The organism is Leptospira paudalimensis (genome assembly GCF_026151345.1).
GTDB lineage: Bacteria > Spirochaetota > Leptospiria > Leptospirales > Leptospiraceae > Leptospira_A > Leptospira_A paudalimensis.
In genome coordinates this window covers 2,144,018-2,201,688 of record NZ_JAMQPR010000001.1, presented here as the reverse complement: position 1 = coordinate 2,201,688, position 57,671 = coordinate 2,144,018, and the positions used below count along the sequence as shown (strand labels likewise).

56 protein-coding genes (2 of these 56 running past the window's edge) are annotated in these 57,671 nt (G+C 39.6%); 40 read left to right on the top strand and 16 right to left on the bottom strand.

Annotated elements, in window-relative coordinates; all coding sequences use genetic code 11:
- Together ND855_RS10305 and carB are read left to right on the top strand one after the other, a co-directional pair.
- Positions 1–432, top strand: the 3' portion of a protein-coding gene (locus ND855_RS10305; protein ID WP_322113569.1) for a sulfatase-like hydrolase/transferase. The gene continues 1,836 nt to the left of window position 1, outside the view; only the last 432 of its 2,268 coding nucleotides appear in the window; its start codon lies off the left edge, out of view; it ends in the stop codon at positions 430–432.
- Between the two features lie 20 nt (positions 433–452).
- Positions 453–3,764, top strand: coding sequence for a carbamoyl-phosphate synthase large subunit (carB, locus tag ND855_RS10300; RefSeq protein WP_265358259.1), 3,312 nt, complete (start codon positions 453–455; stop codon positions 3,762–3,764).
- An 81-nt stretch (positions 3,765–3,845) separates the two neighbouring features.
- Here carB and ND855_RS10295 read toward each other — a convergent pair whose 3' ends face one another.
- The 4 genes from ND855_RS10295 to ispG are packed head-to-tail and all read right to left on the bottom strand — an operon-like array spanning position 3,846 to position 9,324.
- On the bottom strand, positions 3,846–4,301 hold the full coding sequence (locus tag ND855_RS10295) for a DUF1499 domain-containing protein (RefSeq protein WP_265358258.1): 456 nt from the start codon (positions 4,299–4,301) through the stop codon (positions 3,846–3,848).
- Between the two features lie 37 nt (positions 4,302–4,338).
- The gene (locus ND855_RS10290) at positions 4,339–5,574 is read right to left on the bottom strand and encodes a hypothetical protein (protein ID WP_265358257.1); all 1,236 of its coding nucleotides are present in this window, start codon (positions 5,572–5,574) and stop codon (positions 4,339–4,341) included.
- The gene (locus tag ND855_RS10285; protein WP_265358256.1) at positions 5,571–7,259 is read right to left on the bottom strand and encodes a DUF2339 domain-containing protein; all 1,689 of its coding nucleotides are present in this window, start codon (positions 7,257–7,259) and stop codon (positions 5,571–5,573) included. Before ND855_RS10285 ends, ND855_RS10290 begins: the two co-directional genes overlap by 4 nt.
- A 43-nt stretch (positions 7,260–7,302) precedes the next feature.
- On the bottom strand, positions 7,303–9,324 hold the full coding sequence (gene ispG / locus ND855_RS10280; RefSeq protein ID WP_265358255.1) for a (E)-4-hydroxy-3-methylbut-2-enyl-diphosphate synthase: 2,022 nt from the start codon (positions 9,322–9,324) through the stop codon (positions 7,303–7,305).
- 141 nt (positions 9,325–9,465) lie between these two features.
- Here ispG and ND855_RS10275 point away from each other — a divergent pair, with 141 nt between their 5' ends.
- From ND855_RS10275 to ND855_RS10165, 23 genes are all read left to right on the top strand, one after another.
- Complete coding sequence (locus ND855_RS10275; protein ID WP_265359380.1) at positions 9,466–9,750, top strand: hypothetical protein; 285 nt, start codon at positions 9,466–9,468, stop codon at positions 9,748–9,750.
- Positions 9,747–10,808: an A/G-specific adenine glycosylase gene (mutY, locus tag ND855_RS10270; protein WP_265358254.1), complete on the top strand. Its 1,062-nt coding sequence runs from the start codon at positions 9,747–9,749 to the stop codon at positions 10,806–10,808. Before ND855_RS10275 ends, mutY begins: the two co-directional genes overlap by 4 nt.
- Before the next feature lie 29 nt (positions 10,809–10,837).
- Positions 10,838–13,561, top strand: a complete 2,724-nt coding sequence (locus ND855_RS10265) for a sensor histidine kinase (protein ID WP_265358253.1) — start codon at positions 10,838–10,840, stop codon at positions 13,559–13,561.
- Positions 13,558–13,974 carry a response regulator gene (locus ND855_RS10260; protein ID WP_012388280.1) on the top strand — a complete coding sequence of 139 codons (417 nt, stop codon included), beginning with the start codon at positions 13,558–13,560 and terminating at the stop codon, positions 13,972–13,974. The genes ND855_RS10265 and ND855_RS10260 overlap by 4 nt, the downstream gene beginning before the upstream one ends.
- A gap of 21 nt (positions 13,975–13,995) precedes the next feature.
- Positions 13,996–14,271: a Smr/MutS family protein gene (locus ND855_RS10255; RefSeq protein WP_100718044.1), complete on the top strand. Its 276-nt coding sequence runs from the start codon at positions 13,996–13,998 to the stop codon at positions 14,269–14,271.
- Positions 14,268–15,803, top strand: coding sequence for a (R)-citramalate synthase CimA (cimA, locus tag ND855_RS10250; RefSeq protein WP_265358252.1), 1,536 nt, complete (start codon positions 14,268–14,270; stop codon positions 15,801–15,803). Before ND855_RS10255 ends, cimA begins: the two co-directional genes overlap by 4 nt.
- On the top strand, positions 15,800–16,366 hold the full coding sequence (pth, locus tag ND855_RS10245) for an aminoacyl-tRNA hydrolase (protein ID WP_265358251.1): 567 nt from the start codon (positions 15,800–15,802) through the stop codon (positions 16,364–16,366). The genes cimA and pth overlap by 4 nt, the downstream gene beginning before the upstream one ends.
- Positions 16,367–16,369: 3 nt before the next feature.
- Positions 16,370–16,954, top strand: coding sequence for a YqaA family protein (locus ND855_RS10240; protein WP_265358250.1), 585 nt, complete (start codon positions 16,370–16,372; stop codon positions 16,952–16,954).
- Between the two features lies 1 nt (position 16,955).
- The gene (locus ND855_RS10235) at positions 16,956–17,177 is read left to right on the top strand and encodes a hypothetical protein (RefSeq protein ID WP_265358249.1); all 222 of its coding nucleotides are present in this window, start codon (positions 16,956–16,958) and stop codon (positions 17,175–17,177) included.
- Between the two features lies 1 nt (position 17,178).
- Positions 17,179–18,438, top strand: a complete 1,260-nt coding sequence (locus ND855_RS10230) for a replication-associated recombination protein A (RefSeq protein ID WP_265358248.1) — start codon at positions 17,179–17,181, stop codon at positions 18,436–18,438.
- A 115-nt stretch (positions 18,439–18,553) separates the two neighbouring features.
- Entirely contained in the window at positions 18,554–18,931 is a 378-nt protein-coding gene (locus ND855_RS10225) for an NADH-quinone oxidoreductase subunit A (protein WP_012476226.1), read from the top strand.
- Complete coding sequence (locus ND855_RS10220; RefSeq protein WP_100718050.1) at positions 18,922–19,482, top strand: NADH-quinone oxidoreductase subunit B; 561 nt, start codon at positions 18,922–18,924, stop codon at positions 19,480–19,482. Before ND855_RS10225 ends, ND855_RS10220 begins: the two co-directional genes overlap by 10 nt.
- A complete protein-coding gene (locus ND855_RS10215; protein ID WP_265358247.1) occupies positions 19,479–20,000 on the top strand; it encodes an NADH-quinone oxidoreductase subunit C in 522 nt (173 codons plus the stop codon). The genes ND855_RS10220 and ND855_RS10215 overlap by 4 nt, the downstream gene beginning before the upstream one ends.
- A 16-nt stretch (positions 20,001–20,016) precedes the next feature.
- Positions 20,017–21,237: an NADH-quinone oxidoreductase subunit D gene (locus tag ND855_RS10210; RefSeq protein WP_265358246.1), complete on the top strand. Its 1,221-nt coding sequence runs from the start codon at positions 20,017–20,019 to the stop codon at positions 21,235–21,237.
- Entirely contained in the window at positions 21,237–21,725 is a 489-nt protein-coding gene (locus tag ND855_RS10205) for an NADH-quinone oxidoreductase subunit NuoE family protein (protein ID WP_265358245.1), read from the top strand. Before ND855_RS10210 ends, ND855_RS10205 begins: the two co-directional genes overlap by 1 nt.
- Before the next feature lies 1 nt (position 21,726).
- Positions 21,727–22,998 (top strand): NADH-quinone oxidoreductase subunit NuoF, encoded by a 1,272-nt coding sequence (gene nuoF / locus ND855_RS10200; protein WP_265358244.1) that lies wholly within the window; start codon positions 21,727–21,729, stop codon positions 22,996–22,998.
- Between the two features lie 15 nt (positions 22,999–23,013).
- Complete coding sequence (gene nuoH / locus ND855_RS10195) at positions 23,014–24,084, top strand: NADH-quinone oxidoreductase subunit NuoH (RefSeq protein ID WP_265358243.1); 1,071 nt, start codon at positions 23,014–23,016, stop codon at positions 24,082–24,084.
- A complete protein-coding gene (locus ND855_RS10190; RefSeq protein WP_265358242.1) occupies positions 24,063–24,680 on the top strand; it encodes an NADH-quinone oxidoreductase subunit J family protein in 618 nt (205 codons plus the stop codon). Before nuoH ends, ND855_RS10190 begins: the two co-directional genes overlap by 22 nt.
- A complete protein-coding gene (nuoK, locus tag ND855_RS10185) occupies positions 24,677–24,997 on the top strand; it encodes an NADH-quinone oxidoreductase subunit NuoK (protein WP_108958212.1) in 321 nt (106 codons plus the stop codon). The genes ND855_RS10190 and nuoK overlap by 4 nt, the downstream gene beginning before the upstream one ends.
- Positions 24,998–25,001: 4 nt before the next feature.
- The gene (gene nuoL, locus ND855_RS10180) at positions 25,002–26,930 is read left to right on the top strand and encodes an NADH-quinone oxidoreductase subunit L (protein ID WP_265358241.1); all 1,929 of its coding nucleotides are present in this window, start codon (positions 25,002–25,004) and stop codon (positions 26,928–26,930) included.
- Position 26,931: 1 nt separating this feature from the next.
- On the top strand, positions 26,932–28,671 hold the full coding sequence (locus ND855_RS10175; RefSeq protein WP_265358240.1) for a complex I subunit 4 family protein: 1,740 nt from the start codon (positions 26,932–26,934) through the stop codon (positions 28,669–28,671).
- A gap of 1 nt (position 28,672) precedes the next feature.
- On the top strand, positions 28,673–30,115 hold the full coding sequence (locus ND855_RS10170) for an NADH-quinone oxidoreductase subunit N (RefSeq protein WP_265358239.1): 1,443 nt from the start codon (positions 28,673–28,675) through the stop codon (positions 30,113–30,115).
- 92 nt (positions 30,116–30,207) lie between these two features.
- Positions 30,208–30,741, top strand: coding sequence for a cupin domain-containing protein (locus ND855_RS10165; RefSeq protein ID WP_265358238.1), 534 nt, complete (start codon positions 30,208–30,210; stop codon positions 30,739–30,741).
- 132 nt (positions 30,742–30,873) lie between these two features.
- On the opposite strand, the gene recJ is transcribed toward ND855_RS10165, so the two are convergent.
- Positions 30,874–32,835 (bottom strand): single-stranded-DNA-specific exonuclease RecJ, encoded by a 1,962-nt coding sequence (recJ, locus tag ND855_RS10160; RefSeq protein ID WP_265358237.1) that lies wholly within the window; start codon positions 32,833–32,835, stop codon positions 30,874–30,876.
- Positions 32,823–33,143 (bottom strand): bactofilin family protein, encoded by a 321-nt coding sequence (locus tag ND855_RS10155; RefSeq protein ID WP_265359379.1) that lies wholly within the window; start codon positions 33,141–33,143, stop codon positions 32,823–32,825. The genes recJ and ND855_RS10155 overlap by 13 nt, the downstream gene beginning before the upstream one ends.
- A gap of 154 nt (positions 33,144–33,297) precedes the next feature.
- Between ND855_RS10155 and ND855_RS10150 the strand changes: the two genes are divergently transcribed.
- The 10 genes from ND855_RS10150 to ND855_RS10105 all read left to right on the top strand — a co-directional run bounded on the left by ND855_RS10150 (position 33,298) and on the right by ND855_RS10105 (position 44,253).
- A complete protein-coding gene (locus tag ND855_RS10150; RefSeq protein WP_108958217.1) occupies positions 33,298–33,624 on the top strand; it encodes a hypothetical protein in 327 nt (108 codons plus the stop codon).
- Between the two features lie 71 nt (positions 33,625–33,695).
- Positions 33,696–36,992, top strand: coding sequence for an efflux RND transporter permease subunit (locus tag ND855_RS10145; RefSeq protein WP_265358236.1), 3,297 nt, complete (start codon positions 33,696–33,698; stop codon positions 36,990–36,992).
- A complete protein-coding gene (locus tag ND855_RS10140) occupies positions 36,993–37,616 on the top strand; it encodes an inorganic pyrophosphatase (protein ID WP_265358235.1) in 624 nt (207 codons plus the stop codon). It abuts the gene before it with no gap.
- Positions 37,613–38,938: a TolC family protein gene (locus ND855_RS10135; protein ID WP_265358234.1), complete on the top strand. Its 1,326-nt coding sequence runs from the start codon at positions 37,613–37,615 to the stop codon at positions 38,936–38,938. The genes ND855_RS10140 and ND855_RS10135 overlap by 4 nt, the downstream gene beginning before the upstream one ends.
- Before the next feature lie 6 nt (positions 38,939–38,944).
- The gene (locus ND855_RS10130) at positions 38,945–40,126 is read left to right on the top strand and encodes an efflux RND transporter periplasmic adaptor subunit (protein WP_265358233.1); all 1,182 of its coding nucleotides are present in this window, start codon (positions 38,945–38,947) and stop codon (positions 40,124–40,126) included.
- A 50-nt stretch (positions 40,127–40,176) separates the two neighbouring features.
- Positions 40,177–40,785 carry a transcriptional repressor LexA gene (gene lexA / locus ND855_RS10125; RefSeq protein WP_100718067.1) on the top strand — a complete coding sequence of 203 codons (609 nt, stop codon included), beginning with the start codon at positions 40,177–40,179 and terminating at the stop codon, positions 40,783–40,785.
- Positions 40,786–40,821: 36 nt separating this feature from the next.
- Positions 40,822–41,112, top strand: coding sequence for an LA_1448 family UV-C exposure upregulated protein (locus ND855_RS10120; protein ID WP_265358232.1), 291 nt, complete (start codon positions 40,822–40,824; stop codon positions 41,110–41,112).
- A 1-nt stretch (position 41,113) separates the two neighbouring features.
- Positions 41,114–42,475 carry a S41 family peptidase gene (locus ND855_RS10115; protein ID WP_265359378.1) on the top strand — a complete coding sequence of 454 codons (1,362 nt, stop codon included), beginning with the start codon at positions 41,114–41,116 and terminating at the stop codon, positions 42,473–42,475.
- A complete protein-coding gene (tsaD, locus tag ND855_RS10110) occupies positions 42,476–43,501 on the top strand; it encodes a tRNA (adenosine(37)-N6)-threonylcarbamoyltransferase complex transferase subunit TsaD (protein WP_265358231.1) in 1,026 nt (341 codons plus the stop codon).
- Positions 43,498–44,253, top strand: a complete 756-nt coding sequence (locus ND855_RS10105) for a CDP-alcohol phosphatidyltransferase family protein (RefSeq protein ID WP_265358230.1) — start codon at positions 43,498–43,500, stop codon at positions 44,251–44,253. Before tsaD ends, ND855_RS10105 begins: the two co-directional genes overlap by 4 nt.
- A gap of 1 nt (position 44,254) precedes the next feature.
- Here ND855_RS10105 and ND855_RS10100 read toward each other — a convergent pair whose 3' ends face one another.
- A complete protein-coding gene (locus ND855_RS10100; protein ID WP_265358229.1) occupies positions 44,255–44,605 on the bottom strand; it encodes an STAS domain-containing protein in 351 nt (116 codons plus the stop codon).
- 42 nt (positions 44,606–44,647) lie between these two features.
- On the opposite strand from ND855_RS10100, the gene ND855_RS10095 reads away from it, so the two are divergent.
- Both ND855_RS10095 and glpK read left to right on the top strand, forming a co-directional pair.
- Complete coding sequence (locus ND855_RS10095) at positions 44,648–45,604, top strand: MBL fold metallo-hydrolase (protein ID WP_265358228.1); 957 nt, start codon at positions 44,648–44,650, stop codon at positions 45,602–45,604.
- A gap of 1 nt (position 45,605) precedes the next feature.
- On the top strand, positions 45,606–47,102 hold the full coding sequence (glpK, locus tag ND855_RS10090) for a glycerol kinase GlpK (protein WP_265358227.1): 1,497 nt from the start codon (positions 45,606–45,608) through the stop codon (positions 47,100–47,102).
- Here glpK and ND855_RS10085 read toward each other — a convergent pair whose 3' ends face one another.
- The 6 genes from ND855_RS10085 to ND855_RS10060 form a co-directional block, all read right to left on the bottom strand.
- A complete protein-coding gene (locus ND855_RS10085) occupies positions 47,103–48,281 on the bottom strand; it encodes a flagellar motor switch protein FliG (RefSeq protein ID WP_265358226.1) in 1,179 nt (392 codons plus the stop codon).
- Entirely contained in the window at positions 48,278–48,523 is a 246-nt protein-coding gene (locus tag ND855_RS10080) for a hypothetical protein (RefSeq protein WP_100718073.1), read from the bottom strand. Before ND855_RS10080 ends, ND855_RS10085 begins: the two co-directional genes overlap by 4 nt.
- Before the next feature lie 7 nt (positions 48,524–48,530).
- Positions 48,531–49,697, bottom strand: a complete 1,167-nt coding sequence (locus tag ND855_RS10075; protein ID WP_265358225.1) for an iron-containing alcohol dehydrogenase — start codon at positions 49,695–49,697, stop codon at positions 48,531–48,533.
- A gap of 84 nt (positions 49,698–49,781) precedes the next feature.
- Positions 49,782–50,108: a flagellar biosynthesis anti-sigma factor FlgM gene (locus ND855_RS10070; RefSeq protein ID WP_100718075.1), complete on the bottom strand. Its 327-nt coding sequence runs from the start codon at positions 50,106–50,108 to the stop codon at positions 49,782–49,784.
- A 21-nt stretch (positions 50,109–50,129) separates the two neighbouring features.
- Positions 50,130–50,852, bottom strand: coding sequence for a 16S rRNA (cytidine(1402)-2'-O)-methyltransferase (rsmI, locus tag ND855_RS10065; protein WP_265358224.1), 723 nt, complete (start codon positions 50,850–50,852; stop codon positions 50,130–50,132).
- Complete coding sequence (locus ND855_RS10060; RefSeq protein WP_265358223.1) at positions 50,842–51,582, bottom strand: LIC11073 family putative lipoprotein; 741 nt, start codon at positions 51,580–51,582, stop codon at positions 50,842–50,844. The genes rsmI and ND855_RS10060 overlap by 11 nt, the downstream gene beginning before the upstream one ends.
- Before the next feature lie 42 nt (positions 51,583–51,624).
- Here ND855_RS10060 and ND855_RS10055 point away from each other — a divergent pair, with 42 nt between their 5' ends.
- Positions 51,625–52,320 carry an LIC_20245 family lipoprotein gene (locus ND855_RS10055; RefSeq protein WP_265358222.1) on the top strand — a complete coding sequence of 232 codons (696 nt, stop codon included), beginning with the start codon at positions 51,625–51,627 and terminating at the stop codon, positions 52,318–52,320.
- Here the strand turns inward: ND855_RS10055 and nadE are convergent.
- From nadE to ND855_RS10040, 3 genes are read right to left on the bottom strand one after another with little or no spacing between them, the layout of a single operon-like run.
- Positions 52,317–54,260: an NAD(+) synthase gene (gene nadE / locus ND855_RS10050; RefSeq protein ID WP_265358221.1), complete on the bottom strand. Its 1,944-nt coding sequence runs from the start codon at positions 54,258–54,260 to the stop codon at positions 52,317–52,319. The two genes, ND855_RS10055 and nadE, sit on opposite strands and share 4 nt — an antisense overlap.
- Entirely contained in the window at positions 54,247–55,524 is a 1,278-nt protein-coding gene (locus ND855_RS10045; protein WP_265358220.1) for a 3-deoxy-D-manno-octulosonic acid transferase, read from the bottom strand. Before ND855_RS10045 ends, nadE begins: the two co-directional genes overlap by 14 nt.
- A complete protein-coding gene (locus ND855_RS10040) occupies positions 55,525–56,274 on the bottom strand; it encodes a flagellar filament outer layer protein FlaA (RefSeq protein ID WP_265358219.1) in 750 nt (249 codons plus the stop codon).
- Positions 56,275–56,343: 69 nt separating this feature from the next.
- Here ND855_RS10040 and ND855_RS10035 point away from each other — a divergent pair, with 69 nt between their 5' ends.
- Both ND855_RS10035 and ND855_RS10030 read left to right on the top strand, forming a co-directional pair.
- On the top strand, positions 56,344–57,153 hold the full coding sequence (locus ND855_RS10035) for a hypothetical protein (protein WP_265358218.1): 810 nt from the start codon (positions 56,344–56,346) through the stop codon (positions 57,151–57,153).
- A gap of 44 nt (positions 57,154–57,197) precedes the next feature.
- On the top strand, positions 57,198–57,671 hold the 5' portion of the coding sequence (locus ND855_RS10030; protein ID WP_265359377.1) for a YggS family pyridoxal phosphate-dependent enzyme. It continues 183 nt past the right edge of the window; the window shows 474 of its 657 coding nt (coding positions 1–474); its start codon is at positions 57,198–57,200; the stop codon falls past the right edge of the window.

Below are 57,671 nucleotides of genomic sequence, written 5' to 3'. Positions count from 1 at the left end.
AAGGACTGGAATGAAGATCGATTTGTTTATTCTGAGACTGGAATTTGGTTTTCCGATGTTGGTAACCATTTTTTCCAAAAACAGAGAATCCCATATCCGAATATTTTATCACTGCACCAAGTTGTTCCGGAAGAAGACTACCAAATCATGATCACTGATCCCATTTATCGTGAAACGATAGCATTTTCAAAACACAGAAGCATTCAAAATTCAAATTACAAATTGATCTATATTCCCACGAGGGAAGGTGTCAGGTTTGAGTTCTATGATCGAAAGAAAGATCCATTGAACAAAAATAATTTATACCCCAATCATCCAATGGCTTCCAAAATGAGAGAAACCTTATATAAAACTGTAGTGAAGTGGGAGAGTGCTTCACTGGCAGGAGAATATTTAATCCCCAGTTCTTTATCAGATATCAATGAAAATTAATAAGAAAAAAAGAGGAAACTATGCCGCAACGTAACGACTTAAAATCAATATTGATCATCGGATCCGGACCAATCGTCATCGGGCAGGCATGTGAGTTTGACTACTCAGGAACTCAGGCAACAAAAGCACTTCGGGAAAAAGGGATACGAGTCATCTTGGTGAACTCAAATCCTGCGACCATCATGACTGATCCTGACCTTGCTGATGCCACATACATTGAACCTCTCACCGTTCCTGTTCTCGAAAAAATCATTAAAAAAGAAAAACCAGATGCCATTTTGCCAACAGTGGGTGGGCAAACGGCGCTCAATTTAGCACTCGCCTTACATAGAGAAGGTGTATTAGAGAAATACAATGTAGAACTCATAGGTGCAAAAGTAGAAGCAATTCGAAAAGCAGAAGATAGAGAACTCTTTAAACTAGCGATGGAAAAACTTGGGATCCGAGTTGCGAAGTCTTTTATGGTGTCCGACATGGATGCAGCGAGAAAAGCAAAAGACGAAATCGGATTTCCCATCATCATTCGCCCTGCATTCACTTTAGGTGGTACTGGTGGTGGAACTTGTTATGATGAATCTGAATTTGATGATATCGCTCAAAAAGGATTATCTGCATCTCCTATTTCCCAGATCCTTGTAGAAGAATCCGTAATGGGTTGGAAGGAATTTGAGTTAGAAGTAATGCGAGATTTAAATGATAACGTGGTGATCATTTGTTCCATTGAAAACTTGGATCCAATGGGTGTTCATACAGGAGACTCCATTACTGTTGCTCCACAACAAACGTTAAGTGACAAAGAATACCAAAGATTACGTGATATGTCGATCGATATCATCAGGGAAATTGGTGTAGAAACTGGTGGATCTAATATTCAATTTGCTGTGAACCCAGAAAATGGTGATGTAATTGTCATCGAAATGAACCCAAGGGTCTCCAGATCTTCAGCACTTGCTTCAAAAGCAACTGGATTTCCCATCGCAAAAATTGCAGCATTGTTATCCATCGGATACACTTTGGATGAAATACGAAATGATATCACAAGAGTAACACCTGCTAGTTTTGAACCATCCATTGATTATGTAGTTACCAAAATCCCTCGATTTGCTTTTGAAAAATTCCCAGGTTCTGACAATACATTGGGTGTACAAATGAAGGCTGTTGGGGAAGCAATGGCTATCGGTAGAAACTTTAAAGAAAGTTTTCAAAAAGCATTACGTTCCCTTGAAACAGATCGATTTGGTTTTGGAAGTGATGGGTATTTAAAAGAACTGATGGAATGGGAAGCTGTTCCAAAAGAAGAAAGAAAAACATGGTTAACAGCGAAAGTCAAACGGCCAACTGACAAACGAATTTTTTATGTAAAGATGGCATTCGATTTTGGAATGAGTGTCGAAGAAATCCATGAAATTTGTAAAATCGATCCATGGTTTTTATACCAATTTGAAGAACTTTTCCAATTAGAAAATAAATATCGAAAAGACGGAAATGGAATCATTGAAGAAATGAAGCAAGCAGGTTTCTCCAATAGACAACTTGCTTTCCTTTCGAAAGAAGAACAAATTTTAGCCCAAGTCAGAAGTGGGGCAGCCATTGATATCACCAAAGCGAAGGTTGATAAAACTCTTAGAGAAGAAGAAGAAAAAATCGAATCTTACTTAGATGAAAAGAAAATCCAACCTGTATACAAACGAATTGATACTTGTGCTGGTGAGTTTGAAGCATTTACTCCTTACATGTATTCTTCTTATGACGAAGAAGATGAATCTGATGTGACTTCTAAGAAAAAGGTTATGATCCTCGGTGGCGGACCAAACCGAATTGGGCAAGGGATCGAATTCGATTATTGTTGTTGCCATGCATCATTTTCCTTACAGGAAGCAGGTGTTGAATCCATCATGGTAAATTCCAATCCAGAAACAGTTTCCACAGATTACGATACTTCAGACAGGTTGTACTTTGAACCACTCAGTTTAGAAGACGTGATGGCAATTTTCAAAAAGGAAAGGCCTGATGGTGTGATTGTGCAGTTAGGTGGGCAAACCCCACTCAAACTGGCTAAATCCTTGGAAAAAAGAGGAGTTCCAATTCTTGGAACAAGTCCTGATTCCATTGATCGAGCAGAAGATCGAAAACGATTTGCTGAAGTATTGGATAAATTAAATTTAAAATCACCAGAAAACGGAATTGCTTCTTCCAAAGACAAAGCAAGAGAAATTGCAAGAAAAATTGGATACCCAGTGCTTGTTCGACCTTCCTATGTGTTAGGTGGTCGAGCTATGTTGATAGTCAATGAAGAAACGGAACTAGACAAATACATGGAAGAAGCGGAAGAGGTTTCTGAAGATAGACCACTTCTTGTAGATTCCTTTTTGCAAGATGCAACGGAAGTCGACGTAGATGCACTTTGTGATGGCAAGGATGTATTTATTGCAGGAATTATGGAACATATTGAAGAGGCAGGGATCCACTCAGGTGATTCTGCTTGTGTTTTACCCCCTCAAAGTATTTCCCAACGGATGCTCCAAGAAATTGAAGAAGCTACGTATCGACTTGCTTTAGAATTAAATGTTAAGGGTCTTATCAATGTGCAGTATGCGATTAAAGATGAGACTCTCTATGTCTTAGAAGTAAATCCGAGAGCATCAAGAACCGTTCCTTTTGTTGCAAAATCAATCGGAATCCCTGTTGTGAAGATTGCCGTTCGACTAATGTTAGGTGAAACTTTGGCCTCTTTCAAATTAGGGAAACGGTTTTCTGCACCAATGATCACTGTAAAAGAAGCAGTTTTACCATTTAGTAAATTTCCTGGTGTTGATACAATCCTTGGACCAGAAATGAGATCTACAGGTGAAGTGATGGGAGTTGCCTCCACAAAGGGAGAAGCTTTTGTCAAAGCGCAGATTATGGCAGGTGAAGAACCACCAAAACACGGAACCGTTTTTGTTACCATCAATGATAAGACCAAAAAAGAATTATTAGAACCAGTTAGGTCCTTGTCCAATTTGGGTTATAACATCATTGCAACAGAGGGAACTCATAAGTTTTTATCTGATAATGGAATTTTATCGAGTAAAATCAATAAAATCTATGATGGTTATTTTCCAAATGTGATTGATTATATCAAAGAGAAAAAAATCCATTTGATCATCAACACTCCTTTGTCTAGAGTCACAAGAGAAAATGCATTTACGATTCGCCAAGCGGCAATTAAATACAAAGTTCCATGCCTTACAACATCACAAGCTGCAAAAGCTCTGATCCATGGACTTGTGGAAATGAAAGATAAAGGTTATTCAGTAAATTCATTACAGGAAATTCACAAAAAGAAATAATCAATTCCGATACGATTCTAGACTCTTTCAGTATGGAATCGTATCTTTTTCTTTTGAGGTATGTTGACGAAACGTAAGAAACTAAATCTGAATGTCCTTTAAAAGACTTTCAATTCGTTTACGGTTCAATCCCAAGTCAGACTTTCCTAGTCTAGATGCAGATCGAAAGTGTAATTGTTTTGTTTTTTCATCAAAATAAAACTCTACATCATCCACATAACGCATGATAAGGGTTGTGAATTCAATATACAAATAATTGTTTTCTTCTTTGATGATTTTGGTTCTTGGATGGTTTAGAATTCTTTCCTTTAATATGGAAATTGCCTCTACTGTTGGTTTTTGATAAGGCACCGAATTTCGATAGTGTTCTTTGTCAGTAGGATCTGAAAAACTACTGATACAGTTTGGAGTTTTAGGACATTCCAATAACTTTCCCGATCGAATTCCCAAATTGTCTGGCCTTGTTCCCGTACAATTCATGACGATGAGTAAGGAAATCATACCTATCATTGTTGTTATTATTTTTAATTGTTTCATATTCACCCCTTTTGAACCTGTTTCCAGAGTATCGTTGTTAGACTGATTCATTGGCAACAAGTCGTTTTGATTTTAAGATAGAAAAGATAAACACAAGAAGTGTTCCAATTCCGAGATAAAAAAGTCCAGTTGTAATATAACCAGAAATAGGAGGGTAAATCAAATTGTATCCAAATTCAACATTTTCCACTTCTTTTGTCAGTTTGCCTTCCATCGGAGTTTTTTCCCTCAATTCATCAGAGGATGGGTATGTGTATGGATCAAAATTGGCAGGCCACTGGTATGGATTTCCATAATACAAACTGTAATTTGCATCTTTGGTGCCGTTCTCTGCAAAAAATAAAATTTCCTCTAATGGTTGTACAGTGATTACTTCCTTTAAGTGTAAGGTTTGATTTTCACCATCTTCAATTTGGAGCGTAAATTCGGAACTCAATGGAGAAGAGATAGGGATCTCAGCAAAATTTCCTTCTTTTTCATCATGATTGATGGTTCCTTGGAAGACTGTGTCCCATTCTTTTTTATTGATTTTCCCTCGAACTGTAATCATACGTTCCCAATTTTTTTCTTCAAAGGATAGTTTGATGTTTTGGAAACTACTTTGGTTTTCATTTGGAAATGTAAAAAGCACGGCATTTTCTTCCAATAATGGATTGGGTATCTGATGGGTTTTTTCAAAGTATAAATGTTTATTTTCTTTGGTCCTGGTGACAGAAGGAAATTTTAAATTTGATCCATTTTCCACTTCCAATCGAACATATCTGTATTTGGTATTTCCTAAATCAATTTCTCCAGATGATTGTGATCCATATTTGTACAAAAATACATTTTTAGTTTCAGCAAAACTGTCCGGATTATCACCTAACTTTAGAGTAATTGATGTTTCATAATCATAGGAACTCGTTACTGTTAATTTTGAATAGGACATTCCTTCTGGAAGTTTCGGTAGTTCTAACACATAAATTTCCATTTCATCTTTTTTGGTGAATAGTAACTCTGGTTTTAGTTTTTCCGTGTATTTGCTAATTTCTTCTGCATTTTGGATTTTGTAAGGAACAATCTCTCCATTTAGAGTCAAACGAAGGTCTCCATAAAATGAATGTTTATAAAACTCTTCATCGAGTAACACTTTTACAATCCGACTTTCAGAAAGTTTGGAAGGGAGTGTGATGTCTTTTTTGTATTTAAAATTTTCGACAGGTAAGGGCCTTGCGAAAATGGAAGTTGTCGTAAGTAATATGATCAGTAATGAAATTGGGAATAAAGTTTTCATGTAGTTTCCTTTTTGATTCGATTGTAAAACGTTCCTGTAATAATAAGAGTGATTCCTAAAAACAAACCTGCTAGGATTCGGTATCCCAAGGATAAGTTCCAAAAATCATATAAATAAAATTTGGCTACGACAAGTGCCAAAGAAACAAAACCTGCCACCTTTATGGAGTGGATGTGTTTTTTGAATCCAATCACTAGTGTTCCAAATCCATAGAAGATCAAACATATTGTGTATAAAAACATTCGTTTTTCTTCAGGAAAACCCAAATGGATTTCCACAAAATTTCCCAGTAGGAAATAAGGATAGGCGGCGTAGAGGAACAGTTTTGAAAAATTGGAAAACTGTCTACTATACCAATACGATAAAACCAAATACAAACTACCTGTTGTAAAAATAAGAAACCTACCATTTAGAAATGGAACTTCATTGTATGAACGATAGGTAAACGCAAAAATATAAAACAGAGCAAAAAACCAAACAGGGAATGTTGCTAAATACATATACAATTGTTTAGAATATGTTGCTGCTATTGTCACAACAAAAGCAAAACTAATCAGGCTAAATGCCAATACTTTGCCTGTCATTCCCATCACAATCACACTGATAATGAGTGGTAATCCAAAAAGGCTAATGATATCGTACACTTTTTTTGTTTCGCTTGTAAGTGTGATATCACGGAGAGACCTTTGGTAAATTCCATAAAATACGATAAGAACAAGTGTTAGAAGAAACGGTTTTAATGTTGGATAAAAAATTTCAAAAATCCAAAAGGATTGTATAAAACCAAGACCTAAAGTAAGTCCTATTGTAATTAAGGTTAGGTTTGGATTCTTTTCGATGTTTTTTTTCAATACTTCGAATTCGCGAACTAAAAATAGAAGGTACACACCCAATTGGAAGATGAATGGGAAAAAGATTCTAGCTTCTTCTAATTTCGATTCTGCCCAAGTGGCAAAGATTAAATGATTTGCAATTAGGATGAGTAAAGGGATCACCTTCCAAGGCATTTCCTTTCGGATGTAAAAGAATAAAACATTCCATATGAGTAAATAGGTAAATAAAAATGGATAGGAGTTTTGCCCTGTGGAAACTAAAATGGGGGAAAGAAACACACCCAAACTCGCAAATCCAAATAAAACTTCGCTTTTTTCTGCGTACGAAATTCCAACAGCTGTTAGGCTTAAAAGGATCAGTCCTACAAAACAAGTTTCTGTTCCGTATAAATCATACCAAACATATCCTGAATAGTAGGCAGAAAATAAAACCGCAATCCCTAGACCAAGTAAACTTGGTGAAAGATAAGGCCTTGATTCCCTTGTTTTGTATCCATACCAAAGGATTGGAAGAGATGAGAGGATACCAATCCAAATGCGAACTGATTCGTTGATCCAATATTCTTCGATTGCTAGATAAAAAAACCAAATAGAAGCAAGGATGAGTGAAAATACACCTAGTTTTACAAATAAATTTTGTCCAATCCATTGGATGAACCAATTGGGGCCTTCTTCAATTGAGATGGGGTTTGTATCTTCTATAACAAGTGTTTGTTTTGGAATGTCGGAAGTTTCCGATATGGAAATCACTTTAGATTCTGAGAGAGAAAGGACTTTTTCTTTTAAGAAAAAAAGTTCCTTCTCCATCGATTGGATTTTGGATAAAATTTCTTTTTTTTCTTTTTCTTCCACCTGGGTGAAGTTACAGATGGAAGAAACAAAAGGAAACTATTTTTTATTCTGGATCGTTCCACATCCCATTTTCGCGAATGAGTTCGATGAGTAGGTCGGGAGCTTCCGTTTCAGAGACTCCTTTTTTTACAATTTCTTTCCCTTTGTAGAGGTGGACTTTACCAATTCCTGCACCAACATATCCAAAATCAGCATCTGCCATCTCACCGGGTCCATTGACAATACATCCCATCACAGCAATTTTCACACCTTTTAGATGCCCTGTTTTTTCTTTGATTTTTGCTGTTGTTGTTTGTAGGTCAAACATGGTCCTTCCGCAAGATGGGCAGGAAATGTATTCTGTTTTGGTGAGTCTTAAGCGAGTTGCTTGCAGGATATCAAAATTTAAATGCAAACATTCTTCTGCTTCTCCGTCACCATAGGATAGTCTTAAAACATCTCCAATCCCATCCAATAAACTTCCCCCAGCTTGGATGGAAGCATCATACATCAGTCGGTCTTTCTTTTTACCTGAAACATTTAAAACGATAGGGTAATCAGATTCTCTTAATAAAAATGCAAGTTTTCGAATCGTAAGTAAGTCACCGTCTGAAGTTGAAAAAAGGATATTCTCAATTTTTCTTTTTTTGCATTCTTTTAAGACTATAGACACATGTTCTATGTTAGATGATGAAAAGGTCCATTCTACAGATCGTTTGTCTTTGGCGTATCTTAATACAAATTGTAAAAGATCATCCCAGGATTCTTCCGATTCCTTTAAAAAGAGAGAAGGGGAGATAACCCACTTTTGAAATTTATACAAATCCTCAGCAAAAGTATCATATTGGTACATGAGATCTTCAGAGAGTGCGAAGGAAACAGGCAAAGGAAAGGATCCTCTCCTCACCATCGTTCCAAGCGTTAGTAAATCTAATTCGGAATCAATGTTAAAATGAATGAGTTCTGGTACTCGACCTGATTTGTTTCCCCTTTGGATGAGATGGAGGACTTCTTCTGCAGTTCCCTCGCCAAAAAAAGGAAAACAGGACTCAATTCGAACTGGATTTGTATCTCCAATTTTTGTTTCTCCAACGGCAATTTCTTTGGAGTAAAAACGAGCGTATTGGAAAGGATCACGAAATTCCGTATAAATACTTTCCCGTATCAATGGATTTTCTTTGGCTGTTAAGGAAGCGAAATATAGATCGTTGTATTTTTTAACCAGTTCCTTCGCTACAGGGATTTCATGAATTGCATCTTCTGTTAAGGAGACTCGGATCGTATCACCTAAACCGTCTTCGAGTAAACTTCCAATTCCAATAGCCGATTTAATCCTTCCGTCTTTACCATCCCCGGCTTCGGTCACACCTAAGTGGAGTGGATAATCCATTCCTAAGTCATAAAACCTGGCAACTAACATACGATAGGCTTGTATCATCACCTGAGGGTTGGATGCTTTCATAGAAACAACAATGTCACGATAAGAATTTTTTTCAGCGATCCGGATGAATTCCAATGCGGATTCTACCATTCCAAGAGGTGTGTCCCCAAATCGATTCATGATACGATCCGATAAACTTCCGTGGTTCGTGCCAATTCTCATCGCAACACCAAGTTCTTTGGCTCTTAAGACAAGGGGTGTGAATACTTCTTCAATCCGTTCTAATTCTTCATTATAATCTTTGTCAGTGTATTCGATGATCTCAAATTTTTTTTTGTCAGCAAAGTTTCCTGGGTTAATACGCACCTTTTCAACCCATTCCACACATTTGAGAGCAACTTGGGGAGTGAAGTGGATGTCTGCAACAAGAGGGACTTTTAGACCAAGTTCTTTCATTCGTTTTCGGATATTTGGTAAGTTGTCAGCATCCGCTTGACTAGGAACTGTTAGGCGAACAATTTCCGATCCTGCCTTCTCTAAATCTGAGATTTGTTGGATACTTGCATCCGTATCTCTTGTGTTAGATGTGATCATGGATTGGACGCGGATTGGGTTTTTTCCTCCAATTCCAACATCTCCCACTTTCACTTCTCTTGTAGGTCTTCTTCTGTAAAAAAATGGCGATTCGTTATATTTGGTGCTCATTTGAATCTTATGTTCTCATTATCTAGGAAATTAAATTCGAAAATTTGGGCAAGCAGTATGAAAAAAATCTGTGGCTTTCAATTTCACTCCCTTCCAAACCGAAAATCAATTTAGGAAGAAAACCTGGGCTTTTTGGAACCAATGAATACGGAAGTAAAACAAGGATTACAACGCAAATACCGAGTGCAGGTCACTGTAGCGATTTACCGTGAGGGAAATTTGTCTTACAAAAGTGAAATATTATCACCTGCCTATTATGATAAAAGGCAAGAAGCTCGTGACCACATCCGACAGGAAATCCGAGAACGATTGGCTCACTCCAAATTCTTCCGATCCACACGTTTGGACTATGACTTGGTTCGGTATACAGAAGAAGGAAGTTGTAATACCTTTCTTCGTTATAGCATCCAAGATTCGGACATTTGAGCCCACAGAAAAAACTTCACGATTGGTATTTATTACACAAACGTGATCTACCATTTCGTAAAAAGAAACAAGCATATCCCATTTGGATCTCTGAGGTGATGTTGCAGCAAACTCGAGTTGCTGCGATGTTACCTTTGTTTGAAAATTTCCTCAATCGTTTTCCAAACCCTGAAGAGTTAGCTAAGGCAAGTGAAGAAGAAGTCCTCGCCCATTGGAAGGGGCTTGGGTATTATAGCCGTGCTCGGAACATCCGAAAAGCAGCCATCCAACTTGTCAGTTTATACAATGGTTCCTTTCCAAAAGACTTAGAGTTAGTTTTAAAATTACCTGGAATTGGAAATTATACAGCACGAGCTGTTTTATCCATTGCCTATGATTTACCGTATGCAGTACTTGATGGAAATGTAAAACGTGTACTTTCGCGTTACGTTGGTTATACGAAAAATATTCTCGGTCCAAAGGCAGATTTAGAGCTCCAAGAGAAGGCAAATGAATTTTTAAACTTAGAATTTCCAGGCGACCATAACCAAGCCATGATGGAACTTGGGGCAACCATCTGCTTACCCGAATCTCCTAAATGTTTGGTCTGCCCACTCATGGAAGGATGTTTTGCTAGAATCCATGGGAAAACAAAAGAAATTCCCATTCGGGAGAAATACCAAAAGCAAATTGTTTTGCAAGGTGAAATATGGATTGTCCAAAAGGATGATGTTTACCTCCTCATCAAGGAACCAAAAAATCGATTTTTGAAAGGTATGTTCCATCTTCCCTATGGCTTTTTAGGTGAACTACCTAACAATGAATACAAACCTTCCGATTTTTTTCACTTTTTAGGATCTCTGAAAGGGCAAAGCCAAAACTTAGGAACCATTAAACATACTATCACACATCATAAATTAGAATATTCTGTTCCCCATTTGAAATTAAATCAGACAAAGGAATTGGAATCTTTTTTAAAAACATTAGATATCGATTTTAAATGGGTTAAACTGGATTCACTTGAAACCGAGTTCCCTTCCTCACTGGCAAAGAAAGTAAAAAAGATTTTGCTTTACTAATCTAAAATATCTCCTACGATTTTTTGGTCATGGCAGAGATCATCGTTTGGTTAGAGTTCATCATTTCCAAAATTCCACTGCCAATCTTAGAAGTTTGGGGTCGATTTTCGTTTTTACTCGGCGCTCTCATTGCTGTTTTTGCTTATACTGGTTTTACGTTTCGGAATGGAAAACAATTCCGAATCTCCAGGGAAGTATGGACATGGAATCTCAAAAGTTTCTATTTTTTTCTCATTACCTTTGTCTCAATTTTTGCTACAGGTTATTTAGGTAGTTCCATTGTCCTGATCCCTGGAGCACAGACCTTAGAAAGTCTTAAGGATTTATCAGTCTTTTTATGCCTTAATTTTTTTGGCTATCCTGCCTTACTCGCAGTGCCATTTGCCTATGGTCTTTCTGATTTGATAGAAGGGGTTCCTCCTGATTTTTTATGGGACTGGTTACCTGGTTATTTCATTAATCCATCCTTGTTTTGGCTCTCCTACCAAATGATTGGAAAATCACCAAATTTCAGTAAGGTGAGAATCTGGATTTATTATTTTATATTTGTATTTTTATTTTTATTACTCGAACCATTTTTATGGGGGTTTTTATGTTCCAAACAATTTGGATCTGAAATTTCCTATCATACAATTAGTTCTGCTCTCATCTTCACAACTGGAATTACTTGGATCCTTGCACCACTGATCACATTTTTGTTGTATCCGATTGTTAAAAAAATTGGATACTTTTGGGCTGAAATTCCTTTCCAAGTAAAGGAAGTTAGTATCACAGAACCAAGAATGGTTTGGGTTTCCGCATCGAATCTTGGGACTTCAAACGAACAATATGCGGAAGAGAGAACAGGGATATCCTTGCAATTATTCATCGTTGCACCATTTGTTTGTTTGGTTTTGTTTTTAGTTGGGATTACATCGTATGTGACTTTAAAAAATGCAGAAGAATCTGCTTACCATATGGTTGAAATTTTACACAAACAATGGTCAAAAAATATCCAATTGCAATTATCGGAATTGGAATCAGCTACTGGCTCCATAAACTCGAATCCCATTCTACTCCAACAATTATTAGATGCTTCCGTGGTAAATACCCAAGGTAAGGTGTATTTGTTAGATTCTCACCTAACGCTCATTTCTGGTTTGTCGAACGAACCAAAATCATCACGACTTCTAGAAACCTTACGTGTCGAATTAAAAAAACAAGCAAGTGACCTTCATTACCCAGAAACTCATTTGAGTTTTTCTGTTGTGACAAAAAAACCACTCTCGAGAGAAAATTGGAATGCCAATGTTTCGAGATTCGAGATCCCCAAAGAAAAAAATACCATCTACTTAGTTACGCTGTTCCCATATTCCTTTTATTTGAGTGGAGTGTATACAGGGAATAGTGAGTCGGCTATGGTATTTGCTTGGGCCATTCTTTTAAGTCTTATCCTCGCTGTTGTATTAGCGGAACTTGTCACAAGACCAATCTTACGATTTTCTTCCGCTTCCAAATCACTGGCAAAGGGAGATTGGGATTTTCCTGTGGGTGAGAGTATGATCGCAGAACTCCGAGGACTTTCCGATGCCTTTCGTTTTATGTCGAAGGAATTAAAATCCAGTTTTGAACGAGTGAGTGCAAGCCAACGGATGGTGATGGAAACCAATAGTAATTTGGAAAAAATCGTCAATGACCGAACGGTAGCACTGATGGAAAGTAACAAGAATTTACTGGAAACCATTGCTACCAAAGAACGAATTTTACTCGATCTTCATAATGCACAAAACCAGTTGTTACTTAGTGAAAAATTAGCGGCACTTGGGCAATTTGCTGCTGGAATCACTCATGAATTGAATACACCACTCGGTGCCATTTCCTCAAGTGTGCGTGCCATGTCAGAAATTTTAAAAAAAGATATCCTTCTCCTTCCAAAATTTTTAGAAACCCTTAACCACGAGGAATTGGAAGATTTTCAAACATTACTTTTGTTAAGTGTTAATTTTGGAGATAGAAGTTCAGGTCTTATGAGTCGTGCGGAAAAAAAGGAAAGGATGGCACAACTCAAGGAAAAGAATATTTCCAATCCAGATGATATACTCGACCATCTAACATCGATTGGAGTCACAAATTGGGATTCTCAAATCTTTTCGATTATAGAAAAACCAGGAGCTAGCCATCTTTTGCAAAACGTTGTAACTTTGGGTAGTTTGTACCGATTGGTATATGTGGTTCAATCTGCTACGGAAAAAGCCTCACATGTAGTGAACGCACTCAAACATTATTTGTATACTGACCAATCTGTTGCCGACTCTAACTCACAACAGGTGAATATTCCTTCAGAATTGGATTCAATTTTAACTTTATACCAGGCAAAAATTAAAAAAGATGTGGAAATCATTAAGAACTATTTCACATCTGATTCTTGTTTGGCGGATCGCGATAAACTCAACCAAGTTTGGATCAATTTAATCAATAATGCTTTACAAGCAATGGATTATAAGGGTAAAATAAGAATTTCAGTCACAACCGAATCAGACTTTATTCTAACATCCATTAAGGATAATGGAAAAGGAATTGATCCCGAAATCCAAGACAAAGTTTTTTTGCCCTTCTTTACGACAAAAAAACATGGAGAAGGGATTGGGCTTGGGCTTGACATTTGTAAACAAATCGTGGAAAAAATGAATGGAAAAATTGATTTTATTTCAGACGCTACTGGAACGGAATTCAGGGTGTATATACCAAAAGTAATGGAAGGGGAAAGAGTTTGAATTTATCGCAGATCAAAAACGAGAAAAATGCCATTCTATGTGTTGATGATGAACCAATCCTCCTTCTTTCTCTCGTACAAGAACTGAAAAGGGAGATTGGTGGCAGTTACACATATGAAACCGCACAAAACCCAGAGGAAGCGATGGAAGTGATCGATGACCTTTGCCAATCAGGTGTGGAAGTGATTCTCATTTTGTCCGACTGGCTCATGCCTGGGATGCGTGGAGACGAATTTCTCATCAAAGTCCACCAAAAATACCCTCATATCAAATCCATCCTCATTTCTGGGCATGCAGATCGGGATGCGATCAACCGTGTGAAAGAAGAAGCCAAAACCTATGCAATTTTTTCCAAACCTTGGAATACCAAGGAACTTTTGGATGCAGTTCGTTTCTGTTGCAATTTGACCTAAGTCCATTTTTTTGGACTTACGGTGCGTACCATTTACATCCGCAAACTCCGATTCGAAGAAGCTCGGACCAAACTCGAGAGAGAACTCCATGAAGCCTTTATGGACGGGGAAACCTATGTGGAAATCCTACATGGGATTGGGGAAGGGGTATTACGCCGAATGGCGATTGACTACGTGACCTCCTCAGGGTTTTTGAAATTAGTGGAATCCGACCCAATGTTTCGACAGAACCCCGGAAGTACCCTTGTGGAAATCCTAGCGCCTTCCAAAGAATACATCAATCGATTGAAAGCATGACAGAACTAAATTCCAAAATAGAAATTTTAGACGTAACTTTACGGGATGGGGAACAAACCAATGGTGTTTCTTTCTCTTGGCAACAAAAGCTAAATATCACCAAACACCTTTTAAAGGATCTAAAAACAGACCGTGTGGAAATTGCAAGTGCCAGAGTTTCCCCTGGTGAATTTGAAGCTGTCCAAAAAATCATCGAATGGGCAAAAGGGGAAGGACTTCAAGATAGGATCGAAATTTTAGGATTTGTTGACTCTGACAAAACTGTGGAGTGGATGAAAGGCACTGGAGTGAAAGTTTTAAACCTTTTGACAAAAGGGTCACTAAACCACCTAACAAACCAACTTCGAAAAACTCCCGAAGAACATTTTTCCGATATCAAACAAACAGTGGATTTTGCGAGTGCAGCAGGGATCACAGTCAATGTTTATTTAGAAGACTGGTCCAATGGATATTTACATTCCAGAGACTATGTCATTCAGTATTTACAAACTGTTTCAAAGTTTCCGATCAAACGTTTTTATTTGGCTGATACATTAGGTGTTTTGTCACCAGAAGAAGTGAGAACGGCTGTGACAGACCTTGTCAGTTTATTTCCCAATTTATGGTTTGAGTTTCATGGGCATAATGATTATGACCTAGCAGTTGCAAATTGTCTGGAAGCAGTGAAGGCAGGAGTGCGAGGTCTTCATGTCGCGGTGAACGGTCTTGGGGAACGAGCAGGGAATTCTCCATTAGAAGCTGTAGTAACAGCACTCCATGACAAAACAAAATTTAGAACCTCTGTTGTCGAAAAAGAAATCACAAGTGCTTCGAGACTTGTGGAAGTATTCTCAGGAAAACGAATCTCAGATAACAGGCCCATTGTGGGAGAAGATGTTTTCACACAAACGGCAGGTGTCCATGCCGATGGAGACAAAAAGGGGAATTTATATGCAAACCCCATCCTTCCGGAACGTTTTGGTAGAAGCCGCTTGTATGCACTCGGTAAGTTAGCGGGCAAAGCAAGTATCACTGAAAACTTAAAACAATTGGGTATGGTGCTTTCTCCTGAGATCGAAAAGAAGGTTCTTGCAAGAGTGATTGAACTTGGAGACCAAAATAAAACTGTCACCAAAGAGGATTTACCTTACATCATCTCTGATATCACCGGGGAAAACTTAGAATCTAGTTTTCGGATCGAAACATGCACAGTCACAAGTGGCATTGGTGTTAAACCAAAGGCTGAAGTGAAAGTGAAGTACCAAGGAAAACTCTATGAAGGAAAAGGGGAAGGTGATGGTGGTTACGATGCCTTTATGAATGCCCTCGGAACCATTTTAAAAACCTTAGGGATTCAAATCCCAAAACTCTTTGATTATGAAGTGAGGATTCCACCAGGTGGGAATACCAATGCTCTCGTGGAAACCGTCATCACTTGGAAAAAAGAGGGAGACAATCACCCGATCCGCACCATTGGTATTGATTCGGACCAACAAGTTGCTGCAGTAAAAGCCACCGAACGAATGTTACATATTATCCTTGGGAGTTTATGATTCACTTTTTAATTGTTGGTCTTGGAAATCCTGGTGATAAATACAAAAACACCCGCCATAATATTGGGTTTATGATCGTAGATGCTTTGGCTTCTGAATTTGGTGTCTCCTTTAAGGACGCCAAAAAATATGCAGAAACCACTCATACCTGGGAAGGGGATAAAATCCATTTATTGAAACCCTTGGAGTTTATGAACCTTTCTGGAAAAGCAACACAAACTCTTGCCAATTTGTACAAAATCCCTCCCTCACAAATCCTTGTAGTCCAAGACGAAGTCGATTTGCCATTTGGAAAAATCAAAAACAAAATCGGTGGGGGAACTGCTGGCCATAATGGTCTAAAAGACATCGTGGCAAAACTTGGATCCCAAGATTTCCATCGCCTAAGGTTTGGTGTGGGCAAACCCGAAAAAGGGGGGATGGAAGTGGCTGACTTTGTTCTGCAAAACTTCAATGCAGAAGAAAAAACGCAGTTGCAGACACTCATCAATGACTCTGTTTCCAAAATCGAAGATTGGATCCGAACGAATCGCAACCTTCTCTTAAAAGAAACCAAGGCATAACCAATGACAAAAGAACAAGATACATCCATCAATTTAAGAACCTTATTTTTGCAAACTATCCTCTCCATTGTAATCGTTCTTGCCATTGTGTTTGGCCTTGCGTATTTTTTTCGAAAGGAACTACTTGGGTTTAGCGAACATTTTGTCCGCATTTTTGGTTTTGTCGGTTTATTTTTTGGGATGATCCTCTCGGATAGCCTTCCTGCTTTTGTGCCTCCCGATGCTTTTTTGATGTTAGCCATTACAGGTGAGATGGACCCACTAAAGACCATCTTATCGATGTCAGTCGGGAGTATCATTGGTGGAACCATTGCCTATTACATTGGGCTTTATCTCATCCCCAGGTTCCATTTGGGTCGCCAGATGGTTTTACACTATGAAGACAAACTTCTCCCTTACATTCGAAAATTTGGATTTGGTGCAGTGGTTCTAAGTGCCCTCACTCCTATTCCGTATTCTTGGATGGCATATACCGTAGGCACGTTTAAGATGCCTTACCGTTTGTTTTTTTTGGGGTCCCTTTTTCGGTTTGTTCGTATCTCTGTTTATTTTTATGCGATGTATATCGGCTGGATTACGGGAGGCTAAAATGACCGAAGAACGACTATTTCCTAAGTCAGTCGACGAAGTGATTTTAGAAAAAGTCAGGTTTTTCTTTTTGCCAGATCGGACTGCTGCTTTTGTTAAAAACCTAATCGATGGAAAGGTTTCTGAGCGAGCACTGATCTGTTGCCATTCCGGTTGTAATGTGTGTAATGAAACCATTTACAACTGTTATATGGCAGTGAAAAAGGAATTGGATTTAAACTAAATTGGATTCCCTTTTTTCTAATTCCAAACAAGTGCCTCTTGCCCACTTGGTGAGGCCAAAAACTTGGTCCGAATTTGTAGGCCAAACAAAAGTAGTCTCTGCATTACGATCCATTACCAAACCCACATCCATTTTATTCTACGGTCCTCCTGGGACTGGAAAAACCACACTTGCTCACCTGCTTGCTGAATCATGGAAATTGGAAAAACGATACTTAAGTTGTGTGACCAGTGGTGTAAAAGAAGTGAGAGAAGTCTTAGAAGAAGGGAAACGTCTCGGAACCATTGTCCTTTTTTTGGATGAGATCCACCGATTTTCATCCTCCCAACAAGATGCATTATTATCCGCAGTGGAAGAAGGGGAAATCATCCTCATCGCCGCCACCACAGAAAACCCAAGTTTTCGCGTGAACAAAGCCTTACTTTCGAGGATGTTAGTCTACCGCCTCACCACTCTCACTGAAGAGGAAGAGGACCAAATTTTTTCCGCATGCCTTTCCAAACAAAACACAAACCGAACGATTCCAGAAGTGGTGAAACAGGAACTCTTTCGAAGGAGTGCCGGGGATGCCCGAAAACTCCTTGGTTATTTAGAAAGGATTTTGAGTGCCACAAAGGAAGGGGAAGAGGTCACAGAAGAAAGATTGTCTGTCATCCTTGGAGATACCCTTGTCACCTATGATAAAAATAGTGAAAGCCATTATGATATCATTTCTGCCTTTATCAAATCCCTACGGGGAAGTGATCCAGATGCTGCCTTATTTTATCTGGCGCTGATGCTCGAAGGTGGGGAAGACCCACTCTTTATTGCCAGAAGGCTTGTGATTTTTGCCAGTGAAGATGTGGGAAATGCAAGTGTCCATGCCCTTCCTCTTGCGATTGCCACTTGGCAGGCGGTAGAACGAGTGGGAATGCCAGAGGGAAGGATCCCTCTTGGGCAATGTACCACTTTCCTTGCCTCTGCTCCAAAATCTAATGCTAGTTATGTGGCAATTAATGAGGCATTGGCCTTTGTGAAAGCAAGGAACAAATCCTTTCAAATCCCAAACCATTTGCGAAATGCACCCACGGCCACTCACCGTAACGAAGGAGCGGGAGAAGGTTACAAATACCCTCATGATTTTCCAGGACATTTCCTGAAAGAACAATACTTCCCTGAGTCCTTTTATCCGAACCCTCCAAGTTTTTATTCTCCTTCCAACCAAGGGATGGAGAAAAATCTGAAAGAACAATTGGAACGATTGTGGGGGGAGCGGTATTGAGAGTTTATCTCAAAAATTAGAGATTTTCCCTCCCAGGTCGAAAAATACACGAAAACAAAGGGGAAATTCTTTCTCATCTTGACAACTAACCCCTTTCGTGAGAGCATTTTCATACATGGGATCCGCACCGGATAGTTTTGCACCAATCCTCTTACAACTTTTGCTCGGAGTCGGTTTCTCCGCTCTGATCTTATCACTTGCCTTTCTTTTAAACCCAAAGAAAAAATCAAAACCACAAGATACCTTTGAATGTGGTGTCACCTATTATGGAGATGCCAGAGGACTCTTTAATATCAAGTTTTACTTGGTAGCGGTTCTTTTTATCCTCTTTGATATTGAAGCAGTGTTTTTATACCCTTGGGCTGTGAATCTCATTGGATTCAAAGAAGCAGGTTTAGGTACGTTTTTTCTTTTCGAAATGTTTTTCTTTTTACTCATCCTTGTGGTGGGTCTATATTATATCTGGAAAAAAGGAGCACTGGAATGGGATTAACAGAAACACTATCCAAACCAGGTGAGATGTTTGGTGACATGTTCCAAGTTGCCACTCTCGACAATGTGGTACAGTGGGGGCAAAGTTTTTCTTTGTGGCCTTATCCTTTTGCGACTGCTTGTTGTGGGATTGAATACATGAGTACTTCCTGTGCCGATTATGACATCGCTCGTTTTGGTGCCGAACGTCCTTCTTTTTCTCCTCGCCAAGCCGACATGATTTTAGTTCTCGGAACCATTACCTATAAAATGGCTCCCGTATTACGCCAGATATACGACCAATTGGCAGAACCAAAATTTGTAATTTCTGTAGGAGCCTGCGCTTCTTCTGGTGGTATGTTTCACACCTACGGTGTGTTACAAGGTGTTGACCGAATCCTCCCTGTGGATGTGTATGTTCCTGGTTGTCCACCAAGACCAGAAGCACTACTTGATGCCCTAGTCAAGTTACAGAAAAAAGTCCAAAGCCAAGGTTTGGAAGCTCGCCGCCAAGAAGTCATGAAGAAGATCCAAGAGATCAACGAACGAAACAAACCCCTCGTAGTGGCATGAAAGAAAAACTAACCGAATTTATCCAATCTCAATTCAAAGATAGTTTACTCCCGCAAAGGGACATAAACACCAATCTCCTCTACTTTAGCATCCAAAAGGAAAGTCTAACTACCGTAGTACAGACGTTAAAGGATCACCCTGAGTTTGCATTTACCTTTTTAAATGACCTCACTTCCATCGATTGGTTAGGAAAAAGGGAACCTAGATTCGAAGTGGTATACCTCCTTCGGTCCCCAAAAAACAACCATTTCCGATTCCAACTCCGTGTCCCTGTGGGAGAAGGGGAATCGGTTCCAAGCATTGCGGGAATTTTCCCTGCTGCCAATTGGCCGGAACGAGAAGTATTTGATCTGATGGGGATTCCGTTTTCAAACCACCCACGAATGGAACGACTCATTATGCCTGATAACTTTGTGGGCCACCCACTCAGAAAAGACTACCCACTCGAAGGACCAGGCCAAGATTACCTCATCGAGGATTTACTGACCATTCACGTAGAAGAGGATATTACCGGTTAGGCGGTAAACAATCATTATGGTAATGTACGAAAAAACAGCCGAACACTTCGGTCAAAAATTCAAAGACCTACCAGAAGGTCATTTACTCGTTAACTTAGGACCAAGCCATCCTGCAACACATGGAATTTTACAAAACGTAATCCAGATCGATGGAGAACGAGTTGTTGATACAGAATCTGTGATTGGGTATGTGCACCGTTGTTTTGAAAAATTAGGGGAACGTTACGATTATAACCAGTTTTTGGTTTGTACGGACCGGATGAACTATGTCTCCACACCTCTGAACAACATTGGTTGGATCCTCACAGTGGAAAAAATGATGCAAATCCAAGTACCTGATCGTGTGACGTATGTTCGTATGATCATCTCTGAACTTTCCAGGATCATGGACCATATCATTTGTAATGGGATTATGGGTGTGGACCTCGGAGCTTTTTCTGGCTTATTACACCTTTTCCACCACCGCGAAAACATTTACCAAATTTTAGAGAAACTTACTGGAGCTCGCCTCACGACTACCTTCTGCCGAGTGGGTGGAATGGAACGAGATATTTACCCTGAGTTCCAATCCGAAATTAAACTCATTTTAAAAGGACTCAAACCAGCGTTAGACGAATTCGAAGAACTCCTCATCCGTAACAAAATCTTCAATGAAAGAACAAAAGGCATTGGTGGGATTTCTGCTGAACGTGCCATTGCTTACGGATTTTCAGGACCAAACTTACGCGCGGCAGGAGTTGCTTGGGATGTTCGTAAAGATGACCCATATATGTTCTATGATAAGGTAAACTTTGACATCCCTGTGGGAGAAGACGGATCTGCTCTTGACAGAACTCTGGTTCGTATGGAAGAGATGCGTCAGTCTATGCGGATCATCGAACAGCTGATTGATGGTATCCCAGAAGGTCCATACCATGCAGATGTGCCACACACTTTCCTTCCACCCAAAGACCGTGTTTACCACAATATGGAAGAACTCATTTACCATTTTAAGATCATCATGCATGGAGTCAAAGTTCCAGCAGGGGAATATTACCATGCCACGGAAGCTGCCAATGGGGAACTTGGATTTTATGTAGTATCTGAAGGGGAAAAATCTCCTTGGCGGGTACATGTGAGACGCCCATGTTTTTGGTACTACCAAGCGTTCCCAGAAATGGTGAAAGGTGGACTTTTGGCAGATACCATTGCGACGATGTCCTCACTCAATGTCATTGCAGGGGAGCTTGATTGTTAATGGCGTATCAATTTTCACAAGAATCCGAAAAACGGTTCCAAAGACTCATCCCACAATTTCCAAGTAAACGTTCTCTCATATTGCCATGTCTCTTTTTATTACAAGCTGACAAAGGTTTTGTGGACACAGAAGGGATGCAATACATCGCCGATCGGATTGGCGAACCAGTATCCCTCGCACATGTGCACGGTGTGGCTACATTTTACACCATGTACAATAAAAAACCTGTTGGGAAATTCCACATCCAAGTTTGTGCAAATATCTCTTGTTATCTGGCAGGATCTGATTCCATCACAGAACATGTTTGTTCCAAATTTGGAATTGGAAAAGGGGAAACCACAAAGGACAAAAAATATACTGTGGATGAAGTTCAGTGTTTAGGTGCTTGTGGGTTTGGACCTGTCGCTCAGATCAATGACAAATACTATGAAAATTTAACTCCAGAATCCATCGAAAAGGTTCTTTCTGAATTGGAAAAAGAAGGATAACATGGGACTTAAAACCTTACTCACAACACATATTTCAGCCGGAGATTCTCATACATTAAAGCACTACCAATCGGTGGGTGGGTATGAAAGTTTAAAAAAAGCAATCTCTGAAATGACCGCCGAACAAATCGTAAACGATGTCAAAAATTCTGGGCTTCGTGGTCGTGGTGGAGCTGGGTTTCCAACAGGAAACAAATGGGGATTCATCCCTAAAACCGACAAACCAAAATACTTAATCTGCAATGGGGACGAAGGGGAACCAGGTACATTCAAAGACAGGATGCTCATCGAACGATTCCCTCATATGCTTATTGAAGGGATGATCATTGCTGCAAAAGCCATTGACTCCCACCAAGGTTATATCTACATCCGTGGTGAATTTCACAAAGGGATTCGGATTGTGGAAACTGCCGTGGAAGAAGCTTACAAAGCAGGACTTCTTGGAAAGAATATCTTAGGCCTTGGGTATGATTTTGATTTGGCTGTCTATTCAGGTGCAGGTGCTTATATCTGTGGAGAAGAGTCGGCTCTCATCAATTCTCTTGAAGGTCGGAGGGGCCACCCACGCCTCAAACCTCCATTCCCTGCGGTATCGGGTTTGTATGCATGCCCAACGGTTGTGAACAATGTGGAAACCTTTTGTAATGTCCCACATATCATCCGTATGACGGGGGAAGAATACAAAAAAATTGGAACTGAAAAATCACCTGGGACTAGACTTTTTGCTGTCAGTGGGCATGTGAAAAAACCAGGGATTTATGAAGTGGAAATGGGAACTCCCATGAAGGAACTCATCTATGACATCTGCGGTGGGATCAAAAACGACAAATCCTTAAAAGCAGTGATCCCTGGTGGAAGTTCTTCTCCGATTTTAACGGCAGAAGAAGCGATGACAGCCACTATGGATTATGAATCCATTGCCTCCCTCAAATCAATGTTAGGTTCCGGGGCAGTGATCATTTTATCGGAAGAAACTGATCTTGTGGAAACCACCTACCGATTGGCTGAATTTTATTCTCATGAATCGTGTGGGCAGTGTACACCATGTCGTGAAGGTACACATTGGGTCAAAGACCTTCTCCATAAAATCAAAGTGGGAGAAGGGACAGAAAAGGATGTAGAACTCATCTTTTCACTTTCCCGAAATATGGAAGGTGGCACCACCATTTGTCCGTTAGCGGATGCTTGTGTGATGGCAGTTCGGCCTACGATGACGAAATTTAAGGAAGAGTTTTCTCTTCGATTGAAAAAGGAAGTGAGTGTTTCTCACTAAAGGTCACCAAATACGATGGACTGGGCTTTAATACTTGCTTGGGGGATTAAGATCCTCTCTTTATTTTTTGTAATTTTAACCGGTGTGGCGTATTATACCCTCGCCGAACGAAAGTTTGCTGGATTTATCCAGGACAGACCAGGACCTAACCGTGCGGGTCCTTTTGGGATTTTCCAACCTTTGGCTGACGGGATTAAGTTCATCGCAAAAGAAGAAATATTTCCAAAGAATGTATCCAAGGGAATGTATCTCCTTGCTCCCACAATTTCAATGACTTGTGCGATTATGGCATGGGCTGTGATTCCCTTTGGTGGGACTCTTCCCGCACCTGAGTGGCTAAAAACTCTTACGGGTGTTTCAACCATCGACTTACAAATTGCAAACCCAGACTCTGGGGTATTGTATATGCTTGCCATTTCATCTCTTTCTGTCTATGGGATCATGATTGCAGGATGGTCCAGTAACAACAAATACTCGTTACTCGGTGGAGTTCGGTCGACTGCTCAGATGATCAGTTACGAACTTCCAATGGGACTTTCCATTGTATCGATTGTGATTATGACTGGTTCCTTAAAACTCACAGACATCAGTGACTCCCAAAAGGATATGTGGAATATCTTATCCCCACCTGGTTTTGTTGCCTTTTTTATTTATGTGACGGCTATGTTTGCGGAAACAAACCGTTTGCCTTTTGATTTAGCAGAAGCCGAGTCGGAACTTGTGGTTGGTTTTCATACTGAATATGGAGCATTTAAGTTTGCTCTTTTCTTTTTGGCAGAATACATGAATATGATTACCATGTCATGTCTTACCACCTTACTTTTCTTTGGTGGTTATAATGTACCATTCCATATTGGGGCCGGATCAGAATACCAAGCGTTTATAGGACTTGGGTTTTTTATCCTAAAGGTATTGTTTTTTGCCTTTTTGTTCATTTGGGTGCGTTGGACACTTCCAAGGTTTCGTTATGACCAACTCATGAAACTCGGTTGGAAAAAGATGATCCCGTGGGGGCTTTTTGTTGTGTGCTTTGCTTCCATTTACACGGTGTATTGGAAAGAAGGATGGATGAAATTATTTATATGAACCTAGAAACTTCACCATCTCTATTACTTTTTGTTTTTTTTGGCACTGTAACAGTGATCACTGCTCTTAGTGTGATTTTCCAAAAAAATCCTGTGGTTTCCGCTGTCTCACTTGTCTTCACCTTTTTTTCCCTCGCAGGGATTTATGGGATTATGGGAGCCTTGTTTATAGCCACTATGCAGGTGTTAGTCTATGCTGGTGCGATTATGGTACTTGTTGTGTTTGTTCTCATGTTACTTTCCCAAAGGGCAGAAACACTTTCCCGTTACCGTAAACACCCCATTCGTTTGGTATTACTAACCATATTTGTGATTGGATTTTTTTTCTTACTGTATTCCGCACTCACTACCGGTGTCCCTCATTCGGAACAAATGGGAAAAGGGTATGAGAATACAGAGTATTCCTTTCCCATCCAAGGAACAACCACTGTGAATGCGAAAGGCAACGTGGCAACGGTAGGAGCTTCTACTTATTTAGATTACCTTTTGCCATTTGAAATGATTTCGATTTTGCTCCTTGTGGCAGTCCTTGGGGCAGTGATCCTTGCCAAAAAGAAACTCACAGAAATCGACCAAACAAAGGATACTGTTTTATGAATCCAGTTATTAACGGAATCCCCGTTCACTATCTCCTCGGCCTTGCGGGAATCCTGTTTTCCATTGGGGTTCTTGGAGTTCTCATCAGGCGAAACATTGTGATCATTTTTATGTCTGTGGAACTCATCCTAAATTCGGTGAATTTAGTCTTTGTTACCTTCTCCAAAGCTTTATCTCATATCAATGGGGAAACCATTGTTTTCTTTGTGATGGCAATCGCTGCAGCGGAAGCAGCTGTGGGCCTTGCTCTTGTCATTGCAATCTTCCGTCACAAAAAATCCACGAACGTGGATGAACTCCAATCGATGAGATGGTAATCCTATGTTAGATTTATTTCCAATCGTTGTTCTACTCCCTCTGCTTGGTTTTTTGCATAATGGACTCCTAAAAGATCGAATCCCACACCGATTTGCTGGAGCCATTGGAACTCTCGCGGTTTTTATCCCATTCCTTGTCACCTTAGGTGCGTTTAACGAATTTAATCCAATGGAACGAACTGCGCCACACCTTGTGCCAGTGTTTGATTGGATTGTGATTGGAGATTTTAAAACTTCCTTTGGTTACCAAATCGACCAACTCTCTTTGTACATGACTCTCATCATCACAGGCATTGGATCACTCATCCATTTGTATTCGATGGGCTATATGAAGGGGAATCCTGGTTATAATCGTTTTTTTGCTTACCTCAATCTATTTATTTTTTGTATGTTGAACCTTGTCCTTAGTGACAATTTGGTTTTGACCTTCCTTGGTTGGGAAGGTGTTGGTCTTGCTTCTTACTTACTGATCGGATTTGATTTTGATAAATCTTCTGCGGCAGAAGCAGGGATGAAGGCATTTATCTTAAACCGAATTGGGGATGTTGGATTTATCTTAGGTACAGGGTTTCTTTTTTGGTTAGGTGGGAGTTTGCAATACCTTACCTTACAAACCAATTTGAGTGAGTTATCTCAGTTTGCTTCTTATGCCAATCTCATTGCCCTTTTCTTTTTCATTGCAGCGATGGGTAAGTCAGCACAGATCCCACTTTATGTTTGGTTACCAGATGCGATGGCAGGCCCAACACCTGTATCGGCACTCATCCATGCGGCCACGATGGTGACTGCGGGAGTGTTTCTCATTGTACGACTCAACTTTGTATTTTACCTCGCACCTGATACTTCCTTTTTTATTGCTTGTATTGGAGCACTCACTGCTTTATTTGCAGCAACGATTGGTCTTTTGCAAAACGATATTAAAAAAATCCTCGCTTACTCAACTGTATCCCAACTTGGTTTTATGTTCCTTGCCATGGGTAGCATGAGTTATGTAGCGGGACTTTTCCATTTAATGACTCATGCGTTTTTCAAAGCATTGTTATTCCTGGGTGCGGGTTCTGTCATCCATGCACTCCACCATGAACAAAACATCAAACACATGGGGCAGCTCTTTGGAAAAATCAAAATCACATCCTTAACCTTCTTACTCGGAACGTTAGCGATTGCAGGTTTTTTCCCGTTTTCTGGATTTTTCTCAAAAGATTTAATATTAGAAAAAACTTACACCTACGGTGCGTTTGGTTCCATCCTTTGGACAGTTGGTGTTGTGGCTGCATTTTTCACTTCGTTTTATATGTTCCGCCTTGTATTTGTGGTTTTCTTTGGAAAGGACAATACAGACACGCATCACAAAGTACATGAGTCCCCTTGGACCATGACATTCCCTCTTGTGGTATTAGCGGTAGGAGCGGTTTTGAGTGGGTTTTTCCTCACTCCTCATTTCTTTTTACACATTGAAACTTTGGAACGATACTTTGCTCCTGTTTTGGAACGAGGAACCATGCTTGCAAACCAAATGGGAACCTTTACCCATCACGCGGAACTCACTCATGAAGTTGAGATTTCCCTTGCGGCATTTTCTGTTGGAATCGCAAGTATTGGACTTATCTTAGCATATCTCATTTACCAAAGGAAACAAAGTCCGATCCTCGAGGAACATACCGGTTTTCGTAAGATTCTCTTTCATAAATACTACATTGATGAACTCTATGATGTACTTTTTGTGAAACCGTATGTCTTCCTATCAAAAGGAATTGCTTATACCTTTGATGTCAAAATCCTAGATCGTTTTTTTCTCGGGATTGGTGGTAGTTTTGGAGTCATCGCCAATGGATTGCGTAGGCTCCAATCTGGGTTCATTGGTGACTATGCATTGTATGTGGTTCTTGGTACATTTTGTATCTTAGTGTATTTATTAACAAGGGGGGTGTAAGGTGCCGGAACAAATTTTATCCATCATTATCTTTTTACCGATTGTTTCCTCTTTTCTCATTGTAGTCCAAAAACGTGTGGGTGCAGTGGTTGTCATCTCTGCATTGTCCTCTGCGTTTACGACGATTCTATCGGTGGGTCTTTTTTTCTTTTATGATGTTTCTAAGTCTGGGTTACAATTTGTCCATTGGATTCCGGATTGGATCCTTTCTGGAAAACTCAGTGTGGATTACCACGTAGGTTTAGATGGGGTATCGTTACTCTTATTTGCACTCACTGCTTTTATGTTCTTTTTGTCGAGCATTGCCTCCTGGTCCAATATCCCAAAAAAGATCAAAGAATTTCATATCTGTTTACTTGTTTTAGAAACAGCAGTGCTTGGGGTTTTTGCCGCCGGGAACTTAGTTTTGTTTTATGTATTTTGGGAGTTAATGGTACTTCCGATGGTACTCATGATTGGAATTTGGGGTGGAGAAGAACGAACAAAAGCTGCTCTCAAATACTTTTTATTTTCCATGGCTGGTTCCTTGTTTATGTTAGGTGGGATTTTAACACTCTATTTCAAAACAGGGAAAACTTCCATCGAATCCCTTTCCACAGCTAGTTTAGCCCTGTACTCAGAGCCTCTCCAATGGTTTTTGTTTTTTAGCTTTTTTCTCGCATTTGCGATTAAAATCCCACTTTTCCCTTTTCATACTTGGATGCCAGATGTACATACCCAAGCACCTACTGTCGGTTCGGTGGACTTAGCAGGTGTGTTATTAAAGATTGGAGCCTATGGTTTTATCCGTTTTTGTATTCCTTTTTTCCCAGAACAAAGCCTTTTTTCACAATCAGGTGTCCAAACCCTAGCTGTGATTGGAATTGTATATGGATCGATGGCAGCCCTTGTCCAAACCGATATCAAACGGATTGTGGCTTATAGTTCCCTTTCTCACCTAGGATTTTGTATCATTGGTATCTTTTCTTTTACCACGGAAGGTGTAGTGGGTGGAATGTTACAAATGGTTTCCCATGGAATTTCCACTGGGATGATCTTTCTTATGATTGGTATGATCTATGAAAGAGCTCATACTAGAAACATATCCGAGTTTGGTGGTCTTGCGGGCCAGATGCCAGTATTTTCTACTTTTTTTCTCATTGCTGTGCTTTCTTCCATTGGCCTACCAGGAACAAATGGGTTTGTGGGTGAGTTTCTCATCCTAATGGGTTCAATCAAATCCAATGTATGGCTCGGTGGGATTGCCGCTACTGGTGTTGTACTCGGAGCCTTATACCTGTTATGGTTTGTCAAGCGATTCCTCTTTGGTGTGAGTAAAACCATCCAAGCAAAACCATACAAAGATCTCACGTTTAGAGAAATCGGAATCTTAAGCCCTCTTGTAGTGCTCATTTTTTGGATCGGTCTTTATCCAAAACCTTTTTTAGAGATTTTACATACTTCCTCGAATGTCTTTTTGAATGCAGGATCCATCGAGTCTATTTCAGAAAGAAAACAAATCCAAAAGGATTTTTTGGGAACAGGCGAACAAAGATTATTTGCAGATTATATCAGTTTAGGAAAGGAACCAAAATCTTTTGAAGAAAGATTAGGATCTTATAAATCTTCATTTGCACTGCCTACCTTGGCTTTAAACCAAGAGTCAAATCCAAATCTAGAAGAGAACTTGGAGAATTTAGATAACTCCATTGAATCCGATTTTAAATTGGAACCGACCCCAAACGAGAAAAAAGGAAACTAACATGTCTTATACTCCTTCTTCGAATGATTTAATCGCAATTTCACCAATGCTCGTTCTTTGTGGAGTTGCTTTACTTTCTCTTGTTGTTCAGTTTTTGATTCCGAAAGAGGAAGAGGGGAAACCACTTTGGATCCTTTCTGTATTGGGAATCCTTACAGCAATGTATGCGCTTTATCACATTACAAACTCACCTGGATACGGGAAATTTTTTGGATCCCAAATATCAGTAAGCCCACTGACTGTTTGGCTCAGTGCGATTTATTTAATTGCAGGTCTCATCACACTTCTCACTGCTCCTCCTTTTTTATCACAACATAAAACATTATTCCCTGAGTTTTTTCCCTTACTGCTTTTCTGTTTGTCGGGAATGATGTTTCTCACTTCTGGCTATGATCTCATTGTGATTTTTGTTGGTTTGGAAATCCTTTCCCTTGCGTTGTATGTGATGATTGGTATGGCGAGGACTTCCGTGTCTTCTTTAGAAAGTGCGATGAAATACTTTTTATTAGGAAGTTTTAGTTCTGGTTTTATGTTACTTGGAATTGCCTTTTTGTATGGTGGTTCTGGGACAACGAACTTAGACGGTGCTTTACGAGGATTATTTTTAAAAGGATACGAAGCCAACTTTTCAAAGTTAGGTCTTGGTTTGTTTTTAGTTGGAGTTTCCTTCAAAGCTGCACTGGTTCCTTTTCATTCTTGGACACCCGATGTGTATGAAGGTGCTCAAACTCCGATCACTGGATTTATGGCAAGTGCGGGAAAGGCTTCCGCTCTTGGGCTTGTGATTATCATTTTCAATCATGTCCCTGTTGGTGAGATTGGGGATGTTTGGAAAGTGCTTATGGGTTCGATTGCGCTTATTTCCATGACTTGGGGAAATATTGTTGCTCTCAAACAAGAAAACTTGAAACGAATGTTAGCATACTCTTCCATTTCGCATGCAGGTTATATTGTCGCAGGGATCGCTTGTGGTGCTTCACTTGAAGCATTGTATTATCTTTTTTCTTATTCTTTACTGAACCTTGCTGCATTTGCAATTATTTCGTATTTGGAACAAGGGAAACATGAAGTAACAGTGAATGGTATCTCCCACTTAAGCGGAGAACATCCGTTAACTGCTCTTGCTCTCAGTGTGATCTTTTTATCCTTTGCAGGGTTTCCCCCTCTCATTGGATTTTGGACCAAACTATTCCTGTTACAAAAAATGGCAGAATCGGATCTGCTTTTCAATCGGATCCTTCTCTTTGGAGCTGTGGCTAACTCCTGTATCGCTTTTTATTATTATATGAAAATTACGATCCAATCCTACATGAAACAGGAAACTGGGGCAGTAGCGGGTGTAAGAGATTTACCGACGATGCCAACACTTGGTTTTTTGGTATTTTTGCTTTGTGTGTTTTTTACTGCAGGTTGGCTTTTTTTCCAACCAGGTGCCTTACTCTAAATCTGTTATAACAGAATTACATCCAGGATAGCGAAAAACAACTTGATTCTCTGGTGTATGGAAAAACGCTAGTGGAAAGGTGGTAAATTCGAATGGCAACGATTGTTAGAAAACAAGACACGATCCAGGACAAAGACCAAGTAAAGGCATTTTTGACCCAAAAAGGTCTAGTGTATGAGTCTTATAAAACTCCTGAATCTTTGGATCTTATCCTTGGCCAAAAAGGTTTATCCGATGCGGAAAAAGAAGAAGTACTTTCTGGTTTGGAATACCGTTTTGACCAATTGAAAAAAGAGCATGGATATAAGGCAAATGACCTTGTGGTCCTTCATGATGAAGTCCCTGGGATCAATGATATGCTCGCGAAGTTTGATAAACTCCATATCCACACAGATGAGGAAGTTCGATATATCATTGATGGAAGTGGAATTTTTGGATTCATCATCGATGGAGAACGATTTGAAGTGCATGTAGGAAAAGGTGATTTTATCTCCATCCCAGCCAATACAAACCATTGGTTCACTTTGGACAAAAATTTACGAATCAAAGCAGTTCGTTATTTTAAAGATAATACTGGATGGACCCCTGTGTATGTAGATGAGTCAAAAGTTCTCATCAATGCATAAGAGTTTGAATCAATAAAATTAACATTCTAATAAAAACCATCCTCCGATCTCAATGGGAGGGTGGGTCATCACAAAGTTTTTTAGGAACATTTGAAGTGTAGGCTAAGATTAAAGGTTCAAAGTTCGGTTCATTTAGTTTGATCCATCGAATTCAGAAATACCAAACCATTCCACTATGAACTGTAAGGTTTTCCTTCCTTGGTAAAAGTTTTCTTCCAAACTTCCTACCAGATCAAAACTACCATGTTTCGACATAAAGTTTTGGAATTCTTCCCCTTTGTTCCAAATCATAAACTTTAAAGAACCACTCCCTACAATATGGAACCTAACATGTTTTCCTCCACTCAGAGGAGTTAGATGCATGGCTTTAGCATTTTTGATTCCTAATTTGATGTCAGGATTCCCTTGGCCAAATGGTTCTAGGTCTTTCCATTCCTTTAAAAGTTTATCACCCATTTCTTCGGGTAATACCGTAAAGTCGGTTTCAATTTGATGAACTTTGGTGCTGGCACTATCTTCATTTAACCAAATTTTTGCTTTGTCATACAATTCGGATTCAAATTTAGGGAGTTGATCAATTGTGATGGAAAAACCACCGGCTTCAGGGTGACCACCAAAATGCAAAAAATGATGAGATAGTGACTCTAAGAGTTGGAGTACATTTTCTGGACCGTAAGAACGGATACTACCTCTCGCATCACCATTGTCAGGTGCAATAAAAATAGCAGGTTTTTTATAAGTATCTACCATTCGTGTGGCAACAATTCCACTGACACCTGGTTCCATATCAGGTTCGTAACAATACACCACCTCTTTCCCCGTTCGTTCGGGTTTTCGTGCAAAATAACGTTCCACTCGGTCCATATTTCGTTTTGTACGTTCTTTACGTTCTTCATTGATCGATAGGAGGAGTTTGGCTCGTACTTTCGCGTCAGATTCCGATTCAGATAAAAGGAGAGAAACTGCCTCTTCTGTTTTTCCCATCCTACCAGCTGCATTCACAACAGGGCCAATGGACCATCCTAAATCTTTGGTTGTGATTCCACTCGGATTGAGTTTGAGTTCTTTTAATAGTTCTTTAAGGCCTTTTCTTTTTTTGTCGCCTATATAAAGTTTTGTGAGCGAATCCAATGCAAGTTTTACAAAATGACGGTTTTCTCCCACAAGTGGCATCATATCGGTGATGGTTCCTATGCCTGCAAGGTCTGTTTCTTCTTCCAATTGTTCAAAAAATTGAGGGATTTTTTGGCATTGGTAAAAGAATAATTTTCTCTCGTCATCTAACGGAATATTGGTGGAAAAATCTTCTGGGTATGGATTGACAGTTGTATTAGAAACGTTTATCGTACTTGTGATTTCGGATGCTAGTTTGATTCCATTTTGAAAATAGTGAACTTCTTTAGTACCATCTTCCGCTTGAATGGTTTTGGAATACAACTGGTTCCATTCAGAACTTTCATGGAATAAAATTGCAGTTACCAATTTAAAGGATAAGGCTGCTGTGCAGATTTTTTTTTCGGGGTATTCTGAGTCAGTGCGTCTTGGGTTAATGAGAGCACAGTTTTTAGGTATCCGAACGGGAACCTCGTGGTGGTCGAGGACAATCACTTGGATTCCAAGAGATGTTAATTCATCAATTTCGTCTGCTTGGCTTGACCCAAAGTCAAGTGTGACAAGTAAATCGGGTTTTGCTTTTTTGATTTTAGAAACTGCTTCTTTGCAGAGTCCGTATGGATCACTTTCAGAAGAAACCATCACTTCTAAATTGGCTGATTGGAATTCTGGATGTGATTTTAAAAAAAATGCAAGTAAACAAGTCGAACTAACTCCATCCGAATCTCTATCTCCATAGAGTAAGATTTTTCGATTTGATTTTGCAGCAGTTAAGAGTAAGGAAACCGCCTCACCAATGTCGGGAAGGGAAAAGGGAGAATGGAAACAGGAAAAATCAGAATGAAGTAGTTCTTTCGGGTGTATGTTTTGGAAACCCTCCCTTCGATCAACTAAATACCGAAGGATGGGTCTTTTCGAATCAACTTTGGTTCGAACTTCGGATAATGTTGGTCCGAAGTGAACCTTTGTTACATGATGCAATTGCCAATAATTTTGGAACCAAATTCCACTTCAAGTCCTGGTGTTTTGATATCACCTACAACCTTTCCATTCTTCTTTAATTCCACTTTTTCTTTCGCATCGACATTTCCTTTCAGATTGCCAAGAACGACTAAACTTCCAACTTCCACATCTGCTTCCACATCACCTGTTTCATCGATGATGAGTTTGCCATGGGAACTAATGGTTCCTTTGAATTGCCCTTTGATTTTTAAAGTTTGGTTGAAGGAAAGGGTTCCGCGAAACGTGATGTCGTCGCTTATAATTGTGTCTATCGATTCGTCTTTCATCAGTAGGGATAGTGTGTTTTCATGGTAAAGTTTTGGCAACTCTATCGTTTTCGGTGTTTTGAATTAAACGGAAAAAAGTTCATATTTTGTAGGGAATTCTCTTGTCTCACTGGTTCCATCTCTGAAACTGGGTCTCAAAGAATAGGAAACAGCAGTGAAAATTAGGCGCTTCTGGAAGTCTGGGTTTATCCTCCTTCTAGCGGTTTTCATTAATCTAAATCTGGTTGACGACCGGTTTGTTTCACCTCTCGAAGATTTGGACTTCCAATACCAGTCTTACGAGTTGGAGGAAACGACTCGTGTGCTTTCTTCCTCTAAGGAATCCAATCAGGTTCTCAAACTCGTTCCGAACAAACGAGAACATTCCCTTGTCAAAATCTGTCTCAATCGGTTTTCGATTTTAACGACAGAAACTGAATTTTTTACCGAAATCTCAATCTTATTTTTCTTTCTTTACCTACCTCCGCCCTTTTTGGCGTAAACGTTGCATGTAATTTACATCCATTCCCTGTAAAAATTTTATAGGGTGGTTTCATATTTGAAATAGGTATTATGTTAGAAAAAATCATTCAGTTTTCCATCCACAAAAGAGCAACGGTTCTTGTGATCACCGCTGTTCTCACTCTTGTGGGTTTTTACAATGCACTCAATTTATCCATTGATGCGATTCCGGATGTGACAAACGTCCAAGTCTCAGCAGTCACTTCTGTTCCAGGTTTATCTCCCCTTGAGGTAGAACAATTCATTACATATCCCATTGAACTTGAGTTTAACGGGATGCCAAAGGTCACAGAAATTCGATCCATTTCAAGAACCGGTGTGAGTTCGGTGACTGTTATCTTTGAGGACGGAACCGACATCTATTTTGCAAGGCAACTTGTGAATGAACGTTTGAAACAAGCTGAGAATTTTATTCCGAAATCATACGGTCGACCTGAACTTTCTCCTATCGCTACGGGCCTTGGTGATATTTATGAATTTGCCTTAGTCTCAGAAAGTCATACTCCAGAAGAATTAAGAACTGTGATGGAATGGGAAGTGGCAAGACAACTACGTTCTGTTAAAGGGATCATTGATGTAAACGTTGTCGGGGGAGATGCCAAACAATTCCAAATCAAAATCGACCCCAAACGACTGTTATCTCATAATCTAACCCTCTCCCATATTACAGAAGCTTTGGAAGGAGCCAATGTAAACTTGGGAGGAGGATACATTCAAAAAGGTGAGGAACAATTTGTCATTCGAGGAGAAAGCCAATTTAAATCCATCGATGATATAGCTCGATTATCGGTTCGAACTTCAAAAGATGGGATCCCACTCACACTCGGTCAAATTGCGCGAGTGGAAACAGGACCTGCTCTAAGGTTTGGTTTGAGTACCATGAATGGCAAACGAGAAGTGGTAGGTGGAACTGCAATGATGTTACTTGGCAGTAACTCATTACAAGTAGTTGGCCGAGTGAAAGAGAAGATGAAGGAAATTGAATCAAGACTCCCACAAGGGATGAAGATCCAAGTGTATTATGATAGGTCTGAATTCATTGGCCGAACTCTCTCTACAGTGTTTACCAATTTGGTAGAAGCTGCCATCATCGTTTTAGTTTGTTTGATCCTTACACTGGGCACCGTCAAAGGTGCGTTTGCTGTCGCCTTAGCGATTCCTGTCTCGATGATGGTTGCCACCATTTTGATGAATGCATTTGGGATTGTGGGAAACTTGATGTCCCTCGGAGCTCTTGACTTTGGACTCCTTGTGGATGGATCGATTGTGATGTTAGAATCCACTCTCCATGGATTTCTGATTCGAAAAAGTTTCCTTCTCTCCAAAACTTCTGCCCAAGACATGGAAGATGGAATGGAAGATGTCATCATGGAATCCTGTATCAAGGTGGTAAGGGCTTCTGCATTTAGTGTGGGTATTATTTTACTCGTGTATTTACCACTCATGACGCTGGAAGGTGTGGAAGGTCGGATGTTTCGTCCGATGGCGATCACCGTAGCATTTGCGTTAGGTGCAGCTCTCCTTTATTCAATCACTACATTCCCAGCACTCATGTCTTATATTTATAAAAAACCAATTTTACATGAGTCTGCCTTTTGGTTAAAATTCCAAAATAAATATTCTGAAATTTTGACCTATGGAATGAAATTCAAACGCCAATTTACCTATGCAGGGATAGGAGTTGTTGTTATCTCCTTTATGCTCGCATCTACCTTGGGATCAGAATTTTTACCAAGGATTGATGAGGGTGAAATTGCAGTCGATATCAAACGACTCCCATCCACAGCAATCAACCATTCCAGAGATCTGAATTTGGAAATGGAGAAAGTGATCTTAAAGTTTCCAGAAGCAGTCAGTGTTGTCTCGAGACAAGGTCGTGGTGAATCTGCAGCAGAACCTATAGGTTCGGAAGAAGGTGAGATGATGGTGAAGTTAAAACCTAGAAAGGAATGGGTCACCGCCAAAGACAGAGAAGAGCTGATGGAGAAAATGAAAAACTCGATCAATCAAAATGTTCCTTCATCTTACATCAGTTTGTCGCAACCGATTGAAAACCGAGTGAATGCCTTGTTGTCTGGATCAAAAGCTGATATTGTGATTAAAATCTACGGAGATGATTTAAAAACGTTAAAATTTATCGCAGATAATTATGCATCCAAAATCAAAAAGATACAAGGTGCGGCAGACTTACGAGTTCAAAAATTACTAGGTCTACCTCTGCTCGAGATCAAAATGAATCGTGGGAATATGGCTCGTTATGGAGTCAGGGCAGAGGAAGTTCTTACAACGATCGAAACCTTACGTGTTGGATTTAATGCAGGTAAGGTTTATGAAGGATACAAACGATTTGATTTGATTGTTCGACTTGATGCCGATGTAACCGACATTGGAGTGATTGAAAATGTACCCGTCATGACTGAGCTCGGTGGAACGGTTCCTTTGGGTCAGGTCACTGATATCCAAATGACGGAAGGTCCTGCCGCCCTATACCACGAGGGACTCAAACGAAGGATCCTTGTAGAGGTGAATGTTCGCGGGCGTGATATGATTGGTTTTGTGAATGATGTACAGTCTGCTACCGAGTCGATCGAATCAAGTTTGCCACAAGGTTATTATGTGGATTGGGGTGGACAATTTGAGAATTTTACTCGCGCTAAAAACAGGTTAGCGATTGTAATTCCGATTGCAGGTGCCATCATTTTTGGAATGTTATTCATTGCTTTTGGCAGTGTTTATTATGCCTTAGGAGTATTTATCCTCGTTCCCTTATCATTGTCAGGTGGGATTTTATCTCTTGTGATGAGAGGACTTCCATTCTCGATCCCAGCAGGTGTTGGGTTTATCGCAGCAGCAGGTATATCGGTGTTAAACGGAGTTGTGTATGCATCTGCCTTAAAAGACCAATTAAAAATCACAAGAGATCCATCAATCGCAGTGGTTGAAGCTGCTGTTTATACTCTTAGGGCTGTTGCCACAACAGAACTAGTCGCCATTATTGGATTTTTACCAATGGCCATTGCTTCCAGTGCGGGAGCAGAAGTACAAAGACCTCTCGCCACAGTGGTGATGGGTGGGGTACTTGTTGCGACTATTTTATCCAGATTTTTATTACCAATTGCATTTGAGTTTTTAGTCAAACTAGCACAAAGACAAGAACTTAGACAAATGGAACGAGAAAGAAAGATGAACGATTACTTTGTAGAAGAAATGAAAAAATACAAAGCATCCGATTCATTCCATTCCGCTGATCATTCCCATGGATCTCACTCAGAAAAGGAAGTCCAAGAGGATGAAGAAGAAACAAAACGATCAAAACAAAATCAAAAATCAAAACGAAAGAGGACATAGATGAAACCAAATTATTACGTAGCACACCCTTGGCATGGATTGGAGTTAGGACCAAAAGCTCCTGATGAATTAGATGTTTTCATTGAACTAACTCCGCAAGACACAGTGAAATATGAAATTGATAAGGCTTCTGGTTTTATACGTGTGGACCGACCACAAAAGTATAGTAACCGTTCTCCTACTTTATATGGATTTATACCTCGCACTTTTTCTGGTGAAGCTTCGGGCAAACATTGTTCGGATGTAGTGGGAAGACCTGATATTGTGGGTGATGGCGATCCAATTGATATTTGTGTACTGAGCGTGAATCCAATCACCCATGGTAATATGATCCTGACTGTGATTCCGATTGGTGGGTTACGTATGATTGATAAAGGAGAAGCGGATGACAAAATTGTCGCTGTACTCAAAGGAGATGAAGTGTTTGGTCAAATCAAAGAGATTTCAGAAGTTCCAAAAGCACTCATCAACAAACTCCATCATTATTTTCTCACTTACAAATTAGATCCGAACTCTCCTTCCACGGGAACAGTCGAAATAACAGAAGTCTATGATCGTGCGGAAGCGATCAAAGTCATTCAATTTGGTATAGAGGATTATATCAAAAAATTTGTAACTGTATGAAGCATTTAATTAGATATCTACTCATTTTATTTTTGGGATTCATGACAAGTGCAGTTTTTTCAAAAGAAAAAGCTGTATATGAATTACATTCAAAGGATGAGTTATTTTATTTGGGAGAAGATTCAAGGGCTCAGGATTCCAAAGAAAAATGGAATTTGGACGAATTGGAAAATTTTGCTGTAACCAGTAATCCTCTGTATTTGCGAGAAAAACAAAATATCGGTATGGCTCGTGGTGATGTAATCACTGCAAGTTTGTATTACAATCCCATTGTGAATATGCAACAGCAGTTTATGGGTGCCTCTTCCAAAGCAGCAACAGGTCTTCCTGAAACATCAATCATTTACAACCAACCATTCGATATGAGTGGTGTGATCCCTCAACGTGAAAAGGTAGCCAAACAAGAGTTTTTGGCAACGATTGCTAGTTTTCGGGATTTTGATCGTTTATTTCGGTTACGTCTACGACAAAATTTTTGGACCTATTTATATGTTACAGAACAGATTAATTACCAAAAAGAATTTTTAGAAAATTACCAAGACCTTCTCGACTTAACGAAGTTACGTGCTGAGAAAGGGGATATTTCGTTTTTAGAATATGATCGTTTGGCATTGGAACGGGTACAAATCGAAAGAGAATATCGAAATGCAAGGATTCTTAGGGCTCAGGTTGTTAAAAACTTGCGAGTGTTAATCGGAATTTCTGATATCAATTCACCTCTCAATATTAAGGGAAGATTGGAATTTATCTCTACAAAGGAGTTTGGAATTGACCTCAATGATTTTGACATTGAGGAGAGACCAGACCTAGTTGCTTTAAAAATCAGACAACAACGGGAACGGATGAACATTGAACTCAAAAAAAGAGAAATCATCCCTCCACTGACCCTTGGGGTAGAGTTTTTAAATAAGGGAAATGAAAACGTTGCAGGTGTTTATGCGGCCACTCCACTTCCACTGTTTGATCGGAAACAAGGTGAGATTTTAAAATCCGAAGAATCTTATAAAAAATTAGGATTTGATGTAGATGCGAAACGAAATGAGATTTTATCTGAAATTTCTGCTGCCATCAAAGAATTACAAGCAAGAGAATCACAGTTACTAGATTACCAGAAGATGGGACTCTTAGAAAAAAACAAAGAAGTGCAAGAAAAATCGAGGCTTGCATACATTCGTGGTGCTTCCAATTTAGTTACGTTTTTGGAAGCCGAAAAAAACTATCTTAGTGTGCTTAGAAGTTATTATGAAATCATTTATCTTTATTACAACGCTTTGGAAGGATATAAAGCATCCATAGGAAAAATGGATAACTCGGAGTTTTAAGCCAACATGCAAAATGAATTGAATTTAAAAAAAATTAGAAATATTAGTATTCTCGTATTACTTGGAAGTGTTTTGTATTTTGGTTATACAAAGTTCTTTGGAACCGGGAAAAAAACAGAGGCTCTCACCGAAGATAAATCCAAATTTATTATCTCTAATGAAATCCAAAAAAATCATCCATTTTCAGTGGTATATTTACAAGAAAGAGCTTTAGAAGAAGAACTACAACTCCCTGGAACTGTTTCGTATGACATGAATAATGTGGCAAAAGTAGGTTCCCGTGTAAATGGTAGAATCGTACAAGTCTTCGTGAAAGAAGGTGAATACGTAAAAAAAAGTACAGCACTTGCCTCCATCCAATCTGTTGACTTGGGCACAACGGAAGCTGCTTATTTAAAAGCTCGCGCTAGACTCGAAGCCTTAAAGGTACAAGCTGATCGTGCAAAAGATTTGTATGAACGAAAAGTAACTTCAGCCAAAGAATATGAAATGTCTCTGATGGATTATAAATCCGTAAAAGCAGAGATGGAAACATCAAGGAATGCATTAGAAAATTTAGGTCTCAATGAAACTGAAATCGCAAATTTAGAAGCAGGTAAATACAATTCGAAAAATTTATACATACGAACTCCCATTTCAGGCACAGTCACAGAAAGAGAAGCGATCATTGGACAAGCAGTCAACGCACGTGATAACTTATTCACTGTTGCCGATTTATCAGTGTTATGGATTAATTTAGAAGTGTATGAAAAAGATTTAGCTTCGATTCGTGTTGGAAACGAAGCAAAAGTGATTCCCATCGGATCTAAAGATGAATCATTAAAAGCCGTTGTATCGCATGTGGGTGATGTGATTGATCCTGTGAAAAAAACAGCAGAGATACGATTGGAAGTTCGCAACTCAAAAGGTAGATTACGCCCTGGTCAAAGTGTTACTGCAACTGTTGTTGGTGCAATGGTAACATCATCGGTTAACAAGGCGAAAGTGATTCCATCAAATTGTATTCATAAAATCGAAGGGGAAAACTTTATTTTTGTCAGAAATCCAGATGGTTCTTTCTCTGCGAAAAAAATTGGTATCGGGAAAACCTATGATAATTGGGTTGAAGTGACTGATGGAGTTGGATCGGGAGAAGCCATTGTGGAAGAGGGAAGTTTTGTCTTAAAAAGTGAATATTTGAAACTCTAATCACTAGTTTTTTGTTGACATAACGCCCATTTCCTATTTATCTGTTTAGTATGAAAGACCTCACGGAAAAACAAGAATCTGTTTTACAATACATCTCGGACACGGTCCGAGAAAAGGGATTTCCCCCTACCATCCGTGAGATTGGTGACCAATTTGGAATCACTGCAAAAGGTGCATACGACCACCTAAAGGCAATTGAAAAAAAAGGTTATATCCGCACTTCTAAAAACCAAAGCCGTGCCATCGAACTTCTGAAAGGAAATGCCGACGAAGCTCTCCTGGTTCGTGCTTCTGGGATCCCACTCCTTGGCCAAGTGGCAGCAGGGAATCCCATCCTTGCAGAAGAAAACATTGAAGAATACATTGCTGTCCCAGATGATTTGGCAACAAAACCAGGGACCTTTGCCTTAAAGGTGAAAGGTGATTCCATGGTGGAAGCGGGGATCAGTGACGGGGACATTGCCATCATCCAGAAAAAGGATACAGCAAGGAATGGCGAAATTGTTGTGGCAATGATCGATAATGAAGCCACTCTCAAGGTTTTTTACAAAGAACCAGACATGATCCGTCTGGAACCTCGGAATGCAAAACTCAAACCCATTCGCACAAAGAAAGCAACGATAATTGGAAAACTCATAGGCCTCTATCGTATTTACTGATTGACCAAGAGTAGGTTTCCTTTGATCCTAGAAGGGATGTCGAAACATCTCTTCTCACTCGCCTGTATCACACTCTCCCTTTTCCTTGTCAGTTGTGCTCCCAAAAAACAAGAAATCAATGCTTATGATTTAAAACGTGTTTTGGAACGATTTGCTCAAAATCGAATCCAAACGGGACTTATGGCAGATACCAAACGTCCAACTCCATCAGACGTACAACTATTCGAAGAAGCATGTGATGTGTATCGTTTGTCGATTCCTGAGGCAAAAGAAATGTTAAAACAAGAGAATAAGTCATTATACGAGTCAATTTATGGAAATGAATAAAGTGAAATTTTCAGAACGTTTTTTGTGGTTAAGTGTCACCTTGTCTCTGTTAGGAATCGTTTTTTTCCTAAGCATTGAAAAAGTAAAAGCCATCTCCTCTGATGGGGAAAAATACCTACAAATTTTACATGAAGTTGTCGCTTATATCGAAAACGACTTTGTTGAACCCCAAGAAGAGAAAAAAATATACATTGGAGCGATCCAAGGTGCCTTACATAGTTTAGGTGACCCACATACTCGTTTTATCGATGTGGATGAATTTAAAGAACTTCAAAACGAAACCAAAGGGAGTTTTGGTGGCATTGGTGTCGAACTCAACTACCAAGAGAATGCTTTTGTCATTGTGGCACCGATTGAAGGAACTCCTGCTTGGAAGGCTGGTCTTTTACCACAGGACAAAATCATCGAAATCAATGGGAAACCAGTCAAATCACTTTCCCAAGCGGAATCCTTTGCCATGATGCGTGGTGAAGTGGGAACTTCGATTTCCATGAAAATTGAAAGGAAAGGATTAAAAGAACCTTTTGTTGTCAATTTAGTGAGAGAACTCATTCAAATTCGATTTTTACGTTCCTTTTATCTTCCTGAAAAAGAAACCGGTTACATCAAACTCGTTCAGTTTATGGGGAAAGATACAGGCAAAGAATTTGCAGCTGCAGTTAAAAACTTAAAAGACTCAGGTGCCAAAAAACTTGTGATCGACCTGCGAATGAATCCAGGTGGCCTCCTTGATTTAGCAATTGATTTAGCGGATTTGTTCCTTCCTCCCAACTCAGACATTGTATCAGTAAAAGGAAGAGGGGGAGTTCTCATCAAAAGTTTTAAATCGGAAGATCGTGATTTAAAATTCTTGGATTTACCTGTTGCCATCTTGGTCAATGGTGGGTCTGCGAGTGCATCCGAAATTTTAGCTGGAGCTTTAAAGGACAACAAACGAGCGTTAATCGTTGGGACACAAAGTTTTGGAAAAGGAAGTGTTCAGTCCATTATTCCTTTATCTTTTGGTGCTGGTGTTGCGATCACCATTCAAAAATATTATACACCATCAGGGATATCGATCCATGGAAAAGGAATCACACCTGATCATGTCATCAATCCTGTTTCTGCCAATGAAGACGAAAAGTATGCATTGGAAAAACTATTTAAGAAAAACTTAATCCGACCTTTTTTAGAATCTCATTCTGAATTTAATGAAACCTCGATCACAGATTTTAAGGAAATCCTTAAAAAGGAAAATTTAAAGATATCTGATTCTGTGATTCGGATTTTTTTATTCAATGAAATGAGAATGGGTTCTTCCCAATCCAAACCAAGACTCGACTTGGACATTCAATTATCAGAAGCAATTAACCTATTGAAATAAATGGTTTATGGAATTGGGATTGAATCCAGTTGTGATGAAACGTCAATTGCCATTGTCAAAGATGGCAAAGAATTAGTTTCACTCAAAGTATACAGCCAAATTGAAACCCATTCTCCTTATCGGGGAGTGGTTCCTGAAATTGCCTCTCGTGCACATTTGGAAAAAATAAATTCACTTCTTTCTGTTTGTATGGAAGAAGCAAATTTGAAGTTCTCTGATTTGCAATATGTTGCTGTGACAGGGTATCCAGGTCTTGTTGGGTCTCTTATGATTGGAGCACAACTGGCAAGGTGTATCTCACTTGTGCATTCCATCCCGATTGTTCTTGTGAACCATTTAGAAGCACACTTAACTGTAATCGGACTCGAAAACAATTTGCCCGCATTTCCCTGGTTAGGTGTTCTTCTGTCGGGAGGCAATTCGTCCATTTACATCTACAAAGGTTTTGGTGATTTGGAATTACTTGCCGATACCAGGGATGATTCTCTTGGGGAAGCATTTGATAAGGTCAGTGCGATTTTGGGTTTACCTTACCCAGGTGGTCCCATCATTGAAAAAATGGCATCTTCCTATGAAATACCCAAAGGGGAAAAAAGCCCCTTTCCAAAATTATTAAAGGAAGACACACAAGATACAATTCGATTTTCCTACAGTGGTTTAAAAACAGCAGTGTTGTATTACATAAAGTCTTTCACAGAAACACCACCCATTGGAAAAATTGCATATTACTTTCAAAAAACAGCCTTTGAGCTCGTAGTACGAAATATAACAAAGGCGATCGAAAAAACCCAAATCAAAACCGTTGTTGCAGCTGGGGGAGTGCTTGCGAATGAAACACTTAGGTCTACCCTCCAAAAAGAAGCCAAAAATCGATCTTTTCAATTGTATTACCCCCAAAAAAAAATTTACTGCACGGATAACGGAGCGATGGTGGCATGTCTTGGATACCATCTTTGGAAAGAAAAAAAATTTGTAGGACTCGATTTTAAAGTCAGTCCAAAACGAAACTTTGAACAAATACTATGAAACTAAAATTAACTTGGATCCCCAATACCTTAACCCTCGGAAACCTGACTTTAGGTTTTGTTTCCATGTTACTTGTCTCTGAGACAAACCCAAGCCAACCAAATTCACATGAATTGTATTCCCTAGCAGGTGTGTTTATCATCTTAGCTGCGTTATTTGATGGTTTTGATGGAATGGCTGCGAGAGCTCTCAATTGTACGAGTGAACTCGGTGCTGATTTAGATAGCCTTGCAGACCTTACCACTTTCGGAATTGCACCCGGATTTTTAGCGTATAAAATGTTCTTTTTTGATATCAAACTCGATATCTTTGATAAACCAGATTATTTACCACTCGGAATGTTCATTGCGGCTTTGTATCCTATTTGTGCTGCTTACCGATTGGCAAGGTTCAATGTTGCACATGATCCAAAGTCGTTTAATGGACTGCCTTCTCCTGTGGCTGGTGTTGTGATTGGAATCTTTCCCCTTGTTTTTTCTGTATCCCAAGTGCCGTTATGGACTGCTGTCACCTTTTTTGTGATCACAGCATTACTTATGGTTTCCACGTTACGCTACAGCAAACCCCAGGTGGCAATGCGTGGACTCTTTTCTTGGAAAAAATTAGGCATCAGCCTTTTTGGTTTGGGACTCATTTTGTTTGCGATTGGATTTTACCGATGGCCCTATGTGATGTATGGTGCAGTTGGTTTTTATGTGTTTTCGGGGATTGTGTCCTTTCTTATCCAAACCATCCAAGACTACCGAGTGTAATTCATTCAACTTGGAAAATTTCTAATAAATTTGCGACACTAAAAATGGTTCTGATTTCACTCGAGAGATGGACCATTTTTACTTTTTTGTTTTTTTCTTTTGTCCAACTATAGGTGTGAAGTAGGATTCCAATTCCCGACGAATCCAAATACGTCAAATGTTGGAAATCGAAAACCAGTTCTGTGACCGAATCTGAATCGATCAATTCCTTAATTTCCAATTTTAATTTGGGTGTGTCCCTTAACGATAAGGAACCATTCAAATCGATGATGGCTTTTGAATTCTCATGTTTGATTTCATACTGAAACATAACTTCAGTTAAGACAACATCTGAAAGGGGAAATACAATCAAAAAACGTTTGATTTTTCCAAAAAGGACTCTAGAAAAAGAGCAATGAAAATTAAGTTTTGGGGTGTTCGAGGTTCCATAGGTTCACCCATCCGGCCAGAAAACGTAAAACATAAAATCGAAAAAATTCTCTCTTTGGCAAGTCCAACCGACATCCAAAACGAACAAAGTATTCATAGTTTTTTAAATTCTCTTAGTTTTTCCTCATCATCAACTTACGGTGGTAATACGACTTGTGTTGAAATCCGTGACAAAGAGGGAACTCTCATCATCATCGATGGTGGTACGGGTTTACGCGAACTTGGAAACCAAATGATGTCATCTCAATTTGGAAAGGGTGCTGGGCACGCTTATTGGGTTCTCACTCATACACATTGGGACCATATCCAAGGCATACCTTTTTTTATACCTTTGTTTTTGCCGGGAAATCATTTTGAGTTCATTTCGTCCATGAATGATGCAGAAAATAGGTTGGAACACCAATTTGTATTCACACATTTTCCTGTTTCCTTCGATCATTATGCTGCTAAAAAAACCTTTCAATTCATTGATGAAGGAGAGGTTGTTTCTCTTGGCCCAAACATCCAAGCGTTTAGCAAAGCAGTGCGCCACCCTGGAGGGAGTTTTTCTTACCGGTTTACAGAAGATGGGAAATCGATCATCTTTGCATCCGATGCTGAGTTTAACTTAGAAGAAATGGAAAACATCGATACTTACATCGATTATTTCCGCGATGCTGATGTTTTGGTTTTTGATACACAATATACGTTTGAAGAATCATTACAAAAAATTGATTGGGGTCATAGTTCCGCTTCCATTGCCACAGACATTGCTCTCAGGGCAAAAGTAAAAAAACTGGTGATGTTCCATCATGATCCTTCTTACGATGATGAGAAATTAGATTTGGTATACTTACGTGCGTTAAAGTATAAAGAGATGTTTGATCCACATGGAAAATTAGAAATCATTATGGCTTATGAAGGTTTGGAAATAGAGGTATAAAATGGCAAAAAAAAATTACATCATTGGGATTGATGCGGGGACAACTGGGATTCGAACATTTTGTTTTAATGACAAAGGGAAAGTGATTTCGTCTGCCTACCAAGAATTCAAACAATACTATCCTAAACCAGGTTGGGTGGAACATGACCCGGAAGAGATCTGGCAAAAAACACAAAAACTCATCGCCCTTGCGATCAAAAACGGAAAACTAAATCCCAAAGATGCGATTGCCATTGGTATCACAAACCAAAGAGAAACATCTGTTGTTTGGGATAAAAAAACTGGAAAACCAGTTTATAATGCAATCGTATGGCAATGCCGTCGGACATCGGATATCTGTAAGGATTTAAAAAAACAAAGTCTAGAATCCAACTTTCGTAACAAAACAGGACTTGTACTTGATGCTTATTTCTCTGGAACCAAAATCCAATGGATCCTCGACAATGTCAAAGGAGCGAGAGAGAGGGCCGAACGAGGAGACCTTTTATTTGGAACCATCGATACTTGGTTATTGTACAAACTCACTGGTCACAAAGAACACAAAACCGATCATACAAATGCATCCCGAACTTTACTCTTCAATATCCAAACCAAGGAATGGGACGAAGAACTTTGTAAGATCCTAAAAGTTCCCATGTCAATGTTACCCAAGGCATACAATTCCAAAAATCTATTTGGGTTTACTTCCAATGTTAAATCCATCCCAGATGGAATTCCCATCTCTTCCCTTGTGGGTGACCAACAAGGTGCACTTTTTGGGCAACTCTGCACAGAACCTGGGGAAGCTAAAAACACTTACGGTACAGGTTGTTTTTTACTCTTCAATGTGGGGGATGAATTCCGGATTTCAAACCAAGGTCTCATCACCACACTAGCTCTTGGTCCTGAAGGGAAAACTGTCTATTGTTTAGAGGGATCCGTTTTTATCGGAGGAGCAGTTGTTCAGTTCCTAAGGGACAATTTAGAATTTTTTAAATACTCCAAGGATTCCGAAAAATTGGTGAAGTCCATTAAAACAAAAGATGATGTAGTTTTTGTCCCTGCCTTTGCAGGACTTGGTGCCCCGCATTGGGACCAAGAAGCACGCGGAGCCATCTTTGGACTCTCTCGTGACACTACACCTGCTCAGATCACAAGGGCTGCTCTCAAAGCCATTGCATTGCAATCCTATGAACTGGCCAATGCGATGGAAAAGGAAACAGGAAAACCATTGAAGTTTTTACGTGTGGATGGTGGGGCAACTTCGAATGCATGGCTGATGCAATTCCAAGCAGACATCTTAGGAACAAAAGTGATACGACCACAAAACGTGGATACGACGGTACTTGGTGCAGCCTATTTAGCTGGTCTTGAACGAGGGTTTTTCAAATCAGTAGCCCACCTACGGAAAGAAGAAACCAAAACCACTCAGTTCACACCCAAAATGAAAGATGCAGAACGAAAAGAAGAAATTGATAAATGGAATTCTGCAATTGCTAGGGTGAAAACAGGAAACTAATCAGTAATCAAACCATAACAGTGAAAATTCAAAACATTGTTTTGGTTTGGTGATCCCTGATCCTATCAGGAATAAACCTGTTTCATAATAAGGAATCTCAAGGATGAGGTCCTTTGGCAATCGATGGAATTCCTTCGTTTCGATTTCTTTTCGTGTGATGAAAAAATCAAATCGCATGGTATCAATCCATTCTTTGGTTTTGAAAAATAGTTTGGTTTTTGTTTTTCCATAAAATTCTAAAAACTCACCATTTACACAAAAATCAAATCGTTTGGAATCCTCAAACAGGATCGTTTCTTTTCCAATCTCTTCTCCTTCTTCTCGGTAAGTGAAGATGGTTCCTTCTTCATAATACAAATTCCTTGCAAATCGTTTGTAAAGTTCTGATTCGATGATGGAAATTAAATCTTCACCTTCTGGTGGTTTGAGTTTTGGTGCGGATTCAATTTGTTTCATTTTGTTTTTGGAAATCGATTTTCGAATCACTCCTAAAACAGGTGGGGAAAGTTTGGGTAAAATATAATGGAAATACCTTTCATCGTGTGTGCGTAGTATCTCTTGTAAAAAGGGACCATGGATGAGGGGAATGAGCTCGACCGTAAACATTTGTTTGTTTAAAAAAAATGCAAAATCTGTTTCAAACCGAAAGAGGTTCGTTACAATTTTTAATTCTTCTTCTTTGGTGCCCGAATAAAGGATCGCAACCAAACGATTGAGGTAGAGTTTACTTTTTTTGTCCATATACAAGGAATCAATTTCCTTTAGCACCATGGATTCATTAAATTCTGGGTTTACGATGTCACGAAGAGATAGGTATTTTGTTTGGTTAAACTTGTCTCGTTTACTTCGTACCAACTCCGATTTGGTTTGTTTCATTCCACCAATCGTACGTTTGGTGGGTAAAAACCCTGGTTTTGTTTTTTGGAAAAAATCAGATTTTTGGTCGGGACTATTGTAGTAGGGTGGAGTAGAGACAGCTATCCTTTCAAAGGTTTGGCGGGCATAGTGAAGTTTGTATAAAAACCGTGGGAATACAATAGGATCAGTGGATACGGAAGGGAGTGATGGTATTTTTTTAATTGGAATTGGATAAAAGGGATCTGGGGAGGTCACAAAACGAGCAACCGAATCCAAATCGGCTAGATAAAAATGGTAATTGTAACCTTGGTGGTAAATCAAACAGGAGGGGATTTTTTTAATTTCTTTTGGATACGAATGCGAAAGTGTTCCCAGTTGTAATCTTTTTTCAAAATTTCCAATTCCTGATCCACGCCAAAACGCATAAAGTCAAAGATCTCTTCGTGTTCCATTCCAACTACAATCGAAAGGTCTTGGATTACCCTTTGCAAACGCCTTGCATCTCTATCACTTAAGGAAAATGTTTCTAAGAGTCTTTGTTCAAATTCTGTGAGTTGGATCAAAATTTTCCTAAAACGCAGCCACAAGGATGGTTTCGATTTCATTTTTCGGAAGTTCTCTTGGAAGACAATCAAGAAATGAATACGTTGCAGCTAGTGTCGCAATCCCAGGTAAGTCGATTTTTTTCACTTCATACTCAGAGAGACGTTGTGGTATCCGTAACTCTAGATAAATTTTTCGGATCCCTTCCACCGCTTTGATCGCAGCTTCAATCACGGAGATATTCGTCACATCTTCATCAAGGGCTCTTGCGATCATTACATACTTACCTGCAGAAGAAGTTAGGTTGTATTCCATGACGTGTGGGAGTAGAATCGACATACTTTGAAAGATATCTAAATTGGTAACAGTAGTGACTGCCAAAGAAAGTGCATAACACAAACCGAGGCTACTTGTGGATTGAGCAATCCCTGCAAGTAAACTTGCCGCATAAATGGAGTTTTTCGGTCCTAAGTTTCTTGGTTCTCGAATGGCAGGAACAATGTTTTTAGAAATGAGTTCGATCGAACGTAACGCAGTGGAAGAAGTGATTTCATTTGCATACTTCGATAGAATGCTATCCACAGCTGCTGATAAAATGGAGATTCCAGTTTTTGCCGTCTCCGAACTTGACATACCAGCTCCAATTTTGGGATCAGAAACAATGAGTTCTGGAAAAGCCCATTCATGAGCGAAGTATTTTCTGTTTTTGTCTTTGTCGTCTACAATGGAAAAAAATGGAGAACATTCATTGCCGAGTAGGGGTTTTGTAGGAACTACGACAAGAGGTAAGCCCTTTTTTTTAGGTTGTTTTCTTCCGACGAGTAGTTCTTCCGCAAACAAGTCGTTTGTCGCGAGTAGAGATGCCGCTTTACCTGCGTTCATCGATTCAAAGGAACCATAAGCCACAACACAATCAGCATTGGAGATTCGTAAAAAATGAGCACAAGTATCTAAGTCTTTGAAATGAACACGGTCAACAATGTCATCATAAATGATCACACCTTCTGCATGTTTTTCTAAACTTGATTTGATGATGGAAAGTTCTTCTGAGTTTTCTAACTCTTTTTGTGTAGTGATGAGTACAACTCTTGATCCAATGTTTTTGACAAAGGAACCGAGTTTATAACCACAATCGATTTCGAAATGTATTTTTGGTGGGAATTGAAAATTGATCCATTCGGGGAGAACTGGCATAATGATCCCCTAACTATGAATAAGCGAAGCGTGAGAAATCCTCGGAGAGGACAATAAAAAAGGATCCCTCACCACCTGTCCTTTTTACTGTTGTCCGAGGAAAGACGTTGCAATTTGGTCGGAAATTTTATCTAACATCTCTGGTGAAAGAGTGTCATAATCTCCGTTTTTCAATCGTTCTTTGATCGCTTTGATTTTTTCAGTGCGATCCTCTTCTGGAGGAGCTTGAACAATTTGTTTTGCAATTTGTTTTACTTCTGCTTGGAGTTTTGCTTCCGAAGCAATTTTTTTAGCCGCATCGGAGATCGAAATTGTATCTACCGGTGTTTGGGATTCCGTTTCCTTTGGCCCTTGTGGTTTTTTTGGTTCGTAACCGTAACCACCAACTCGACCTACTTTATCGATGTTCATATATTTAGTCCTCTTCCTACATCACATATCGGAGGAATCTGAATTTCCCTTAAGTGATTTTTTTCGATGGTTTAAGAGAAATACAAATTCTCCCTTCGCATTGGGCGGTTTTTCTGCCAATTCCCTAGGATTTGCATAATAAAGTACCTCTTCGAAGGCCTTTGTCAACTCCCTTCCCACAAGCACCTCTGTTTCAGGGTACAATTCCTCGAGGAGAGGATACAACCTTGGGAGTTTGTGGACAGATTCATAGAAGACGATCAGTCCTTCGATTTCCTTTGCCTTCTCTAATTCTCGGCGTTTTTTACTCGGTTTTTCAGAGAGAAATCCTAAAAAATAAGTAGGATTCACTTGGAACCCAGAAACTGAAAGTAATGCGGTTAAGGCGGATGCGCCTGGGACGGGGATGATGGGAATTCCATTTTCCCTGGCGGTTCGGACCATTTGGCTCCCTGGATCGGATACACCAGGGGTTCCTGCATCGGAAACAAGAGCCATGGATTTTCCTTTTTTCAATTGGTCGAGGACATTGGCGTAAGGGGATTCGGAATGGTCTTTGTAAAGGGCAAGGACTGGAGTCATAATCCCAAGTTTGTGGAAGAGAGATTTGGTTTCCTTTGTGGATTCACAAAGCACAAGTTCCACTTCTTTTAAAATTTCAATGGCACGGAGGGTGATGTCTCCCATATTCCCAATGGGAGTTGCCACTACATATAAATTTCCGGATTCGCGTTTATGGGCCAACGTATTGGCACCCAGGAGGAGATTGTCCCGCAGGACAAGTACAACCCAATTCATTATTCCCCTTGGTGCAAGGGTTACAGGCAGTTCCTAATGCACAAGAAGATGGAGTCGTACAAGCAGGGTTGGAACAAGTAGTGGTATTACAACCTACACCAACAGAACAAAGAGTTTGGATGTCATTCACTCGGTTGGGAATGGCACAAGTGCTCACTGCAGCTGATGGGTTGGAAATGAGTCCTCCTGTCAGCATGGCACGTATGGTGAAGTTGTAGATTTGGCATTTTTGGAAAAATTCAGTACCAGGAGGTGGCACGGCAAACCGAATCCGTTTGACCATGATCCGACTCGAAGAAGTCGATGCTTCATATGGCAAATGGGGGAAACTAGGTTGAACCCCATCTTCTAACCATTCTCCTTGAACAGTTTGGATGATCCCAGGGAATGCGGTTGTCACATACAAATTATAGCCAACAAACTGTGGTTCTCTGTTTGTTACATAGTATTTCAGAATGTATTCAGGTCTTGGGTCAGCATTATAATTGAGAATATCCGTTTGGAAGTCGTTTGTGATGTTACTATTCACTGCGACTACGGAAAGGAGTTGGGGGACATTGGGTGGCACCAAAAATACAAATGGGGCTACCGGGGTGTCTGTGTTCACTCCACAATGAAAAAAAGAGAGAAAAGATACGCAGATATAGTAAATTGGATGTAAAGAGGGAAAACGCATTCTATTTCTCGTTTCCCTTCCAAGTTTTCAGGAATTCAATCTATGGGAATCCAAAAAAAATTACTGTTTGTCTCCATTTCCCTCATTGGGCTTTTTTTTCTCATCCTCCTTATGCTCGGTGGTGAGGATGAAGATGAGATCCGTCGTAAAAAAGAAAGAAGTTCGCAGGCCCTAGCTTTATTTGGTGGTGGTTCGAACAACCCCAAAGGCACAAACCGACTCGGGGTTCGTGGGGAAGAAGCAGGTTCCATCTTCGATTCCGACTATTACAATGCAGGTGGGATGCGGTATGAAGACGACCCTAACATTGCGGCGGGGGAATCAGGTGAAATTCCGATTAACCCACAAACAGGAAAACCTTACCCTCCCGAGGCAATGCAAGCCTTTGAGGAATTAAGAGAACAATTTCCAGACAATGACCTCATTCCAAAACGAATGACTGCAGAAGAAAAGAAAAAACAATCCGAGTTCAATCAAAAACTCACTCGAGCCACAAACTCTGTGTTTGGTGGCAATGCCAATGCTTCTGATTTAACAACGTATTACAGTCATGTTCGAAAACAAGGAAAGGATCGACTTGAAATCATTAATTATCTCATCGAATCACAAGGTGGGGATGATCCTGAAATGGACAAAAAGTTCCAAGAAATCTTAAAAAACATCCAATTCCAAAACGAACAAATCGAAAAAGAAGCAGCGAGTGCTTATGCAAAAGCAGGACTTCCACCACCTAATTAAGTTTCGTTTGAAAGGATTGGATACCGGTAACTGGATTTAGGATCTAGTCCATACTCATCCAAATGGAAAGAGGGAGGTAACCTTTCTCTTTTCCATTGCGAAATCCCAAATAGTTTTTTGAATTTTTGGACATAACCGAATAAATTGTTATCTCGTTCCCAAGGGAATTCTCTCTTTAAACCTTCCCAAACATTGGATTCGTCCATTCCCAAATACACCAATTGTCGTTCAATGGAATTGAGGATGGGATAAGGCATGAGATCTTTTTCATCTTCCTGGTGTTCGGCGAGAGGTTTCAGTTCCGCTGTTGGTTTTGTATTGCGTAACATCTGAATGGAATGTTTCGGAGTGATGTATCGATTGTTTCCCTTTTGGATATCATCTAACCAATCGAGTAAAAATTCCTTACTTACACCTGCAAGTGGGGCAATGGAACCTGAAGAATCTCCATCCATTGTTGTGTAACCAACAGCAGCTTCACTTCTATTTCCTGTGGAGAGAAGGAGATGTCCATTTAAGTTTGCAAGTAACCAAATGAGAGGAGAACGAACCCTTGCTTGGATGTTTTGTAAGGCTAAGTCATGTTCGCTCCAATTCAGTTTGGTTCCTTTTACCGATTCGATGATGGAAACGGAACTGGAAACCATTTCATCAATGGATATGGAATGGTATTCACATCCCAATTCTGCACTTAAGGTTTTTGCGATTTCTTCTGTGATGGGTGAATTATTTTTTGTTTTTTGGTACAAAGTAACTAGGAGATTTTTTTCTACTAATCCAAGTTTGGTGAAAATGGATTCACCATTTTCTACTTTGGCAATCGATACCATCGTGGAGACAAGTAAGGCACAGGTTGCACTATCAGCTCCGCCAGAAAGGGAGAGGGTATACCCTTTTGTTTTGGATTTTCGCAAATAATCAAATAACCCAAGGCAAACTGCTTTTGTGAATTCTTCAAACGGGCTTAAGGATTCTGTCGAAACCAGATCCGCTAACTTCTCTTCCCCACGTTTGTCTAAAATTTGGAAGTTCACCCGGGATTCTTTTTCAAGTTGTCCATTTGGTTTTAAGATGATTGTGGTGAGTTCGTCTCCATTGGGATTGGGACTTGGTTCTCGTAAATTCCTCGCCTTGGATGCTTTGATATCATTCGGGTCGAAAGAAACACTTGTGATGGCAACAGGAGTGAAGTGTAATCTCGGTCCTTCTTTTAAGAGGGAACCACAAGAGGAAAAGAATGTCCCCCCTTCAAAGATGATCCTTCCCGATTCATTTCCACAGAGGTTGGTAAATACTTGTAAATTGTTTTGGTTACGGCTTGTTTCTTTAAAAATTTGCCTACGCGTATTTTGTTTACCCATCGCAAAATGGGAAGCACCTGGTGAAAGGATGACATCTACACCAGATAAATTATAAAACATAGATGGTTTGAGTGTTGACCAACTGTCTTCACAAATTTCAATCGCGAACGTGAAGTTTTTCATGGAAAACAAAAAATGACCAAACGGTATTTCTGCATTCCCAATTGTTATTTGTTTGTTTGTAAAAGATTGAGGTGAGTGGAACCAACGTCGTTCATAGTGTACGCCTGTATTTGCTAAATTGAATTTTGGTACAAGGGCCTGGATTTTGCCATCGTACAAAACTGCCATACAATTGTATAAAAAGGAATCTACAAAAACAGGAAGGCCCACCACTACCACTTGTCTCGGCGAAATGGTTTTGATTTTATTTACAACATCAATTGATTTTTCCCAAAGACTTGGGCGGTAAAACGCATCTTCACAACCATAACCTGAAATACAAAGTTCTGGAAACAGGATGAGATCGGCATCTTCTGATTCTTTGTTTTGGATGGCAGAAACGATACTTTCAAAATTGCCTAAAAAATCAAGTGGGGTTGTATTGAGTGAAACAGCGGCAATTTTAGATTTTGTCATACGGAAAAACTCGGTTATAAATCTTTTCCGATGCACCTCTATTTTCTACAACAAAGTTTCGATTGATACTTCCCATCTTTTCCCTAAGTACGCTGTTTTTTGTCAGTTCATAAAAATGGGAACCAAAATCTGCATCTGAAACCGTTTTGAAAAGACCACCTAATTCTTGCATAACGAGTGCTTCTGGTGCGTTTTGGATCCTTGGCCCTGTGATGATGGGAAGGCCCAAGGCAGCAGGTTCAATGGTATTGTGGATTCGGTTGTGAAATCCTCCACCAACGTAAGCAAAACTTGCATATCGATACGCAAACGCAAGTATCCCCAAAAGATCAAAAAGTAAAAATTTAGGAAGTGGTTCATTTTCTTTTAATTCAGAAAAAATGGTGACTGACCCATAACGTTGCAGTTTAGCTTTCCATTCTAACATCCGTTTGGATTCCCATTGGTGTGGGAATATCCAATAGGAATGATTGTCTTTATGTGTTTCTAAATAGTTTAAAAAATATGACTCACAGATTGGATATGTGGAACCAAGGATCACTGGTTTATTTGTGATAAGATACTCTTTTTGTTTTTGCACAAAGTTTGTAAACATTGGATTTGGAGATTTTGTTTCCAATTTATTCCAAACCGATTCAAACCTAGTGTCTCCTAAAACTAAAAAGTCAGAATTTGATGAGACCAAACCTTCAAATTCTTTTGCCATCAATTGGTGGCTTGGATAAATTCCAGAGAGGTATTGGAAGGAAGATTTGGTGAGAAGGCGAACCAAAGGATTTTTCCTGGAAGACTGGGATGATAGGCTTGCACAACAAAGGTAGGATTTTGTTCCAAACAGGTTTGCTTTTTTTAAAAGATTGGGCCATGTATCCCAAGCCATGATGAATAAAAATTTCGGTCGAAATTGTTTGAAGATTTTGTCATAAGCAAACGGTAAATCAAAAGGCAAATAAAAGTAACAGTTTGCCAATGGGTCCGTAAAAGCAGATTCTTTTACGGAAGAGGAAAACACGGATTGGATGATAAACACATCAGGCCGATGCCGGCGTATGGTTTCTGCTAATGCTTTTGCTTGGTCAAGTTCACCTACACTTGCTGAATGAAACCAAATTACAGTTTTACCATTGGGTTGATTTTTGTACAAAGTTTCCAAAGAACGTTTCCGTTTGGAAATCTCAGTTCGGATTTTTTTTGAGAAGAGGGAAACGAATTTTAATAAGATCCAAATTTTGAATAATAGAATGTTGTAAAAAAAATAAACCATTTAGCGTTTGTTACCCCAAGTATCATTCACTTCCGAACCTGGATAACTAAAAGTACGTTTATCAATCACAAAACAAAGATTATCAAAATACAAATGGAACTCACCTTTTTTTTGAGAAGCCAAACTTTTTAATCGGAAAGAAGCAAACGAGATAGGAAACGACATCGATTGGATGAGCCTCGTATTTTCTTTTGGCAAAGTGATTTTAAATTCAAGCCTTCGCCAACCTACAAAATTGAGAGTTCCCAAATCAAAATACAAATCCTTTGATTTTTTTTGTGAAAGGCCCATACTCAAATTGATATGATGACCTTCTGAATACACCCAAAGGATCCCTTGGATGGGCATCCCTAATGGGAGTAGGACTGGTTCTTTGGGTCTGATTTCCCAATGATCAAGTCTTGGGTTTTCTACATAACTTTGTAATAGGAAACTGGTTTGGTTTTGTAAGTTGGGATAACCTGATTCTTTTAGTAATTTTGTTTCTTCTAAAAACGCATCTGATTTGGCAACGGAGGCGGCAAATTGTGTTTCAGCCAAAAAGGAATCCACACGGTAAAAATCCCATGGCCTTTCACCTTCAAAGTCTTCGACAAGGTAGAGTAGGTAATGAGTGTCCATTGCCAAAGCTGATTTTAAAATCTGGACGCGGCCAAGTTCGTCTGGGTCATGGGGTCTCGGAAGAGACAGAAGACTGACAAAACTCAGTAAGAAACCTAGAAAGAATGTGATTTTTTTTATGATCTGCATGATTTCTCACTTTTCGAAAGCGCAAAAACGTGTACTCTATCCGTATCAAAGGAAAGGAATCCGCACGTCATGGGCCGCCGCGACAATTTGAAAATACTCACAACTGCCATTCTAGTGGTCCTACTTCTTTCATCGTTCATTTTCGCATTTATCTATAGGAATGAAATTTACCAAAAGCTCCAAACCATCGGAAAAAACAAAGAAGTTGAGATGGTGGACCGAGAAATCTCCAAAGCACCCGATTCCATGACTCCTCCGAAGGATCTTATGGACGAGTCGAATGCGAGAGAAACGAGTGAAGACCGGTCGAAACTCCCTGACCTTCCTAGTTTGGAAGATATGGAACCAGATTCGGAAAGGCCTAGGTCAGTCTCTGTTGCAAACGGTGCCAAAACAAGAGAAACAAAAGACAGTGGTTCTCGGTTACAAGAAAAACTAGACCAAGTCGAAGAACAAATTTCTCCCAAAGAAACCAAAGAATCACCAAAGCCAAAAACAAAGGAAGTTGTGAAAAAACAATCTTTGGATGAAACAACACAAGTCACTTCCAAAAACAAAGAAGAGTTGAGTTCGGAACCTAAAACAACGGTTGAAAAATCAAAACAAGGAAAACTTGTCAAAGAAACTTCCACTGTTAGTCCAAAGTCGAAACGTAAAAAAACAAATTCCAAACTCAGTCATAAATCACAATCCACAACTTACAAAGAAACGAGTGTGAGTAAAAAGACATCATCCAAACAATCTGGGAATTCGTCTTCCTTAGAAGTGCGGATGAAAGAAGTGGAACAAAAACTAAACTCTTCCAATGATCGAAATGAAAAACGATTTTTGGAGATTGAACGTAGAATCGATTCCTTAGAAAAAGCTTTAGCTAAGTAATCGTGTCAGATTACATCTCAGTTTACCAGTCCATCCAAAACGAAATGAATTCCCTTTCCAAAGGGAATCCTCCAACTCTCATCGCAGTTTCCAAAACCAAACCCTATGAAGTGGTGAAGGAAGCTTACCTCCAAGGGATTCGAGAATTTGGAGAAAATTACATCCCAGAAGCCATTGATAAGTTCACTCGATTGAGAGAGGAATTTCCAGAGTCAGAATCAAGTGTACATGTCCATCACATTGGACCGGTCCAATCTGGAACCTTACGTAAGTTATTTGGTATTTTTTCTTATACACATGGTGTGGGATCTTTTTCTAGCCTTGGTGAACTTTTAAAACGAGCTGAAAAAGAAAAAAAGAAAATACGTTATTTTTTACAAACAAACCTGACGAATGAACATAGCAAACATGGTTTTAGTTTAGAAACGATTCTAACAAACAAAGATGAGTTAAACAAATACCAGAACGAGTATTGTATTTGGGAAGGGTTTATGGGAATGGGACCTTCTTCGGGAGAT

Bases quoted from the DNA above. Each gene is read 5' to 3' on its own strand.
- carB (WP_265358259.1), top strand. From the start codon at position 453: ATGCCGCAACGTAACGACTTAAAATCAATATTGATCATCGGATCCGGA.
- ND855_RS10295 (WP_265358258.1), bottom strand. From the start codon at position 4,301: ATGAAACAATTAAAAATAATAACAACAATGATAGGTATGATTTCCTTA.
- ND855_RS10290 (WP_265358257.1), bottom strand. From the start codon at position 5,574: ATGAAAACTTTATTCCCAATTTCATTACTGATCATATTACTTACGACA.
- ispG (WP_265358255.1), bottom strand. From the start codon at position 9,324: ATGAGCACCAAATATAACGAATCGCCATTTTTTTACAGAAGAAGACCT.
- ND855_RS10275 (WP_265359380.1), top strand. From the start codon at position 9,466: ATGAATACGGAAGTAAAACAAGGATTACAACGCAAATACCGAGTGCAG.
- ND855_RS10265 (WP_265358253.1), top strand. From the start codon at position 10,838: ATGGCAGAGATCATCGTTTGGTTAGAGTTCATCATTTCCAAAATTCCA.
- cimA (WP_265358252.1), top strand. From the start codon at position 14,268: ATGACAGAACTAAATTCCAAAATAGAAATTTTAGACGTAACTTTACGG.
- pth (WP_265358251.1), top strand. From the start codon at position 15,800: ATGATTCACTTTTTAATTGTTGGTCTTGGAAATCCTGGTGATAAATAC.
- ND855_RS10240 (WP_265358250.1), top strand. From the start codon at position 16,370: ATGACAAAAGAACAAGATACATCCATCAATTTAAGAACCTTATTTTTG.
- ND855_RS10235 (WP_265358249.1), top strand. From the start codon at position 16,956: ATGACCGAAGAACGACTATTTCCTAAGTCAGTCGACGAAGTGATTTTA.
- ND855_RS10225 (WP_012476226.1), top strand. From the start codon at position 18,554: ATGGGATCCGCACCGGATAGTTTTGCACCAATCCTCTTACAACTTTTG.
- ND855_RS10220 (WP_100718050.1), top strand. From the start codon at position 18,922: ATGGGATTAACAGAAACACTATCCAAACCAGGTGAGATGTTTGGTGAC.
- ND855_RS10215 (WP_265358247.1), top strand. From the start codon at position 19,479: ATGAAAGAAAAACTAACCGAATTTATCCAATCTCAATTCAAAGATAGT.
- ND855_RS10210 (WP_265358246.1), top strand. From the start codon at position 20,017: ATGGTAATGTACGAAAAAACAGCCGAACACTTCGGTCAAAAATTCAAA.
- ND855_RS10205 (WP_265358245.1), top strand. From the start codon at position 21,237: ATGGCGTATCAATTTTCACAAGAATCCGAAAAACGGTTCCAAAGACTC.
- nuoF (WP_265358244.1), top strand. From the start codon at position 21,727: ATGGGACTTAAAACCTTACTCACAACACATATTTCAGCCGGAGATTCT.
- nuoH (WP_265358243.1), top strand. From the start codon at position 23,014: ATGGACTGGGCTTTAATACTTGCTTGGGGGATTAAGATCCTCTCTTTA.
- ND855_RS10190 (WP_265358242.1), top strand. From the start codon at position 24,063: ATGGATGAAATTATTTATATGAACCTAGAAACTTCACCATCTCTATTA.
- nuoK (WP_108958212.1), top strand. From the start codon at position 24,677: ATGAATCCAGTTATTAACGGAATCCCCGTTCACTATCTCCTCGGCCTT.
- nuoL (WP_265358241.1), top strand. From the start codon at position 25,002: ATGTTAGATTTATTTCCAATCGTTGTTCTACTCCCTCTGCTTGGTTTT.
- ND855_RS10170 (WP_265358239.1), top strand. From the start codon at position 28,673: ATGTCTTATACTCCTTCTTCGAATGATTTAATCGCAATTTCACCAATG.
- ND855_RS10165 (WP_265358238.1), top strand. From the start codon at position 30,208: ATGGCAACGATTGTTAGAAAACAAGACACGATCCAGGACAAAGACCAA.
- ND855_RS10155 (WP_265359379.1), bottom strand. From the start codon at position 33,143: ATGAAAGACGAATCGATAGACACAATTATAAGCGACGACATCACGTTT.
- ND855_RS10145 (WP_265358236.1), top strand. From the start codon at position 33,696: ATGTTAGAAAAAATCATTCAGTTTTCCATCCACAAAAGAGCAACGGTT.
- ND855_RS10140 (WP_265358235.1), top strand. From the start codon at position 36,993: ATGAAACCAAATTATTACGTAGCACACCCTTGGCATGGATTGGAGTTA.
- ND855_RS10135 (WP_265358234.1), top strand. From the start codon at position 37,613: ATGAAGCATTTAATTAGATATCTACTCATTTTATTTTTGGGATTCATG.
- ND855_RS10130 (WP_265358233.1), top strand. From the start codon at position 38,945: ATGCAAAATGAATTGAATTTAAAAAAAATTAGAAATATTAGTATTCTC.
- lexA (WP_100718067.1), top strand. From the start codon at position 40,177: ATGAAAGACCTCACGGAAAAACAAGAATCTGTTTTACAATACATCTCG.
- ND855_RS10120 (WP_265358232.1), top strand. From the start codon at position 40,822: ATGTCGAAACATCTCTTCTCACTCGCCTGTATCACACTCTCCCTTTTC.
- tsaD (WP_265358231.1), top strand. From the start codon at position 42,476: ATGGTTTATGGAATTGGGATTGAATCCAGTTGTGATGAAACGTCAATT.
- ND855_RS10105 (WP_265358230.1), top strand. From the start codon at position 43,498: ATGAAACTAAAATTAACTTGGATCCCCAATACCTTAACCCTCGGAAAC.
- ND855_RS10095 (WP_265358228.1), top strand. From the start codon at position 44,648: ATGAAAATTAAGTTTTGGGGTGTTCGAGGTTCCATAGGTTCACCCATC.
- glpK (WP_265358227.1), top strand. From the start codon at position 45,606: ATGGCAAAAAAAAATTACATCATTGGGATTGATGCGGGGACAACTGGG.
- ND855_RS10075 (WP_265358225.1), bottom strand. From the start codon at position 49,697: ATGCCAGTTCTCCCCGAATGGATCAATTTTCAATTCCCACCAAAAATA.
- ND855_RS10070 (WP_100718075.1), bottom strand. From the start codon at position 50,108: ATGAACATCGATAAAGTAGGTCGAGTTGGTGGTTACGGTTACGAACCA.
- ND855_RS10060 (WP_265358223.1), bottom strand. From the start codon at position 51,582: ATGCGTTTTCCCTCTTTACATCCAATTTACTATATCTGCGTATCTTTT.
- ND855_RS10055 (WP_265358222.1), top strand. From the start codon at position 51,625: ATGGGAATCCAAAAAAAATTACTGTTTGTCTCCATTTCCCTCATTGGG.
- nadE (WP_265358221.1), bottom strand. From the start codon at position 54,260: ATGACAAAATCTAAAATTGCCGCTGTTTCACTCAATACAACCCCACTT.
- ND855_RS10045 (WP_265358220.1), bottom strand. From the start codon at position 55,524: ATGGTTTATTTTTTTTACAACATTCTATTATTCAAAATTTGGATCTTA.
- ND855_RS10040 (WP_265358219.1), bottom strand. From the start codon at position 56,274: ATGCAGATCATAAAAAAAATCACATTCTTTCTAGGTTTCTTACTGAGT.
- ND855_RS10035 (WP_265358218.1), top strand. From the start codon at position 56,344: ATGGGCCGCCGCGACAATTTGAAAATACTCACAACTGCCATTCTAGTG.